Raw genomic sequence first — 55544 nt, 5'->3', positions numbered from 1 at the left:
ACAGTCCCCACCGCTCGGCAGTGACCCCGATGGTCACCGATCCCGCTGTCCGCGTGCGGATCTCGGTCGACAGTCCGGCTACCGGCACGACCTGCACGGTGAGCGCCCCGCGCGCATCCGGCGGGATGTCGAAATCGACACGCACATCGATGCTTTCGGCCTCGAAACAGCAACGGGTCGGTGCGGCCGACGCTGTCACGACTCGGGTGGACGCCGCCGGTGCGCGCCAGCCGACCGACACCAGCCCGATCATCGGCGCCGCGAACACCACCAGCTGCGGACAGCCCAGCAAGACCGCCAGCGCCACCACGAGTCCCGCGCAGATCGTGAGTGAAATGGCCAGCGGTGCCGGATGACACCACGAATCCGCCGAGGGAGACCGCCGCCACGTCGGCGCCGTCACAGCCGGTCCATTCGATCGATGATCTGGACGAAGGTCTCGCGGCCGGGGCCCGGTTCGCCCTGCGCGCTCACCGCGGCTGCGGCCGGATCGACCCAGTGCCACAGGTCGGGTCCGAAAAGGGCCCGTCCCATCTCACGCAGTGCGGTGCTGCCGACACCGACGCGATACCCGACCGACAGCTGGAATTCCCGGGCCAGCAGCGGTCTGATGTAGCGGTCCCACTCGCCCCGGGAACCGTCGACGTGCTCGAGCAGTAGCGCGGCACGCACCTGCCGTCGCGATATCGCCGCGCCCCAAGCCGATTCCGGCCGCGATTCGATCCGAGGCAACCGATCGATGCCGGTCGATATCCCGGCGACGGCGAGCACGAGCACGGCGATGACGACGCCCGTCGCGACGCCGAGTACCCGCCGGCCAACGGCGAGGCTCGCCAAGTCCACGACGACGATGAGCACCAGCGCGGCGATCAGGACCCGGTCGAGTTTCATCACCGCCCCCGTTCTCTGCGCAGTCCGGTCAATACCGAATACAACAGCAAGGTCGCCGCCTCGCGATGTCGCTCGGTCATCCGATGCGCGCTGAATCGCGCCTCGGCGAACAACGCGACCAGCCGGGTTGCGGTGTCGCCGTCCACCACGCCGAGTTCGACGGCACGCGCGAGCACCTCCGACGGCGTGTCCGACGCGGCGGGCGACAACCCCGCGACGGCGGCGAACTCCTGCTCGAGCACGCGGTAGCACGCGATCACGGCGCTGCGTGGATCCTGGTGCAGGTCAGCCGTTTCGGCGATCCCCAGCGCGGCGCCGCGAGCGATCGCGGCGCGCATCCCCGATGCCGCTTCCTCAGGAGATGTCCGAACGGACCGACGCCGCGTGGAGCGCACGACGACGGTGCCGATCGCGGCCACGGATGCCAGCGCGGTCACCCCGGCGGCGATCCCCAAGAACCGGAAATCCATGTCGTTCAACGGGACTGGTGCGGGAGTACGGCGGTCCGGCGCTGGTTCACCCTGATGGGTCGGGTCCGCCTGCGCGGGAGCCGACTGCTGTGTCTGCCGATCCGCGACAGTCCGAGGCGCCAGTTGGTATATCGCGGCAGCTGCCCCGGCCGTGCCGACCACCACCGCAGCGACGATGATCAACTGCCGCGCGGATATCCGGTTCCGCAGGCGCCCAACGGATTCGCGATCTTGCGGCAGGTCGGCGACGATCGCAGTGCGACGCACGAACGACAGCACCGACACGCCGATGACGAAGACGGCGACCATGGCAAGCACGCCCAACGCGAGCACGGACTGCTTCGAGGCCGCCTGCTGGGTCGCACTGTGCTCGGCGGCGTCGGGCAGATAGCCGCCAAGGCTCACGACCGTGATCAGCACAGCCACCAGTACGAAGGCCGACCGTGCTGTGGCGCGGCCTGCCACGGAATGCTCAGCCGACAAGCTCGTCGACCTCCCTCCCGTTCCTGGTGGATCGATCGGTTCGGGGTGCCGGAATACGGCCGATCACCTCTTCGACGATGGTCTCGCCTCGAACCCTGCGCACCCACGTCTCGGGCCGCAAGGTGATCCGGTGCGCCAAGGCAGCCGTCGCGAGCGACTTGATGTCCTCGGGCACAACGAAATCGCGGCCCTGCACCAAGGCCTGCGCGCGGGACAGCTGGAGCAAATCCAGCTGCCCGCGCGGACTCACCCCGACCTCCACCTGCGGATGATTCCGGGTCGCCCGGACCAGCGCCACGATGTACTCGAGGATGTCGTCATGGGCCGTCACCCCGTCGACCGCCGCGCGAATCCGCAGCAGCTGTTCGGCATCGAGGATGCGGCGAGCCGGGAGCTCGACGTGCGTACCGGCCAATCGGCGACGCAGTAGCGTCTTCTCCTCGGCCGCGCTGAGGTAGCCCAGGCGCAATCGAATCGCGAACCGATCCAGTTGCGCTTCCGGCAGCGCGTAGGTTCCTTCGTGCTCGATCGGATTCTCGGTGGCGAGCACGATGAACGGCGCGGGCAGCGCGCGCGTGACACCGTCGACGCTGACCTGCCCCTCGGCCATGGCTTCCAGCAGCGCCGCCTGGGTTTTCGGCGGGGTGCGATTGATCTCGTCGGCGATCAGCAGATTCGTCACGACCGGCCCCGGCCGGTACTCGAAAGTGCCTGCCCCCATGGCGTATACCGCCGAACCCACGAGATCCGCGGGTAGCAGGTCCGGGGTGAACTGGACGCGTTTGGCCTCGAGACCGAGCGCCGCCGCGAACGATCTGGCAATGAGGGTTTTGCCGAGGCCCGGTAGATCGTCGATGAGCACATGACCGCCGGACACAATGGCGGCCAGCATCATTCGCAAGGCCTGCGGTTTCCCGACGACCACCCGGTTCATCTCGTCGAGCACCCGCCGGGCGAGCTCGCCGCATCGTGCCATCTCGTCGGAGTTCATCGCGACCCGCTACCCGGAGATCCGTGCGGTGCCCACTGCGGTGCCCCAGAACGTCAGGGACATCAGCAGATTCGCGATCACAGTGACAATGATCGACATCCTGATCGCCCGGCCCGCCGCGACACCGACACCCTCCGGCCCGCCGGTGGCAAAGAAGCCGTAGTAGCACTGGATAGAGACCGACAGCACCACGAGCACGACCAACTTCAGGACCGAATAGAACAGATCTGTCGGGACCAGGAAGATTTCGAAGTAGTGCCGGTAGGTGCCGTGCGTGACATCACCCAGCACGCTCACCGTCAGCTCGGTGGCGATATACGAAACCGACAGTGCCGCAAGGTACAGCGGCACCGCGACCACACCGACGGCGATCATCCGGGTGGTCACCAGATACGGCAGCGGACGCACGGCGATGGATTCGAGCGCGTCGATCTCCTCCGAGATACGCATGGCGCCGAGCTGCGCGGTGAACCGGCAACCCGCCTGCACGATGAAGGCCTGCGACGCCAGGATCGGCACGATCTCCCGGGTGCCACCGAGCGCTGCGATCGATCCCGTCACCTGCCCCATACCGAGCATGTTCAGGTTGCTGAACGCCTCGATGGCCACCGTCATACCACCGAACGCACACATCACGACCATCACGCCGACGGTGCCGCCGCCCGCGACCAAAGTGCCGTTGCCCCAGGTCACATCGGCCGTCAGGCGCCAGACCTCGCGGGAGTAATACCGCAGCGTCAGCGGGACCGCCAGCAGCGACTGGACCAGGAATCGGATGAGGTGTCCGACCCGAGCGAGACCATGGACGGGCGCCACGGCAAGACGCTTGGGCCGCAGCACCGGGGGTGTGTAGGGAGCAGCCATGATTTACCCCAATTGGGTTGGGAAGAGGACGTTGTAGATCTGCGAGATAAGGACGTTCGCGCCGAACAGCACCAGGGCGGACTGCACCACCGCGGCATTCACCGCGTTGGCCACACCGGCCGGCCCGCCGCGGGCATTCAATCCGTGATAGCCCGCGATGATCGCGGTGAAAAAGCCGAACAGCGCGGATTTGAACAGGGCGAGCAATAGGTCATTGGTGCTCGCGAAGCTGATGAAGGCGTGCAGGAACGAGCCTGCGGTGCCCTGCTGGGCGTAGACGAAGAAGCCGTAGGTCGCGGCGAAGCCGACGAAAACCACGAAACCGCAGAGCATGATGCTGACGAGCGTCGCGGCCACCAGCCGCGGACCGACCAACCGTTGCAGCGGGTCGACCGCCATGGTGCGCATGGCGTCGATCTCCTCGCGAATGGTGCGCGATCCGAGATCGGCGCAGATCGCGGAGCCCACCGCGCCGGCGATCATGATGGAGGTGACCAACGGGGCGCCCTGTTTCACCACCCCGATGCCCACCGCGGCGCCGACGAACGAGTCCGCCCCGACCTGCCTGATCACTAGACTGACCTGCAACGACACCACGACACCGATCGGTACCGCGACGATCATCGTCGGAATAGCCGAGACGCTGGACATGAACGCGCACTGCCGCAGGAACTCTCGCCAGTTGAATCGTCCGCGCAGCAACGCGATAACGACACCGACGGTCAGTTCATGCCCCATCGACAGCTGTCGCCCGAAGGTGTCCATGGCACGCCGGGGGTGGTCGTTCCAGAACTGTTTCGCGGCGGTGGGCCTTCCCCTGCGTTCCGGCGCGACCGCCTTCGGGTCGGCCCGACCGGGTGCGCCCGGCGTCGGGCCGCCGGCCGACGCTGGTGCCACGGATTGATTCTGCATACTCACACCCGATCACCTACCTTGAGTCTTAAGTAGACTCCCAGTATGTGAGTAGGCTCCCAGTTTGTCCAGCATGTATCCGGGCGTCATGGAATTCGGCGGGCACGGCCAGCACGCAGCGGTCATCCACCGACGATCAGTCGCCGCCGAGCAGCACAAAGAATCGCGAGGCCGCGCCGAACAGAGGGCATAGCGGCCTTGGCAGCCGAGCTATCTCGGCGTCAGGAAGTTCAGAAAGGGTAGGTCGCGGGGCGGTGTTGCATGGTGATCCACCGGGTTTCGGTGAACGCCTCGAGGTTGGCGGCGGTGCCACCGAATCGGCTGCCCGTACCGGAAGCCTTGAATCCGCCGAACGGGGCGACGGCTTCGTCAGCGACGGTTTGGTCGTTGATATGCACTATCCCGGTGGGGATTCGGTCGGCGAGGGCCAGCCCCCTGGCCGCGTCGGCGGTGACGATGCCGAGGCTGAGCGCGTATTCGTCGGCGGCGGCGAGTCGTACGGCATCATCCACGGTGCGGAACGACAGGACGGGTGCGACCGGGCCGAACACCTCCTGCGCGTACGCGGGCATCGTCGGCGAAACACCGGTGAGCACGGTGGGGCGGTAGAACAGCTCGCGATAGCTGCCGCCCGCCGCCAGGTCGGCGCCCGCATCGACGGTCGACGTGACGAGGTGGTGGATCTTGTCGCGCTGGCCCGCGTCGATGACCGGGCCGAGCGCAACCTGTTCGGTGGCCGGGTCACCGACCGGGAGCGCGTCGGCCTTGGCGGCGAGCAACGCGATGTAGTCGTCGACGAGGCTCTCGTGCACCAGATGACGGCCGGTCGCCATGCAGATCTGGCCCGAGTGCAGGAAGGAACCCCACGCACCGAGCCCGGCGGCCGCGTCGAGATCGGCGTCCTCGAGCACGATCAAGGCCGAATTGCCGCCGAGCTCCAGGTGCGCTCGCTTCAGATGGCGCGCGGCCAGCTCGCCGACTCGGCGACCGACCGCGGTGGACCCGGTGAACGAGATGACGGGCACCAGCGGATCGGTGACCAACGCCTCGCCGATATCGGCGCCACCCGGCAGCACGTGCAGCACACCCTCGGGTAGCCCGGCCGCTTCGAAAATCCTGGCCAGCGCCACTCCCCCGGACACGGCGGTGCGTGAATCCGGTTTGAGGACAACGGCATTGCCGAGCGCGAGGGCGGGCGCGACCGAGCGGATAGACAGGATCAGCGGGAAGTTGAACGGCGCGATCACCCCGACCGTGCCGACCGGAACCCGGCGGGTCATCGAGAGTCGGTCGTATTCGGTGGGCAACAGCACGCCCATCGGTGTCGAGGCCAGCGCCGCCGCCTCGAAGCATTCCTGTGCCGCCGCATCGGTTTCCACGGCCGCCTTGGCGGGAACCGATCCTGTCTCACGGATCAGCCAGTGCTGTATGTCGGATGCGTACTGCTGGAACAGATCTCCGGCACGCCGCAGGACAGCAGCCCGTTCGTGGAACGGCTGGGCAGCCCAATCCCGTTGGCTCGCAGCCGCGGACCGGGTCGCCGCGGTCAGGTCATCGACCGTGGCGATCCCGATGCGCCCGAGCTCGGCTCCGGTGGCAGGCTCGACGACAGGTGCGGTGACGGTGGCGTCACGCCAACCGTTGCTGAAGATCTTGCCTGCCCACGTCGTCGGCTCGAGCAAGTCTGTTCGGGTGGGCGTGGTCATGATCAGCTACCTCGGTATCGGGAAGTTCTCGTTCGGGGTGCCGTTCAACGCACCGTCCATAGTGTCCTTCCAGATGTCGGCCGGTAGGCCCGAACCGTAAATCATGGCGCCGTTGGCATTTCGTAGTCGCTCCCCCTGTGCGGTGCCGACCCAGACCACGGTGGCCAGCGACGGGGTGTAGCCGACCATCCAGGCGTCCTTGTTCTCGCCGGTGTCGCCCAGCTCGACCGTGCCGGTCTTGGCCGCGGACACGCGCGCACCGGCCAGATCGTGGGCGCGCGACCAGGATGCGATCGGGCGCATCGCCGCGGTGACATTATCGGCCACGGCGGCGTCGACTCGCTGCTCGCCGGACACCGCGCCGCGGTCGAGCAGCACCTGGCCGTCGGCGGTGACCACCTTCTGCACGAAGTGCGATGCGTGATAGACGCCGGAGGCGGCCAAAGTGGCGTACGCCGAAGCCATGTCGAGCGGACGCACCGCGTACTGGCCAGCCACTACGCCGAGGTTCGGGCCGGAGCCGTCCGGCTCGGTGAGCGACTTGCCAACGCCAGGAACAGTTTCCGGGATGCCGAGCTTGTGCGCCATAGCGGCGACGCGCTGCGCACCGTCGTTGCCCATGTCGAGTTCCATCCGAAAGAAGCTGGTACGCAGCGACCGCTTCAGCGCCTCGTCGATCGGGCAGATACCGCACTGCTCGCCCTCGTCATTGACGATCTTTATGCCGTGCACGTCGAGCGGGCCGCTGTCATAGGTCGTCGACAGTGGCTTGCCGAGATCCAGGTTCGCGGCGAGACCGAAGGGATAAAACGATGATCCAGGCTGCTGGCTCACGTTGGCGAAATCGTAGCCGCGGCCGTCGGATCCACCGACGTATGCGCGCACCGCGCCGGTCCGTGGATCCACCGAGACCACCGCGGTACGCCGGGACTCCGGCTCGCCCCCGGTGTTCTTGGCCACGGCGGCAACGGCTGCTTGCTGGGCTATCGGATCGATGGTCGTGGTGATTTTCAGGCCTGCGGTGTCCAGCTGCTGTTCGCTGATCCCGGCGGCCAAAAGTTCGTTGCGGACTTGGTTTTCGATCAGTCCTTCCGGACCTTCCTGCATTGTCTGCTGCTGGGCAGACTCGGCCGGAATGACCGGCGGGAATTGCGTTTTCGAACGGCTGGCCGCGGCTAATCGGCCGTTCTCGACCATTCGATCCAGCACGGAATTCCAGCGGAGTTTCGCGCCCTCGGGGTTCCTGTCCGGGTCGAGGTCGAATGGCCGGTCGAGCACTGCGGCAAGGACCGCGCCTTGCGCGACGCTCAGCTCGGTTACCGGCTTGTCGAAGTAGGCCGCGGCTGCGGCATCGATGCCGAATGCGCCGCGACCGAAGTAGCTGACGTTCAGGTAGGCGGTGAGCAGGTCGTCCTTGCTCCACTGCCGGGCGATTTTCGCCGTGGTCACCAGCTCGCGCATGCGGTTGCTGAGCGAGGGCTCGTTGCCGGTCAGCACATTCCGGACGAACTGCTGGGTGATCGTCAGGCCACGGCCCGAGCTGTCGCCGCCGAACAGCTTGTCGCGCAGACCGCCGGCGAGACCGGAGAGTGAAAAGCCCGGGTCGGTATAGAACAACGGGTCCTCGGCCGCGATCACCGCATCGCGCACGTGTATCGGGATCTGCGCGAGGGTGACGTCGGTTCGGTTGCCCGCCGGGGGGATTATCTTGCTCAGGACGCTGCCGTCGGCGGCCAGAATGGTCGCCACCTGAGGAGACTTCAGCTCGTTGGGTGAGGGCACCGGGATCACGGTGTAGCTGATCGCGAAGGTCACGGTCGGCACGAGGATGGTCAACAGCAGCACCAGGTAGAGAACCCGGCGGAAGGCGCGCCACGGCGACGTTTTCGTGGCCGTCGGTCGGTGGCCACCGGCGCGGTCGCCCGCCGGTCGAGTTGGCTTGTCGGTCGATTCGCCGTCGGGCGTAGTCACAACTCGGGTCTCCATCGCTCCTGCTCACGGCCCGCAACACCGCGCATGCGCGAAAGACGTTGCAGGTCACAGAAATGTAACGCGGCCGCCCGTCGGCGGCGAGCCCCTGTCGCTGGTGAATGATGCGCTGCTGATGCGCTGGTGATCGACCGCGACAGGGTGGTCTACGACGCAGACGATCGCCGAACAAGGTTGGGCATCAACCCTGTTCGGCGATCGAGTCGGCGTGATCGACTGACTACAGTCCACCCGCCAGCGCGCCGAGGCCTTCGCCCAAACCGCCGAGGCCGCCCAAAGCGTCGCCGGCACCGGCGAGTCCACCCAAGGCGTCTCCGGCCTCGCCGAGTCCGCCGAACGCGTCGCCCGCGCCGCCGAGTCCGTCCAGCAGGTCGCCTAGTCCGCCGAAGGCGTCGCCGCCACCGGTGAGCGCCCCGAGCCCGTCACCCGAGTCGCCGCCACCGTTCCCGAACCAGTCGAAGCCATCGGAGGACGCGTCACCCGCGGCATCGCCTGCGTCGTTCGAGAAGATGTCGCTCCAGGAGTCCTCGAGCGAATCGCCTGCGCCGTCGGCGGATTCGTCCGAACCCTCGCCCAGCGCGTCCTCGGACGAATCGCCACCGTCACCCGAGGAGTCGTCCGAACCCTCGCCCCACGGGTCTTCGGCCGAATCGCCTCCGTCGCCGGCGGACTCGTCCGAACCGTCACCCGACGGATCCTCGGACGAATCACCCTCACCATTCGAAGACTCGTCCGATCCGTCGCCCGAGGGGTCCTCCGACGAATCGCCCGCACCGTCCGAAGACTCGTCCGAACCGTCACCCGACGGGTCCTCCGACGAATCACCTTCGCCGTCCGAAGACTCGTCCGAGCCGCCACCCGAAGGATCCTTGGACTCGTCGTCGCCGTCCGAAGGCTTGTCGCCTCCGTCGGAGGGCTTGTCCTTATCGCCACCGCCGGAAGGCTTGTCGCCGCCACCGGACGGCTTGTCCTTATCGCCACCGCCCGAGGGCTTGTCCTTGTCACCACCGGACGGCTTGTCCTTGTCACCACCTGAGGGCTTGTCCTTGTCTCCCCCGGACGGCTTGTCTTTGTCCTTCTCCTTGCCTTTGTCTTTGTCCTTGTCTTTATCTTTGTCCTTGTCGGAGCCGTCGGACGCGCCGAAATCCTGCGTCCAGTACGGGGTGCCGTCGCCGCTCTTGGCGTAGCCGACACCGATGTCCTTGAGCCCGCAGTTCAGGATGTTCGCCCGGTGCCCTTCGCTGTTCATCCAGGCGTCGACGACCTCGGACGCACTGGTCTGTCCCTCGGCGATGTTCTCGGCCCAGGTCTGTGCCTTGTAGCCCGCCGCGCTGATCCGGTCGCCCGGATCACCTTTCGACGAGTTGTGGTCCAGGTTGCCGCTGGCCGCCATGTCCTTGGTGTGGGCCTGCGCGGCTTCGGTGAGATGCTCTTCGGATTTGAGAGCAGAGCAGCCGGCTTTGGTGCGTGCGGCGTTGGTCAGGCTGATCACCTCGTCGGCGGGCGAATCGGCCGCCGACGCCGAAGGAGCTCCAGCAAACGTCACAGCAAAAGCTGATACTCCGAAAGCGGTGGACAATGTGAGCATTGTTGCCGGCGAAAGTTTCCGCGGTGCACTGTGCTTACCCATGAAATGCCTTCTTGTTGCTGGTTGGCGGCCGTGCGTCGCTCTGAGATCAGAGGGCGCTGCCGGAGAGCAGGCCGAGCAGCGGCGCCGCCGCCTTGCTACCGGTGGCGGCGCTACCGGAAACGGCCGTGCTGCCGGTGCTGAGCGCCTTGGCCAACGGCGTGATGGCGGCACTGCCGGTGTTGAGGGTCTTCGCCAACCCGGCGAGCGTGGCGCTGCCGCTGTTCAGCAGCTCCAACGGATCGGCCGCGGGCTTGTCGGCCGCGGGCTTGGCCTTCGGCTTGGCGCCGGGCTTCTTCTTCTTGGGCGGCGCGGCATTTCGGCTGTGCTTGCCCGCTCCATTCGCGGCCAGTACCCGCTTCGCCTTCGCCGGTGTCGGCGCGGCCACGTGGTCGCTCGGGTTGGCGGTGGCGGTGGTCGTCGTTTCCGCGACGGCCTGTCCCGCTCCGGTGTGCGCCGAGACGCCGAGGCCGATCAAGGTCGCCGTCGACAGAATCGCCAATCGGGCCGGGATCTGGTTTTTGCTAGGTGCGCTGTGCTTACCCATGAGACGCTTCTTTCGGAGTTGGTCGATCGCGTGGTCGGATCGCCTGTCCCCCAAAGGCACAGGCTCGGTGCTGCCGAGTCGAGCTACAGGTCGGGACCTACCGATCGCCGTTGGTCGGGTGGCCTAGCTCGCCGGCGCCACCAAATTGTTGATCCCGCGTTCGAGGTTAGAACTCAGCGCAGCAACCCACGACTCGTAAGTCGAATTCTAAAATCGAGTTGAGGGCTGATTAACAGCGACACAGGCGATCACGGTCTGATCACACCCCGATTACATCGGATCACGAACGACCCCGCTGGGCGGTGGACCAAGCCGCGCTCGCGTCCGGTGTGCACGCTGCCGCGCGCCCGTCGACCTGACCACCAACGCAGCGCAGCCCGGCGATCAGGGACGCTGATCGCCGGGCTGCGGAGTGACGACCGCTACCGGAACGGCGGCTCGTTGAAGGTGCGCAGCTTGCGCGAATGCAGCCGATCTCCCTCGGCGCGCAACAGTTCCACGGCCCGGATGCCGATCTGCAGGTGCTCCGAGATGGCCCCTTCGTAGAAACGATTCGCCTGGCCGGGCAGTTTGATTTCACCGTGCAGCGGTTTATCCGAGACGCACAGCAAAGTACCGTAGGGCACCCGGAAGCGATATCCCTGCGCGGCGATCGTGGCGCTTTCCATATCGATGGCGACCGCGCGACTCAGGTTGAAACGCAAGGCGGACGCGGAGTAGCGCAGTTCCCAGTTCCGATCGTCGGTGGTCACCACGGTGCCGGTGCGCAGCCGCTGCTTCACCGCTTCGCCCGGCATGCCGCTGACGATCTTGGTGGCGTCGTACAGCGCCCGCTGCACCTCGGCGATGCTGGGGATCGGAATGTCCGGCGGCAGCACCGAATCCAGCACGTGATCGTCGCGCAGGTACGCGTGCGCGAGCACGTAGTCGCCGATCGCCTGGCTCTCCCGCAGGCCGCCGCAGTGGCCGATCATCAGCCACGCGTGCGGGCGCAGCACCGCGAGGTGATCGCAGATGGTCTTCGCGTTCGACGGACCGACGCCGATGTTCACCAGGGTGATGCCGCGCCGATCGGCGGAGGTCAGGTGCCAGGCAGGCATCTGATGTTTCTTCCAGGCCAGATCCGAAGTTGTTGCCGCGCCTAGGGTTTCGGCGGTGATCACGGTGCCGCCCGGACACGAGAGGCCGTCGTAGGGGCTGTCCGGGTCGGCGATCTGCTCGCAGGCCCAGCGCACGAATTCGTCGACATACCGGGTGTAGTTGGTGAACAGCACGAACGGCTGGAAGTGGTCCACCGGCGTTCCGGTGTAGTGCTGCAAGCGCGCCAGCGAGAAATCGGTGCGCAGCGCGTCGAAATGGCTGAGCGGGAAGGTGTCGATGGCGTTGAAGATGCCGTCGGCGGTTTCGTCACCGATGCTGGCCAGATCGGTGGTCGGGAAATACCTGGCCATCACCGCGGCCATCGAGCTGTCCAACGTGAGATCGGCGCGATCGATCACGTAGGGAAACGGGATCTCCTGCCGGGACGGCGAAACCTCGATGCGCACCTCGTAGTCCCGTTCGATCATCTCCAATTGCTCCGTCAGGTAATGGCGCAGCAGGTCCGGGCGGGTGATCGTGGTGGCGTAGCTGCCCGGCCGGGTGAACCGTCCCCACGCGCGCGAGCGGTTCTTCGGTGGCGCGGCGCCATCCCAGCTGATGCGCAGTTCGGGATAGACGAACAGGCCTGCGTCGCGCGCGGCGTCGTCCGGCACGGTGCCGTTCTCGACGAAGGCCCGGATCGCCTCGCGCAGCGCGTCGACGGAGCGCTGATAGTGCGTTTCCAGCTGATCCAGGGCCTCGGCGCTGGTCAACGAACTGGCTGGTGGCCGATTCGGCATGGGTCTCCCTGCGTCGCGTTCGGAAGTTGTCGCAAGAACACCGTATTTCACCGGGCCTGTGGGGGCAGCTGCCGCATTGCGGAGCGCACCAATTCCAGTATCTGGGGCCACTTTTCCGACTCGGGGTCGATGAGGTCGAAGTGGTGGGCGTCCGGTAATACCAGCGATTCGGCCGGGCTGTCCTGGCTCAGCGCGACCGGGACGGTCTGATCGTTGGTGCCGTGCACCAGGAGTACGCCGGGTGGGCGGGGCGACAGGCACACTTGGGGGTCGAGGTCGGCGTATCGGCGCGGGTGCTGTTCGGGAGCTCCACCCATCCATGCGGTGACTGCGTGATCGCCGAGGTGCAGTCGGGATGCGCGCGCTAGATCCGCGACCGGCGCCAAGGCGAGGACTGCGGCCTGGCGCTGGTACGCCCGGGTCAGCGCCAGCATCCCGCCCGCGGAGTGGCCGACCCACAGCACCGGTTCGGCCAGGCGCGACTCGAACAGGTCCAGGTCCTCGATCGCCACCGAGGGATTCCCGGGCACCCGCCGGTATTCCAGCAGCACGACCCGCTGCCCCGCCTTCGCAAGTGCGCGTGCGAACGGCCTGGCATGGGTTCGATCGATGGTGGGCCGAAAGTAGCCGCCGTGGATGTACACCAGCGTTGGTCCAGGTTCGCCGAATACTTCGATCACCTGGTCCGGGTACGGGCCGTAGGAGGTGACGGCGCCCATGTCGCCGGTCTGCCGCTCCAAGCGGTCGACTGCTGCTCGTTCCTGCCGCTCGAAACCCTGGTGATCGGTCAACGGTCGCCCCTTCTCTTACGGGCAAATTAGCAAAGGTGCGACCCATGGCCCCGTCGAACGCGCTCGAGGTACATTATTTGTACGCGTACTAAAACTTTAAGGGGGCGCGATGACCGCGATCGACGTTGCCGTGACAGCGGAGCAGTCCACACCCGTATCGAATGCCGCTTCCACAGCGGGACAACGCATTTCGGACCTGCTGCGCCCGCATGCGGCGGGCTTCGCCGCGGTGATCATCCTGCAGGTCGTCGGCGCTGTCGCCGGTCTCGCGCCGCTGCTCGCGGTGGTCGAACTGGGGCGAACACTGTTGTCGCCCGGCCCGATTGCGCACGGTCACGTCTGGGCCGTCGTGATCGCCGGTGCGGCAGGTATGTTCGTGCGGCTGCTGTGCACGGCCGCGTCGGCCGGCATCGGGCACATCGTCGACAACCAGGTGCAGCTGTCGTTTCGCAGGCAACTGGCCGAGCGGCTCGGACGGGTGCCGATCGGCTGGTTCTCCCAGCGCCGCACCGGCGAGCTGGCGAAAGTAATCGGCGAGGACGTCAGCACCGTGCATCCGTTCATCGCGCATGCGCCCGGCGAGCTCGTCTCCGCATTCGTGGTGCCGCTGCTGTCGCTGGTCTACCTGTTCACCATCGACTGGCGGCTCACGCTGATCACGCTGATACCGGTGGCGCTGGCGATTGCCCTTGTCCCGCTGATGATGACGCCGACCCGGCAGCGTGAGCAGCAGGAGTTCGATGCGGCCATGGGGCGGATCGCGAGTTCGGTGGTCGAGTTCGTGCAGGGCATCTCGGTGGTCAAGGCGTTCGGCGGGTCCGGGCGGGCGCACAGCAAATTCCGCACGGCCGCCGACGATTTCGTCGACACCTTCGTGCACTGGGTGCGCGCGGTCTCCGCGATCGCCGCGGGGATGCAGCTGGCGCTGTCGCCGCCGTTCGTGCTGCTCGTCGTGTTGATCGGCGGTACGACGCTGATCACGAACGGCTCGATGGCCCCGGCCGATCTGCTGCCCTTCCTGCTGCTCGGGCTGGGACTGACCGCGCCGGTGGCGGCGCTCGGCCACGGCTTCGACGACCTGCAGGCCGCCGGGCGTGCGGTCGGGCGGATCAAGGACGTGCTTGCCGTGACGTCACTGCCGGAGGCCACGCATCCTGTTGCGGCACAGGGACATCGGGTGGAACTGCGGGACGTCCGCTTCGGCTACGACGCCGAGCACGAGGTGCTGCGCGGGATCGACCTGGTGCTCGAGCCGGGGACCGTCACCGCGCTCGTCGGCCCTTCGGGGAGCGGAAAGTCCACGCTGGTTCAACTGTTGCCGCGATTCTTCGACCCGACACACGGTTCGGTGCTGCTCGGCGGGGTGGATCTGCGTGAGCTCAGCAGCCGGGAGCTCTATCGGACGGTTTCCTTTGTCTTCCAGGATGTTCGGCTGCTTCGCGCGTCGATCGCGGACAATATCGCGCTGGCGGTGCCGGAGGCCGACCGCGATGAGGTGGTTCGCATCGCGAAGCTGGCGAATATCCATGATCGGATTCTCGAGCTGCCGCGTGGATACGAGTCGGTGATCGGCGCCGACGTCAAGCTGTCTGGCGGTGAGGCACAACGCATTTCGATTGCGCGTGCCCTGCTCGCCGCCGCGCCTGTTCTGGTACTCGACGAAGCGACCGCCTTTGCCGACCCACAGACCGAGCGCGCGGTGCGGGACGCACTGGCGACGTTGGCGGGTGATCGGACAATCCTGGTGATCGCGCACCGGCTGGAGACGGTCGCCGACGCCGACACGGTCGTGGTGCTGGCGGACGGCGTGATCGTCGAGCGTGGCAGGCCCAGCGACTTGCTCACGCAGCACGGAAAGTTCGCGGAGTTCTGGCAGTCGCACCGATCCGCGCTCGGCGATGAGATGGAAACCCGAGTACGGCAAGGAGATTCGATCCGATGATTCGAATGCTGTTGCAGGTGTTGGGGCATGACTATGCCAGGACGATGCGGCGCACCATGGCGCTGATGACGATCACCGCAGTGGTCGAGGGTTTGTCCTACGCATTGTTGGTTCCCGTGCTACGGGCACTGTTCGGGAGCGATCCGGCAGAGGCTCGGCCGTGGTTGATCGCGTTCGGTGCCGCGGTCGCGGGGTACGCGGCGTTGCGTTACCGCAGTGATCTGTCCGGATTCCGGGTCGGGGCAACGATGTTGCGCGGGATGTATCACCGGCTCGGCGATCATCTGGCCCGCTTGCCGATCGGTTGGTACAGCGCCGATCGGGTCGGCGAGGTGTCCGTCATGGCCAGTCGCGGTCTGCTGCAGGCGATGAGCGTGTCGGCGCATCTGCTGGCGCCGTTCATCGCCGCCTGTGTGACACCGCTGACGATCATCGTCGTGATGTTCGCCTTCAATTGGCAGCTGGGGTTGGCCGCGGTGGTCGCCGTCCCCGTTGTCGCGGTGGTGCAGATCTGGACGGGCCGTTCGATGGCCGCTGCCGATGCGGAGAGTGCCGAACGTGGCCGCGAGGCGTCCGGGCGGGTCATCGAATATCTCCAGGCGCAGCCGGTGCTGCGGGCAGGCGGTCGGACGGGCGAACGGTTCCGACTGCTTGATGATTCCTTGCGGGAAGCTCAGCGCGCGGCCCACCGTTCCACGCTGTCGGCGGTGCCCGGGGTGGTGGGGCTGACGCTCACGGTACAGGCCGTGTTCACCGGGCTACTCATCCTCGGCACCTACCTCGCGGTCGGCGGAAACATCGGCGCGGCAGAGGTTTTGGCGATCCTGGTGCTCACCGCCCGCTGTGCCGATCCACTGCTTTCGCTGTCGGATATCGGCGGCAAGCTGCGCGGCGCGCGTGCCGAGTTGGCGCGGCTCGACGCTGTCTTGCGCACCGAGCCGCTGCCGGAACCTCGCGTCCCGATCGCGCCGGTCGACCGGGATCTGCGGTTCGAGTCCGTCACCTTCCGGCAGCACGACCGCACCTTGATCGACGACCTGACGTTGTCCGTGCCGGAGGGACAGCGGCTCGCCATCGTCGGACCGTCCGGCGCGGGCAAGAGCACCCTGCTCCAATTGCTCGCGCGGTTCTACGACGTAGACGCCGGTGCGGTACGGGTGGGCGGTGTCGATGTGCGCGCGATCAGCACCGAGGTGCTGATGCGCCAGATCGCCATCGTTTTCCAGGACGTTTACCTCTTCGACGGCACGATCGAGGAGAACATCCGCCTCGGCCGTCCCGACGCCGACGACACCGAGGTGCGCGCGGCCGCGACCGCCGCCCGGCTGGACGAGGTGATCGAGCGACTGCCCGGCGGCTGGACGACGCATGTCGGCGAGGGTGGCGCACTGCTGTCCGGCGGTGAACGCCAACGTGTTTCGATCGCAAGGGCCTTGCTGAAGGACTCCCCCATCGTGCTCCTGGACGAGGTGACGTCCGCACTGGACCCGGTGAACGAGGCGGCCGTCCACGACGGAATCGAACGCCTGATGTCCGGCCGGACAGTGGTGCTGGTCGCGCACCGCCTGCGCACCGTGCAACGCGCCGACCACATCGTCTTTCTCGACGGCGGCCGAATCATCGAGCAAGGCACCCACGACGAACTGCTGCGCCGCGGCGGCCGCTACGCCGATTTCTGGGACATCGCCATGGCGCCCGTCGCGAGTGAATGAGTCAGACCGTGCGGGCCATCAGGATGTCGTCGACGTGGGTGCCGTCGATGAGGAATTCGTGGTGGAGGGTGCCTTCGATCTGGGGAGTCGCTTTACGAATGTTCACCATCGCCATGCGCTCCAGTCTGCCTGGTGCGCGGTGGATTTCGCCGGGCCGAATGCCTCAGTCGGTCGGCGAGTGCTGTGACGAGGTCGCGGAGCTCGTTCGGTCGTTCGATGACGAACGGCAGATCCAGGGACGCGAGCACGGGTGGCAACCAGTCGAGGCGTTCGGCGCGCAGTTCGACGCGGGACCAGTCCGAATCCGATGACAGCTCCGTCACGATCGCGATGCTCGCGGGGAGTCGGGTGCGAATCTGCTCGGTGGTGCCTTGGATTCGGAGAGTCACCTCGTGCCGGTAGGGCGCGGTCGCGAGTCCGGTCAGGACGCGCGCTGCCGGGTCGAATTCGGCGGGCGGTTCGAACGAACCGGGCAGCGTGCGTGCGGCGGTGATGCGATCCAGCCGGAATGTTCGGTCTTCGTCGATCGCGGGATCGGCGCCGGTCACGTACCACCGACCCGAGTGTGCGACAAGTCCGTACGGGTGCAGCGTGCGTTCGGTGTGCCGCCCGTCGGCTGCGGTGTATCTGATCGAGATCGGCCAGTGCCGGCGGACCGCATCGGCGATCGTGAGCAGAACCGCGGTCTCCGGAGCGGTCGTCTCGCCGGGCGTGGCGGTAAAAGCGAGCGAGCCGAGCACCGCATCGAGTCTGCGGCCGAGCCGTTCCGGCAGCACCCGTCGAATCTTCGCGGCCGCTGTCTCGCTCGCCGATCCGGTACTCGTCAGCAATCCCGCGCGCCGACCCGCAACCAGGCCGAGCAGCACGGCCAACGCTTCGTCATCACTCAGCATCAGCGGCGGCATTCGATAACCGGCGGCAAGCCGGTAACCGCCATAGCGGCCGCGCACCGACTCGACTGGCACATCAAGGTCGAGCAGGTGATCGACATATCGACGCACAGTGCGCTCGTCGACGTCGAGCCGGTCGGCAAGTTCCGTCACGGTCCGGGTACCACCCGCCTGCAAAAGCTCCAGCAGCGCGAGCACACGGGCAATAGGCCGGGACATGACGTAAGTCTCTCTCAGATACCGGGCGGCTTCTGTCCGGTATCAGCCATACCGTTCGGTCAAGAGCACCGACCGACCAGGAGAGCACCCATGAACTTCGTCTCGATCCGCATCATCACCGCCGACATCACCCGCCTCGTCGACTTCTACGAACGCGCCACCGGCCTGCCAGCACATTGGTCCACCGAAGACTTCGCCGAACTCACCACCCCGTCGGCCACCCTCGCAATCGGCAGCACCCGCACCGTCCCCCTTTTCGCACCCGACTCCGCCCACCCCGCCGACAACCACAGCGTCATCATCGAATTCCTGGTCGACGACGTAGACACCATCTACAAAAACCTGACCTCCTTCGTCACCGACTTCGTCAACGAACCCACCACCATGCCCTGGGGCAACCGCGCCCTCCTCTTCCGCGACCCGGACGGCAACCTCATCAACTTCTTCACCCCCGTCACCCTCGCAGCCATCGAAAAGTTCTCGCGCTGAGTCGATTTCAGCGATGGCTGGGCGGCGGGATCGCACCTGCCCCACCTGCTCGTTGAGCAGGATCAAATGGTTGTTCGCGGGAATCGAGCAGGGGCATATGGTCGTTGGTGAAGATTACGTAGCGGCCATATGACTCTGCTCGATCCTCCGAAAGCTCCCGTCAGGCAACTGCACCTGCCGCTTAGACTCACGGTGTGTACGTTCCATGCTCGGTCTTCCGGCGAACTCCGCTGGAGCGAGCAGACGAACACTTGTCATGGCATCGGGACGATCAGTCCTTCTTCGCCGCCGGTGCGTGCCACATTCTGGCCTACGCGTTCCTGGAGATCCATCCCGGCGAGTTCCGCCCAATCGGGCTGTGGCCGAACGGAGCTGATGATCCCTGCCACGTCTATGCCTCCGACGGTCGATGGGCTTTCGACCATTGCGGATGGACGCTGGAGTCGGAGCTACTCGCAGTCTCCCAGGCTGCTGAGCCCTGCGAACCGCAGCCGATTCGGGCAGATCTCGATGAACTCTGCGCCAGACACTGGCACCGGGCTCGGGCCGAGTTCGCGCACGACCCGTGGCATCGTGCGCACGAATACATCGCGCGATTCATCGATCCACGAAATTGACACCAGTCGAACGCTGCCGCTCAGCGGCCGACGGTCAACTGCTCGTGGATGATTCCGCGCGTTGGGCGTCGGCCGTGTCAGCGGACGGCTGCGTGCGAGCCGTCGATCGGTGTAGGGCTATGGCGGTAACTGCCAGTAATACCACGGTCAGCCAGAGGTAAGCGTTGCGGTAGAGGAGGCTTGGGCGGGCTCGGTCGGCGTAGTCGAAGATGCTGACCAGGGTTGGGTCGTAGAACGTGAGGATGCCGCTGGAGACGACCAGTGCGGTTGCCAGGAAGCCGAGGGGGGCGAGGAGGCCGCGGCGGCGCAGTGCCAGGTCGGCCAAGTAGATGAGAAGGGGTGCGAGCCAGACCCAATGGTGTACCCAGCTGAAGGGTGATACGGCTGTCATGGTGACACCGACGCACACCACGGCGGGTAGTTCGTGTCCGGTTCGGGAGAGTCGCCGGGCCAGGTATAGGCAGAGGGCGGCCATCGCGGCCGCTCCGGCCAACCAGAGCAACTGATGTGCGCCTTCGACACCGACCGAGCGCGCGATCATGCCGCGCAGCGATTCGTTCGACAGGTTCGCGGGTATGCCGACGCGTTGCGGGTCGATGAAGGCGCCACTCCAGTACGTCAGCGAATCCTTCGGCAGCACAGCGAAACCGATGACCACGGTCGCGGCGAACGCGCCCACCGCAGTTGCCGCGGCCCGGTAGCGGCGGGTGACCAGCAGGTAGAGCACGAAGAAGGCCGGGGTCAGTTTGATGCCTGCGGCGATACCCGTCAGCACACCCTTCCAGCGCGACGTGTCGGGTAGCGCCATGTCCACGATGACGATCAACAGCAGGAAGATGTTGACCTGACCGAAGGCCATGGTCATGCGGATCGGCTCGCACCACATCAGCAGTCCGGCGACCGCGACGGCCGCGATGGCCAGTCGTCGATCCCGCCGGTAGCCGAGCATGGACAGCGCCACCCCGCAGGACGCGGCCAGCATCGCGAAATTGCCGAGGCCGCCGACGAACGTGTACAGGTCGCCGTGTATCCAGCGCAGCGGAACGAACAGCAGTGCGGCGAACGGCGTGTAGACGAACTCCCACACGCCTCGGGTGTTGCCGAGCAGCGGACTGTCGTACACCGAGACGTGATGGCTCACCCGATCGCCGGCGATCTGATAGACGCTCAGGTCGATCAGATGCAGCATCACCTGTCGATGCTCGAGCACCTGCACCAGGTAATACCCACCCGCAACGACACCGGCCAGCACGATCGACCACCACACCAACGGCGCGATGGTGCGAGGCTCATTCGGCGCGGGGGCGGACATTTCGATGTTCTCGATCGTCGATGTCGACAAACTCAACTCCCAGCTATCCGACTCCGTGCGCGCCACCCCACGCTAGCGGCGACCGAGCGCGCTTTCCAGCGCGGCCGCAACTGGGCATACCCACGGATGTCTCCGATACCCGGCCCGCCGCTGGCACGCATCGAATGACGCGGCAGTTCAAGCCGTTTGGTTACTCCATACCAATCAGGTCGTGGCGACGGAGTTCTCGTCGCGGAGTTCGTAAAGCCGCCTTGCACGAACCGGATCATGCGGACGAAACGGTCGAAATCCGCACGGCGTGAGGCGAGGGCGCAACAGCCGAGCAGACCGGTCAGGAATCGAGAAGCGCTGGTCACCGGGCGGCACCTAGCGTTACTCCCATGAACATCAGCACTGATCAGACCACTATCGAGTCCGTCACCCTCGAGGTTTCCGACCTCGCGACGGCCACCGCCTTCTACGACGCCGCGTTCGACCTCGGCGACAAGCTGCACATCCGCGCCACCGACGCACCGACAAACGGGTTCCGCGGCTACATCCTCTCGCTCGTGGTATCGCAGCCGAGCACCGTCGACAGCCTGATCGGCAGCGCGCTCGACGCCGGCGCGGCGACGATCAAGCCCGCCAAGAAGAGCTTCTGGGGCTACGGCGGCGTGATCCAGGCGCCGGACGGCGCGATCTGGAAGGTCGCGACCTCGGCGAAGAAAGACACCGGCCCGGCCACCAGGGCGATCGACGATTTCGTGGTGCTCCTCGGCGTCGACAAGGTCAAGGCGACCAAGCAGTTCTACGTCGACCGCGGCCTGACCGTCGGCAAGAGCTTCGGCAGCAAGTACGTCGAATTCGAGGCCCCGGCGTCGTCGGTCAAGCTGGCGCTGTACGGACGCAAGGCCGCCGCCAAGGACGCCGGTGTCGATCCCGAGGGCGCCGGATCGCACCGCATCGTCCTCGGCAGCGGTATCGGCCCGTGCGCCGACCCGGACGGATTCGTCTGGGAAGCCGGCCGCTAACCGAGGCTGAAGGGGTGGCCCCACAGGGTCTCCGAATCGTCCATCACGTTGTCGTGCACGGTGACCGTCGTGTAGGCCCGGGCTTCGGCGGCGCCCGCGCAACCCTCAACCGACAGTGTGTGATTCACGTACTGGGTGATACCCGAGGTGCCGGTGAAGGAGTAGTCCTCGATCTTCTTGGTTGCTATCTTTCCCGGTTTGAGCTGAATGCTCATCGAGGGATCGGCGTAGGGCGAGACGCCCGACTTGTTGACGGTGCCACCGGCGTTACCGCCCGCGCTGAGACCGTCGTTGCCGCCGCCACCGTCCTTGCCCGGCTTGTCGGGTGTATCGGGTTTCGGGTCGCTCGGGGTATCGCCGCTGCCGTCCGCGTGCGTGGCACTGCCCAGATCGACCTGGCAGCCCACCAGGTAACCGGTCTCGATCCGGCCGCCGCTGACCCTGACCTCGGCGGGCACGGTGAGGTGGATCGACGTCACACCCGATACCCAGGCGTTGCGCGACAGCGGGCTCGCGGCCATCGAGCTGGAGATGGTGGCTTGTTCGCCGGTGCGGTCGACCGCCGCGACGACACCATCGCGAACCGTGAACTGGTCGTGGCCATCAGGCAGCGTCACCGAGGTATCCGCGTGTGCCATGCCGGCCGGGACCAGCAGGAATGCGCACGCCACCGCGGCGCATAATGAACCGCGCATCGCGCCGTTCCTCTCGTTCGATCGCACGCTCAACCCACACTGAACGGGTCGCCGTACAGCATCACTTCGGCTGAACCCTGGTCGTTGGTCACGGTCAGCGCGCTGTATGCGCGGGCCTGCGCGAATCCGCCGCACCCGCTCAGCTGAATACCGCGATTGCGGTAGGCGATTCCGACGGCGCCCGCCGCCGGATCGAGTTTCTTGGTACCGAACTTCACCACCGCCACGGCCCCCGGGCCCAGTTTGATGCTGGGGCTCAATTCCGGTGACACCGAGTCGGGCGATAGGTAGACATCGCCGCCGAGCGACAACCCACCGGACAGATCCACCTGGCAGCCGACCAGATAACCGGTCTCCAAGGTGCCCGCCGTCGCGCCGGGGGCGGTGGCGTAGGCGGTGCCCGATAGCTGTGCCGTGCGGGACATGCCGTTCGCGGCCAGCGACGGCGAGATGATCGCGGTCTCACCGGTCCTGGTCAGCTCCACCGGAATACCCGTGGCGGTGGTCAATGCCTGTTCGCCGTCCGGCAGCGGGACCACCGTGTCGGCGCTCGCGACCCCGCAGCCGAGCATCAGCACCGCCAGCGCGACGCCGATCCCGGCCGCGCCGCGGCAGGCGCCATCAACAACCCTCATCAAACCTCATCCTCGACAGCCGGCAAGAACCGCAAACTTCGCACGCGAAGTTGAACGTCAGCTGGGAATCAGCGGTGGGCTTGCTGTATGCGGGCGCGGTGGTCGCATGTGTCCCAAATAGGTTCCGGCGGGGTCGAATTCGCTAGGAGTTCGGGACGACCCCGGCGCGACGCAGTGCGTCGACGGTGGTTTCCGGTGAGGTGTTGAAGCAGAACACCGTTCCGCTCAATACGTTGACGATCCGTTCGAACAGCAGGGTGTGCTCCGGGATCATCCGGATCGCGCCCCCGATCATCGCCACGGCGATCGGGCCGTCGGCGAGGTATGCACGGATGTCGCGTTCGGCCTCGTCGGGTTCGGCGCCGACCAAGCAGGACACCGCGTCGAAACCTGCCGCGCGCATCGCGGCGTGCCCCGTTTCGATGCGCGCGAGCAGCTTCGGCTCGTCCAGGTCCGGGAATTGGCTGTAGTCAAGGGATTTCGGATGCAGACCGATTGTCAGGATGCGACCAGTTGCGGGTCGCGGGGACTCTTCGTGGACCATGCCGATTACTCCCGTGCGTCATTTACCTTTGACTACAAAGGTATCATTACGGCACCAGCAGATACCACTCCGCGAACGTGCCCTTGATCGGCCAGGACGCCGCCATGACCTTGGCCGGCCCCATCCCGACCCACAGATCAGCCGTCACGGTCTCCCCCGGCGTCGCATCCGCGCCGACCCAGACATCCTGGGTCCGCGGCCCCGCCGACCCCACCCAGCCCAGCTTCACCTGATTGCCGCACGGACCACCCAGATAACCCCGCGGCGTCACATGCGCCAGCACATGCCCCGGCCTGCGCGGGGCCGCCTCCAGCGCAACGTCGATCGCGCCCGCACAGAACTTCGCGTCCCCGAAGGAGAACAGCGTGGTGCCGACCGTCGTCACCTGCGGCAGCGGATCCGCCTGCGCCGGGGCCGCCATCACCCCCACGCCCAACACAGCACTCACCGCTGCCACCATCCCCGCCAACATCCGCCGCGCCCTCATCAGCCGATAACCCTTCCCGCATAACAAAATTCGCCACCGAGCCACTAACGACATTCACCCGGTCGCAGACACCAAGCAACCGCGCACCATTTGCGCAGCAGCAGTTATTTCACCAGCCAGCGTAGCGAAACAACGCAGACATGTCGGCGAGTTAAGATCTACCTAATAGATCCTGAAGTCCGTCTCCGCCAACGGAATTCGTCGTTCAGTGGCCATGCATCTACTCCGCCTCTCCGCGCATTGTGATTCCGTTGGAGACGACGACAGCGTTGGGCCGCACAGTCGTCCGCAGCATCAGTTGGATGCCCAAGGACAGGTTTGCGCGCAGGCGCCGGGAAGGGTCAGCCCTCGGCTAATTCCTCGGCCGAGGCTTGTCCTGCGGTGCTGGTGCGGCGCAGGAAGTCGGCGATCACCTCGAGTTCGGCTGCGGAGTAGTGCTCGCAGACCTCGTCCATGCGGGTGTTCATTCCGGCGAATACCTCGAAGAGGGTCGAATTGCGTTCGCGCACTGCGCGGAGGGTGACCGCGCGGCGGTCGGTCGATTCCGGATCACGCTCGCGCTGGACCCAGCCGCCCTTCTGTAGCCGGTCGAGGATTCCGGTCAAGGTCGCCGGATGCAGGCCGGCCTGGCGCGCCAGCGCGGTCGGGGTCATCGGGCCGTATCGATTGACGAGGTCGAGGCAGGTCCAGTCGATGTCCCTGAGCTCGACGCGGCCGCCGAACCTGCGGTTGAGCAGCGACAGCTGAATGTTCAAGTCGCGCACCGCTTCCTTGACGGCAACGGTGAGCTGCCGCCGCTGCCGCGCCCCGGCCCGATCTGCTACTGAACTCACACAGCACTACTCTCACGTCAGTTTGTATGGATTCCGTATCGTATCGCGGCGCCGGACCGATCGACGCCACCGCAGACCGGGCCGGTTCACCTTCGGCGAGCCCGCCGGTTCGATCAGGCCGGTTCGACGCGGAATACCGCGATCCGATGCGCCGCCGCGGCTATCCCGTCCGGCGTGGCGGCCTCGGCCAGGCCGGTGGTCACGAAGCGGTTGCCGACGCTCGCGGGGCTGGACGTCACCAATTCGCGCAGCAGCGGGCGACGTTCGTCGACCGGCACCTCGACCAGGCGGGCGGTCGACGACTTGCGTCCTCGGGTCAACGTGACGGTGTCGGCCGCCCGCGCGTTCGCCACCCATGCGGCCTTCGGGAAGGCTTGGAAGATATAGCGTCCGTCGCCCAGCTTGTTCACCGCGATCGGGAACGTGCGCGGCTGCCCGCTCCGACGCCCCTTGACGGTGAGCAGTTGCATCGGCCCGAAAGCCACTCCCCTGCGCTGCAATCCGACGATGACCTTGTTGATCGTGTTGGTCAGCCGACGGTGACTGTCTGCGTTCATGGCCTGAAACCCTTCTCCGAAAGTATCGCATCCGTAAACTACGGTTTTAGTATAGTATCAAACTCATACAATATTGGAGCTGCTCGGAGGTTGACATGCAAGAGGATGCGGAACGGACGAAGGTACGGTTCGCCAGCGGCGACACCGAGTGCGTCGCCTGGCACTATCGCGGCGACAACGGCGCCTGCGTGGTCATGTCCGCCGGCGGGGCGGTGACGAAAGAGCCTGGTACAGACCGGTTTGCCCGCCGTTTCCAGGCCGCTGGGTTCACGGTGCTCGCGTTCGACTACCGGCATCTCGGGGAGAGCGGCGGGCAACCGCGCCAGGTCGCCCGGATGAACGAACAGCTCGCCGACCTGGAGGCCGCGATCGCGTATGCCGCGACCCTGCCGGACGTGGACGCACACCGGATCGCGATCTGGGGATTCTCCCTCTCGGGCGGTCACGTCTGGCGAGCGGCGGCCCGGAATCCGCAGCTCGGCGCGGCGATCGCACAGACGCCACTCACCGACGGACTGGCCGCGGCCACTGTCGCGGGACGCTATCAGCGACCGCTCGCCATGCTGCGATTCCTGGGCCGAGGCCTCGTCGACACCCTCGGCGGCCTGATCGGACGATCACCGCTGCTGGTGCCGCTCGCCGGTGCGCCAGGCACGGTCGCCATGCTCACCACGCCGGACGGTCGCGATGGCGACCGAGCGCTCAACCCGGGCAACAGATATCCGGAGTGGCAGCAGATGATCGCCGCGCGCACCGGGCTCCGGATTTCGCTGTACCGGCCCGGTCGGCACGCCGCTCGGATTACCAGCCCGCTCCTGGTGATCGTGGGCGACCAGGATCAGACCGCTCCGCCTGGGCCCTCGGTGCGGGCCGCACAACGGGCTGCTCGGGCAGAGGTGGTTCGCCTGCCGGGCGGGCACTACGCACCGTTTCTCGATGCGCACGAGCAGGCCGTCGAAGCCGAGCTGTCCTTCCTGCACCGGCAGTTGCTCGGGTCAGCACACGCGGCGGACGCCCGTGGTCGTGTTGAAAGCGTTGAATGACAAGAGGATTCACGTGCCAGTAGACCGCCGCGACGGGCGGACAGAAGACCGAGCCGCGGGCAGACAAACCCGCAGGCGGAGCCAAGGCACGGAAGACCGCGGCTCCGGGTAGAAAGCTCGGTGGGCACGCTCGCCGGCACCGTTGCCGAGGTCGACTTCGGCAACGGTGACCGACACGGAGTAAACCCGGCACCGCCCGCGTTGTAGCGCTTACCACTATTGCGTTCACAACGCGATGGACCGCGGTCCATCGCACGAAGGGAACAAGCGCCGATGAGCCTGCGCCAGTACGAGTACGCCCTCGCCGTCGCCGAGGCGGGCTCGGTGACGGCGGCGGCGGAGCTGCTGCACGTCGCGCAACCCTCGATGTCCCAGCAGATCCGCGGCCTGGAGCGAGAACTCGGCGTGCAGCTGTTCGACCGCACGCCGACGGGACTGGTCCCCACCGCGGTCGGCCACGCGTTCCTGCGCGAGGCGGAAATCGCGGTGAGCGCATCGCGGCGAGCGCGGGCAACCGCGCGGGCCGGTGCCGACGAACTGGTCGGCGAGCTGGTGGTCGCGGCGCAGCTCGGCTTCGGCACGCGGCAGCTGCCCCGCGCACTCGGCGCGTTGCGTCGCCGCTTCCCGAGGCTGGAGGTCACCGTCTTCGAGGAGCCGAGCTCCGCAGAGCTGGACCGGCTGTGCCGTCGAGGCGTGCTCGACCTCGCGCTGATGGCGGAGTGCGAGCGGACCCCGGCCGACGCCCACCACCTCGGCGACGAGGAGTTCGTCGTGGTGCTGGGCGCCGGACACCGGCTGCTCGCCGCGGATCGGGTCGGGCTGCGCGAGCTGGCACGCGAGCCGTGGGTGCGGTTCGATCGCGACAGCGCGCTCGACCGGGTGCTGCTGAAAGTGCTGGGGGACAACGAGTTGACCCCCACCACGGCCGCCCGGGTCTCCCAGACGGCGACGGCCGCGCGCTGGGCCGCCCAGGGGCTGGGCGTGACCCTCGTCCCGTCCTCCGCGGTGCCCGCCGGTTACGAGCACCTCGTGCGGCCGGTGTCCCCCATGGTGTCCCAGCCCGTCATCGCCGTGGTCCGGTCCAGTGTGGGCCGGGCGGCGGCGGCGCTGCTCGAACAGTTGCGTCAGGAGAGTTGGTCCAGGTCCTTCGCACCGGTGTCCTGACGAGCCGCTAGAAAACGCTGCCGCCGGCGTCGACGTGGATCGTCGTGCCGGTGATATAGCTGGCCCGCGGCGAAGCGAGGAAATAGATCGCGTCGGCGATCTCCGACGAGTCGGCCGTGCGCGTAAGCCCCAACTCCTTGGCCACGCCCTCGTTTCCCGCCGGACCCCATTCGGCCAGCACGCCTTCGGTGCGGGTCGGTCCGGGAGCGACGCTGTTGACCCGGACCCCGCCACCGTCGAATTCCGTTGCCCAGGTGCGGGTCAGCGAGGTCAGCGCGGCTTTGGACGCGCTGTAGACCGAGGCGGCGGCAAAGCCCTTGAACGCCGCCAGCGAGGTGACGTTGACGATGCTGCCCTCGCCCTGTTCGAGCATGTGCGGCACGAGCGCGGCGACCAGGAAGTAGGCACCGCGCACATTGGTGTCGAAGACGCGTTGGTACTCCCGCACGCTCTGGTCGACGGTGAGGGCGGTGGGGAACGCGCCCGCGTTGTTGACCAGGATGTCCACCGGACCGCTGTGGCGGGCCAGTTCGGCGACCGAGTCCAGGTCGGCCAGGTCGGCCGAGACGAATCGGACCGCGCCCTCCGCCTGTGCGGCGTGCTCAGCGTCCTTGCCGCGCTGGGCATCTCGGCCGGTGATGATCACCTCGGCGCCCGCACGGGCCAGCAGTCGAGCGGTTGCCAGCCCGATACCGGACGTGCCGCCGGTGACCAACGCTGTCTTGCCCTGCAATTCCATGACCTGCGACCTTTCGTAATGTCTTGTCTGCGTGGGGAATAGCCGTCAGCCGCGCGGGAATTCGCCGCCGTCGAGGAAGAGATTGCTGCCGGTCAGCCAGCTCGCCCGGTCGGATGCGAGGAACAGCACCGCGTTGGCGATGTCGTCGGGGCGGCCGTCGCGACCAAGCGGCACGGCGCTGTCCGTGCTCGGCGCCGCAGTGTCGTCCGTACTCGGCGCGGAATTGTCGTCCGCACCGATGCGCGCCCACAGCTCCCGCGTTTCTTCGCCGCCGGGAGTGGCGGTTCTGCCGGGCGACACGGCGTTGACCCGAATTCCAAAGGGCGCCAACTCCAAAGCAAGTCCCCGACTGTAGGTCTGCAGCGCTGCCTTCGCCGCCACGTAGTGCAGGAACTGCGGCGCCGCGGTGGGCACCGCGGCGGAGGAGATGTGCACGATCATCCCCGAACGCCGTTCCCGCATACCCGGTACCAGCAGCGAGTCCAGCCGCACCGACGCAAGGAAATTCAGGTCCAACGCCTCCTGCCACACCTCGTCCGGGATGGCCGCGGAACCCTGGTACGGCTGCGCCCCACCCGCGTTGTGGACCAGCACATCCACCCCGCCGAACACCTCCTGCGCGGTCGTGGCCAGCGCCTCCGCGCCCGCCCGGGTCCGCATATCGGCCGCCACGAACGTGGCCCCCGCCGGCATCGTGCTCGTCGCCGACCTGGCGGTGGTGAGCACCTCGGCCCCCGCATCCAGGAGCTGGCGCACGATGGCCGCGCCGATTCCGCGAGTGCCACCCGTGACCAGTGCCCGCTTTCCCGCGAATTCGCGCGCTACCGATCTATTCTCGATCGTGGTCATGCCACCGGTCCTCTCGATTGCGTATTTGCCCGCTCGACGGAAAGGATTGGTACCTTGTCGAGCCGTTTCACGGTACGTCCGGAAAAGTACGAGAGGCAAAGACCAAAAGACAGTAGCTGCTATAGGAACTTCCTATGGCACCCAAGAACTTCCGGCCGTGACCGGCCAGTTCATTGATAGTAGAGATTTTCAACCAACAAGTAGATTTCCTCTACTTCCATGGATTACGATGGCAGCATGCGGACCTATGACCAATACTGTTCGATCGCCAGGGCGCTCGATGTCGTAGGCGACCGGTGGACGCTGCTGATCATTCGTGAGCTGCTGATACAGGGCTCGTGCCGGTTCACCGACCTGAAGAACGGGCTGCCCGGCATCGCCACCAACCTGTTGTCGACGCGGCTGCGCGAGCTCGAGCAGTCCGAGCTGATCAGCCGCGACGATGCGCCGCCGCCCATCGCGACCACCCTTTACCGACTCACCGAAACGGGCCTGGCGCTGGAGCCCACGTTGAAAGCGTTGGGGCTGTGGGGACTTCGTCAGATGACCGACGTACGACCCGAGGACGCGTTCCGGGCCCAATGGCTCGCCTACGCACCGGCGTGGTTCGTCACCGACGTCGATCCGGCGGCGCCGTCGGTGACCATTCAGCTCAGCTCGTCCGGTGTCGAAGCTGTCCTCGAAGTCGGCGCGGGACAGATCAATTCACGCACCGGTGCGGCCCCTGATCCCGACCTCGTCCTGGACGGTCCACCGCACGCTGTGCTCGGGCTGCTCACCGGCGTGATCGATATCGAGCAAGCCATCCGGCTCGGGCTGACCACCCGCGGCCGCCGCGACGTGCTCGCCAGGCTCCGGCCCGTCGGGTCGAAAACGACAAGTACATGAATTGCCCAGTGCCACTGCAGGAACCGAGAGAACAGCCATGAAAGAAATACAGATCCCGGCCCAATACGCGACCGGGGTATCTCAGATCAACATCGAGCAGGCGCTCATCGCCGCGGGGAAAGATCTGGACCGACTCGAGCCCGCCGATCTCGCCCTACTCGAGGATTTCCACAGCGGCGGACGCATCGCGACCTACCAGCTCGTGGAACTCGTCGACCTGACGCCCGCGACCGAGGTACTCGACGCGGGCACCGGCATCGGGGGCACCGCCCGTTACCTCGCTGCTCGCTTCGGCTGCCGGGTCACCGGCGTCGATATGGTCGCGGAATACTGCGACACCGCGCGGTGGCTCAATCATCTTGTCGGCCTTGACGATCGGATAGTCGTCCGTCAGGCCGACGTCACCGAACTCCCGTTCGCCGACGGGTCCTTCCAGGTGGTCTTCAGCCAGCACGTCCAGATGAACGTGCCCGACAAGGACCGCCTGTATCGCGAAGCACGCCGAGTCACCGCGCCCGGCGGTCGGCTCGCGGTGTGGGACATCGTCACCGGTGACGGCGGCGCGCTGGACTATCCGCTGCCCTGGGCGGAAGCGCCCGAGCACACGCACCTGGCCACCCCGGCCGCACTACGCACCGCGATCGAATCCGCTGGCTACACGGTCGAACACTGGGCAGACCTCACCGAGGCAACCGTGACAACGATGCGCACCGTGCTGGCGATGCCGGCGAGCCCGCTCGGGCTGCACGCATTCGTCCCCAACTTCCGCGAAAGGGCCGAGCACCTCACCGATGCGCTGGCCGACGGACGACTGCGGGCCGTCCAAGCAGTCGCCCGGACAAGCTGAAGGTGCCTGTCAGACGTTGACTCCGTAGTCGCGGGCGATGCCGCCCAGTCCTGAGGCATAGCCCTGCCCGACCGCACGGAACTTCCACTCGTTGCCATGGCGGTAGAGCTCACCGAAGACCATCGCGGTCTCGGTGGAGGCGTCCTCGGTCAGGTCGTAGCGGGTCAACTCCGAGCCGGTGGCTCGGTCGACGACCCGAATGTAGGCGTTGCGAACCTGCCCGAAGGACTGCTGCCTGGCGTCGGCCTCGTGGATCGACACGGGGAAGAATATGTTGGTGATCGTCGGCGGGGTCGCGGCGAGATCGACGTTGATGACCTCGTCGTCGCCCTCACCTTCGCCGGTGAGGTTGTCGCCGGTGTGCTCGATCGAGCCCTCCGGGGAGCGCAGATTGTTGTAGAACACGAAGTGCCCGTCCGAGAGCACTTTTCGGTCCGGTCCGGTCGCCAGGGCGCTGGCATCGAGATCGAAGTCGGCGCCCGTCGTACCGCGCGCATCCCACCCCAGACCGACCGCCACCGCCGTCAGATTCGGGGCTTGCTTGGACAACGAAACGTTGCCGCCCTTGGCCAGCGTCACACTCATTGCGGTTTCCTTCCTATCGACAGCAAACGATTGCCACGGCCATCCGTGCGGCTGGAACGGCATCGACCCTAAGGCGTCCAGGGTCGTCCGAAACGGTGGTCCGGCGGAGGGTTTCAGAATGTTCACACCGGGTAGCTCGGTGTCCGTCGAGGTGATCGGCGGATCCGGCACGGCCGACTTGTCGACCGCGCTGTCGAGTTGATCGGCGATAGTCGTGATGCGCCGCTGTAGTTCGATCAGCTCGAGCACCGCGCGGCTCAACCGCATACCGGTGCGCTCGGCCGTGTTCGCGGCGCGCACCGCATCCGCATGGGCGTCCGCCACCGCGGCACGTAGTCGCGCGGCCAACGGATTGTGTGTGGAGGCGGCGCGCATTCTCGGCTCCCCCTCACCGGTCATCACCCTTCGACAGTACCGCCAACCCGCATAGTGGCACCTACGCCGATAGCGAATTCAGCTATGACTACCGATTCTGTTCGGCGCAGGCCTACTTGAACAAGCCGATCGCGCGGGCGATGACCAGCGCGATGGTCAGCAGCGAGACCGCCGACTGCACCATCATGATCATCTTGGCCCGGATCGTGTAGGGCATCACATCGGTGGGGCTGAACGCCGTCGCGTTGGTGTAGGCGAGATACAGGTAGTCGGGGAAGCTGGGCGTCCACTCCACCAGTGCCGGATCCAGGTCGGCCTGCTGCGGGAACACGAAATCTCGATGGCGCACCGCGGCACGGGAACCGAGCGGCCCACCCCGGTCGAGCTGCCAATACCACAGGCTGAACACGATCACATTGGTCGCCCAGATCGCGGCACCGGAGATCAGCAGAATGAACCCGTCCTCCTGCTTGCCTTGCGCGATATCGATGACGAGCCGGATGGCCGACCATCCGTTGGTCACCGTGATCATCACGGTGAGCAGGACCATCATCCGGCGCAGCCACCGGGTCGGCCGGGCCCGCCCCCGCGGATCGGCGACCACCAGCCCGCCGAGCAGCACCAGCTCGAGGCCGGGCACCAGTCGATGCCCCGGCGTGAAACTGTTCGGCAGGCAGAGCTGCAGGGCGACGGCGACCACGACCGCGGCCGCCACCGGCCATCGCGAATGCACGATCCGCGTCAACGTCTGTGACGGTTGCTGCTCCGCGGCGAGATCGAGCAGCCGCTCGGATTTGCGCAGCTGTTCCTGCAACTGCCGCAGCGCCTGCCGCGCCGTCGCCTTTGCCGGGTCCGTCAGGCCGGATCGATCCAGGTTGTCCACCGCTTCACCTCCGCTGAGCATCGTCGCCGTCGCGGGCGACCCCGGTACCGGGCAACCGTCCCGTCTTCATCAATTACCTTGGGGCTCAGGCAGATACGGTAGCAGCACATGCGCGAGGTTGCTGACGGTCAGCGACTGCAGCCATACCCGACCGGGGCCGGTGAGGGCGGCGAGGAACAGGCCGTCACCACCGAACAGAATGTTTCGAACACCACGAAGCACGGTGATGTCGAATCCTACTGTGGCATCCAACATTCCGACGTGTCCCGGATGCACTCGCAGCGTCTCTCCTGGCGCGAGGGTGTACTGGAAGACTTCACCGGACAGCTCGGCCCACGCGTAGCCGGAGCCACTGAGTCGCTGCAGCGTGAATCCGGCGCCCCCGAAGATGCCTGCGCCGAGGCGGCGCTGAAAGGTCAGCGCGACGCGCACATCGCCGGTGCCGCACAGGAATCCGTGCCGGTGGACCAGGTACTCGCTGCCGGGCCCCAGCGTGACGGGAATGATCTGACCCGGCAGCTTCGCCGCGAACGCCACGCGCCCCTGACTCTTCGCCGCGGTGTATTCGGTGAGGAACCATCCGGCACCCGCGGCCGCCCGCTTGACGGCACCGAGTAGCCCGCCCGGGCCCACCCGACTGGAGGTGCGTAGCCGGATCGACTCGGTCATCCACGACAACTGCCCGGCCTCGGCGATCAGGTTGTCACCGGGGGCCAGCGTCACCTCGAGCACCGGCATCACCGTGCCGAGAATCCTGGCATCCAACGTCCCTCCCCTTTACTAGGGAACACACGCACTTGCCCCGCAAGAACTTTCGGCTCGCACGCACAGGTAGCGACCCGACACGCCAGGCTGTCGCTTCCCACGCTACGCCCTGTCGAACGGGCTGTGGCACAGCAGTTTCATCGCGCAGCGCCGGGCTCGTCGTTCAGCGGAAGTGGATCACCGAGGCCAGGCCGAAAGCCAAGCTGTATACCGCGAACGGCAGCAGCGAGTTCGACTTGAAGTAGCGCTCCAGGAACCGGACGGCCAGATAGGCGGCGGCGCCTGCGACGATCGATCCGACCAGCACCTGCCCGAGGATGCCGTTGCCCTGCGGGCCGGCCAGGGTCGGCAGTTTCAGCACGCCCGCGGCCAGAATGACCGGGGTCGCCAGCAGGAACGCGAATTTCGCCGCGTCCTCGTGGTCCAGGCCGCGCAGCAGGCCGCCGACCATCGTCATGCCCGAGCGGCTGATGCCCGCGAAGAGCGCGCCGGTCTGGGAGGCGCCGATGATCAACGCGTCCTTGGTGGTCAGGTCCGCCAGCCGGATGTCGTCGTCGGTCTCGAGGTAGCCCTGCGATATCGCCTCGGCGCGGGCCTCGGACTCGGCGAAGCGCCTGCCGTATTCGGCCAGCGTCGGCTGGCTGCGTCGGCGCAGCACCTCACCGGCGATGAGGACAACACCGTTGAGCGTCAGAAACAGCCCGGCTGCCAGCGGTTTGGCGAACAGTGTCCGCAACGGATGCTCCAACAGCAGCCCGAGGACACCGACGGGCACCGTGGCGACGATGACCAGCCACGCCAGCCGCTGACTCGACGTCTCGATCCGTCGGGTGCGCAGCGTGGTGAGGAAGCCGACGACGATGCCGACCCAATCTCGCCAGTAGAACACCAGCAGGGCGATCGCGGTCGCGACATGCAACCCGACCACGAACGCCAGATACGGCGTGCCGTTATCGGAATCGCCCTGGGTGACCAGATCGCTCCACGATCCACCCAGCCACGCGGGCACCAGCACCGAATGGCCCAGGCTGGAAATCGGGAACAGTTCAGTTATGCCTTGCAACGCGCCGATCACCACGGCCTGGGTGTAAGTGAGCATCGTTGACAGCCTCCCACGTGGTCGCGCCGAACGCCGCGCAAGGTAACGCTGCGACCGATCGGCACCTCGAGGACATGCTGCGCCGCCGAACGCCAACCGCTCACGCGGCGGGCACGAAGAACCCGGTGACGTCGGCGAACCGGTCGCCGCCATGGCGCGCCAGATGTCCGTTGGGATTTTGTTGCGGTGATGAGCGTGGCAACAATGGGTGGATGGTCGAAATCGTGCTGGTCCGGGGTGATATCACCGAGCAGGATGTGGATGCGGTGGTGAATGCGGCGAATTCGTCGTTGCTCGGCGGCGGGGGCGTTGACGGGGCCATTCATCGTAAGGGTGGGCCGGCGATCTTGGATGCGTGTCGTGATCTGCGGGCGTCGCATTATGGGAAGGGGCTGGCGACCGGGCAGGCCGTTGCGACGACCGGCGGGAAGCTGGCCGCCCGCTGGGTGATTCATACGGTCGGGCCGGTGTGGTCGGCGCAGGAAGATCGATCGGAGCTGCTGGCCTCCTGCTACCGCGAATCATTGCGGGTGGCAGACGAATTGGGTGCACGGACAGTTGCGTTCCCGGCCATCTCCACCGGCATCTTCGGCTGGCCGATCGATGACGGTGCCCGCATCGCGATCGAGACTGTGCGAGCCGCCGACACCGGGGTGCGGGAGGTGCGTTTCGTGCTGTTCAGCTCGGACGCCTACAACTCCTTCGCCGCGGCAGCCTGATTTCCGACGCTGCCGATCACCGATCAGCAATACGTATTACCCGGTCCGGACCGCCAGCAGGGCTGGCGTGCCTTGTGGTGCAGCGGAATTCATTTCATCGATCAGTACTGCCGACTCCCCTTTCGGCGCCGCCGACGTTGATCTGACGAACGCCGGGAGCTCGGCGAGGGCTTCGCGTCGGCGCACACCCCGGCCGCTGCGTTGCGCGCTCTGTCCGATCAGCACCAGCGCCACGGCGACGGCTGCGTGGGTACGCAGCCATCTCTGCATATCGGGGTGCACGGGCGAGCGAATCCCAGCGTCGGAGGAGACAATTGCCCAACGCTCATCCGAGACAGTGGTTGCTCCTACTCTTCCCGAACAGGCTTGGCCCGAGAACGGCTCATTTGACGCGATTGCTCTGCGGCCGAGAGGTTTCAGAGCGCTGCGGAGGGGGCGTCGTCGACTCCGAGCTCGGCTCTCCCGGCGCCCTGCCAGCCCCGCGGAAGTACCTTGCCCTGGCGGATCGTGGCCGCGCGACCGGCCGGATCGGACAAGACGCTCAGATCCGCGAGCGGGTCGCGGTCGAGTAGCAACGCGTCGGCAACCGAGCCCGCGGTGATCGTCCCGGTGCGGGCGGGCATCGAGATCCGTTCCGCGGCATGCCGGGTCGCGGTGACGATGATCTGGGCGGGTGACAACCCGGCCTTGGCGAACAGCTGCAGTTCCCGCAGCAACGCCAACGGCGGCGACGGTAGCGTCAGCGAAACGTCGCTGCCTGCAACGATTTTCACCCCGGCCGCGTGCATGATGGGCAGAGTTCGCATCCCGTACCGGAAACGGGCCATGGATTCCTCCGCCGGGTGATGTGGGAACGGGCGCCCGAATCCCGGCCGTGCCGCCACCGCCCGAGCCCCGGATTCGTCGAGGATTCCGTCGACCAGAAGTTCCTGCAGGTAGCTGCGGTCGCCACCGTGCCCGAGCTGCTCCCAGGTCACCAGGGTCGGGCAGTAGTAGGTTCCGGAACTCGCCAGCAGGTCGGCAATTTTCCCGGCTTCGGTCAGCTCGTCGTCTCCCGACGGCAAGGGCGCGTGTTCGACGCAGTCTGCCCCGGCGGACACCGCATCCTCGATGTCGGCGTGCGTGCGGATGTGCACGAGCACCTTCTTGCCCGCCTCGTGTGCGGCCTCGACCATGACGTGCAAGGCGCGACGCGACAGTTTGTCCGGCGCCCCCGGCTCGCCGTCGTAGATGAATTTGACGAAGTCGACATCCTCGACCAGCTCGAGCACCAGCCGACGGCCCTGCTCGGGATCGCTGACCTGACGGGCCATGGCCGGGTTGCCGTGTGCCTGAAGCGGCCAGCCCCCGACTCCGGTGAACACCGGACCGGCATAGCAGAGTGTCGCTGTCTCGCCCGGATCGGCTTGCGTCCGCACAGCGCGGTCGATGTCCAGTGAGCCGCCCAGGTCCACGACCGTCGTGATCCCCGCCGCCAGGAAATCGGCCAGCGCCCGGATGACGAAGGGAACCTGCTCCGGTTCCGGCAGCCCGGCCGCGTAACCGGCCAAATGCGTGTGGCTTTCCCACAATCCAGGAATCAGGTATCCGCCCCGGCCGTCGATGACTTCGTCATCAGCAGGCACCGCGTCCGGCGCACAGGGCCGGACCTCGGTGAACCGTTCGCCGGCGACGACGACTTCCGCGTTTTCGATCGGCGCTGCGCCGGATCCGTCGATGACTGTCACGTTTCGAATGATCATGTGAGCAAAGTACATCGGATCCGATATTAATTCTAGATCGGATCCGATGTATCTTGAACGGCATGACGGATTGGCGCCCTGAAGCCGCACCCGCCCAGCTGATCAACCACGCGGCCCGGCTCTTCGCCCTGCTCCATGACAGTCGCTTGCGCGCGCTCGGCATCACGGCAGGCCAGATCCCCGTCCTCGGCACACTGTCCGACGGATCCGCCCTGACCCAAAAGGAACTGGCCACCCGATCCAGCGGCGGTCAGCCCGCAATGGCCGAACTGCTGGCCCGCATGCAACGCGACGGTCTGATCCAGCGCACACCGCACCCGCACGATCGGCGCAGCAGCTTGGTCGCGCTCACCGACCGGGCACTGTCGCTGCTGCCCGAGGCGCGGACCGTGTTGTCGCAAGGCCACGCGGACGCACTCACCGGCTTCGACGAGGACGAGATTCAGCACCTCGCGGCTCTGCTGACGCGGTTGATCGCGAACTTGGAGCAGGCCGTGGCGTCGGCCGGTGACAGCCGAACGGACAGCACGCCGACGGAGCAATCCGACTCGGACTGACCCTGTCCCCGCACCCCTTTCCAGATGGCGATGCGGTACATCGGCCGGCTCACGGCGGCCGCGGCCGCCGTGAGCCTATCGGCATGCGGCGTTCCTCGAACCAGACCCGGCTTCGGCGCGGGACGGGCCCGATCAGGCACTGACACAGAAGTTATGTCGCTACCGGTATAACGAACAGTCATGCGCCCCTTGATCATCTTGCACGGTGCCTGGCTGCAACCGGCCCACTACGATGAGATCACCCAGCACCTGCGCCGCGACGGCATCGATGTCACGGTGCCCGACCTGGCGGGCCATTCCCTCGCCGACAGCACCCGGCTGGTCCAGGACCTCATCGATCAGGCGGCCGAGGCGCCCGTGATACTGGCCCACTCCTTCGGCGGTGTCACCGCGACGGGTCTGAAGGGAATCTCGCATCTGCTGTATCTGTCGAGCTTCGTCTTCGACATCGGCGAGAACGCCCAACAGTGGATCGCGCGGATCGAACGGGAGACCGGTAGCCAAGGCGCGCCACTGCCACTCACCGTCGATGACGCGGGCATGACCCGACTGGATCCGGCCGGTGCCCGCGACGGCCTATTCGCCGACTGCACAACCGAAGTCGCGGATCGAGCGATCGCTCTCCTACGCCCGGAACCCGCCTCGATTTTCACCGACGCACCCGCACATGCGGCGTGGAAGGACACCCCGTCGACCTACGTCGCGGCGACCGAGGATCGGGCGATCCTGCCCGAAATGGTCGCCTACTTCACCCAGCGCTGCGGCACCACCGTGGCCTGGCCGAGCGGGCACTGCCCGTTCCTGAGCCGACCCGCCGACGTCGTGACGCTGGTCCGCGACCACCTCTGACCCAAGCTATCCCGTTGCGCGCAACCAGTTTTCGAAGGTCATCAGCTCGGGATGGAGTGCACGCAGGTGCGCGAGGTCCCGGTCGAGGCCGATGATGTCGCGTGCTTGGAAGAACCGGAACATGGCGGCGTAGTCGTGGCCGACGCCCGGCATCGAAGACCGCAGCGAGTCCGGCGGAATCGAGCGGTACCGGCACGGGGTCCCCGTCACCCGCTCGACCGTGGCGGCTATCTCGTCGCCGGTCAGGCTGTCCGCGGTGACGGCGAGGTCGCGGGCCCCCCAGCTCTGCCAGTCCCGGAACATGAAGGCACCGAACCACGCGATGTCGTCCAGGCCGATCAGCGGATACCTTCCCGTTCCCAAGGGGAGGGAGAACAGCAGCCCGGACCGTCCGTCGGGGAGTAGGCCGCGCTGTGGTGCGAGTCGTGCTCGCAGGTTCTCGAAGTAGGGCGACGTCGTCAGGATCGACACATGCGCGCTGTACCAGCCGTCGTCGACCTCGCGCATCATCTCATCGGATCGGAGCATATTGATGTGTGCCGCGACCGCGGCCTTCGCGTCGAAGTGCGGTACCGGGATGGATCCGCCGGTCAGCGTCACGGCGCTGTCCAGTGAGGACCAGACGAATCGTTCGACGCGCGCCGCTCGCGCGGCCTCCAGCACTGCGATCCCCCGTCGGTATTCACCGAGAACGCTTGCGCCGGACCAGAAGTCGGTGTTGCAGAAGACCTGTTCCCGCTCGGTGACGGCCGCCCGGACGCTATCGGGATCGTCCAGGTCACCCTGGAGAATGCGGACCCGGCCGTCTCCGCGCGCCAGCAGATCCTTGACCTTGTCCGAGCGGGGATTGCGGGTGAGTACGGCGACGGTGTCGCCGGGCGATCGGAGCAGTCGGTGCACCACGGTGCTGCCCATCGCGCCCGTGCCTCCGATGACGAGCGTCTCAACCATGATCGGCCCAGCTCCCTGGTGAATTATATTGGGTAAGAACGTGTTCGGCGATCTGTCGGTGGGTAGCGAGCCACACCTTCTCGCGCACTGTCTCGATGTGGCCGAGGATCCGGTCGACCATGCCGGACAGCAGCGGCCTGGCGCCGACATGTGCGTGCACGGTCAGGTTGTAGATGCCCGGGCCGGGGGCGTCGAGCATGTCGTTCAGCAGACCGACGTGACTGTCGAGGTACTCCCGGGGTCCGGCGGCACCGCGGATGTCGGACAGCGCACTGTGCATGATCGCGACGAGTGGACCACGCTGGGTCGTCAGCACCTGGGGTAGCTCGTGGTCGTTGTAATCACCGGACCACAGGTAACCGGCCTCGGCCAGCAGATCGGGGGTGTGCGTCGTGCCCGAAGCCCGCGGACTCATCCAGCCGATAGGGCGCACCCCGGTCAGGTTCTCGAGAAGCGCGGTGCATCGGCGAATGTTCTCGCGTTCTCCGCGCACGTCGAGTAATGCGGGGATGATGTCCTGCGCGTAGGAGTGCGCGGCGATCTCGTGCCCGGCGTCGTGCGCGGCCCGTACGGCTTGCGGAAACCGTTCGGCGACAAGGCCGTTGATACCGAAGGTGGCGGGCATGCGATGAGATCGCAGCATATCGAGCAACCGCCACACCCCGGTGGTCGCGCCGTATTCGGACCAGGAGACGCTGTGCATATCGTGCACTCCCGGCAGTGGCCACGCCGTGGCCATCGGGGCATAGACCGGCCAGTGGCCAGGCGACCACAGCTCCACGGCCACGGTGATCATGACGGCCGCCTTCTTGTCGCCCGGCCACCGCATCGGCGCCGCCCGCACCTCGAACGCTTCCTTGCTCATCAGTAGGCCGTCTCAGTGTGGCCGTCGGCCGCGACGTCGCGCCGAGCATGAATGAAGGCCTCGACACAGCGGGCGATCTCGGCGTTCGAGTGAGCGGCCGAGACCTGGACGCGAATGCGCGCCGCACCTCGGGGCACCACCGGGTGGGTGAAGGCGACCGCGTGAACGCCGTGCGCGAACAAGGCCTCCGACATCCGGTCGGCGACAGCGGAGTCACCGAACATCACCGGGATGATCGGATGATCGCCGGGCAGCAGGTCGAAATCGGCCTCGATCATCGAGCGGCGGAACGATTCCGCGTTGTGCCGCAGGCGTTGCCGTTCGGCCGCACCGGCTTTCACCAGTTCGAGTGCGGCGAGCGACCCCGCGACGACGACAGGCGGCACCGCGTTCGAAAAGACATACGGGCGAGAGCGACGGCGGAGCAATTCGACGATCTCCGCTCGGCCACTGACGAATCCGCCGGATGCACCGCCCAGGGCTTTCCCGAGCGTGCCGGTAATGATGTCGACTCGGTCCCGCACTCCGGCCGCTTCGGTGGTCCCGGCGCCCGTCGCGCCCAGAACTCCGACGGCGTGCGAGTCGTCGACCATGACCATCGCATCGTGGCGCTCGGCAAGATCGCAGATCACGGACAGCGGCGCCTCGGCGCCGTCCATGGAGAACACGCCATCGGTCACGATGAGGCGGCGGCGGAACCCGGCGGCTTGTCGCAGCTGCACCTCGAGATCGTCCATATCCCTTGTGCGATAACGATACCGAGCCGCCTTGCCGAGCCGGATGCCGTCGATGATGGAGGCGTGATTCAGTTCATCGCTGATCACCGCGTCCCGCTCGTCGAGCAGCGCCTCGAAGATCCCGCCGTTGGCGTCGAAACACGAACCCTGCAGCAGGGTCGCCTCGGTGCGCAGCAGATCGGTGATCGCGCGCTCGAGTTCGAGGTGCGGAGGCTGCGTCCCGCAGATGAAACGCACACTGGCCATGCCGAATCCGTGGGTGTCCAGTGCCGACTTCGCCGTCGCGATCACCCGCGGATGGTTGGCCAGCCCCAGATAGTCGTTGGCGCAGAAGTTCAGCAGCTCGTACCCGGCCATCGAAATACGCGTCGACTGCGGCGTATCAATCGGCCGTTCGCGGGTACCGGGTGGGTTACCGCGCAGCACGGTGCGAAGTTCGTTGCGGATCGTGAACACTCGGTGTACTCCTCACTGGATGACATCACCCGCCCGGCGGCTGTCTCCAGCGTGTGACCGGCGCGGGCGAGCGTCCAATGCCCAGTCCGGAATCGGACATGCCCGAGAGGCATCGTTCGACGTGAGCGAGCGGGAACAGGCGCCCTGCCGTGTGACTACGGTGGGGTTATGACCGAAGTCGTCTCGCCGTTGGATCTGGACCTGCGGGTGGTCCGTTACTTCCTCGCCGTTGCCGACCATGCGAATTTCGGCCGGGCCGCGGCCGCCCTGCATGTGGGTCAGCCGTCGCTCAGCCGTCAGATCCGCGGCCTCGAACGGCAATTGGGGGTGCGGCTGTTCCACCGAACACCACAGGGCGCCCGGCTGAGCGAGGCCGGGCAGGCGTTCGCGCCCAAGGCCAGGATCTTGCTGCGCGCCGCGGGCGAAGCCGCGGCCGCGGCGCGGGCAACGGCCGGGCCGGGCAGCATTTCGATCGGATACACCGCGGGTCTGGTGATCACTGCGGCGACCAGGGAACTTCGTCGCCGACATCACGAAGCGATCGTCCGGACCACGTATCTCGGGTGGCGCCGCCCCGCCGAGGCGCTACTCGACCGCCAGGTCGACGCTGTCGTCGCCCGCGTGCCGTTCTCGACCGATGGGCTGCACGTCACTCACCTCTACGATGAGCCGCGCGTCCTCGTCGTGCCCCACGGTCACCGGCTCGCGGGGCAACCGTTCGCCGTCCTCGCCGACATCGCCGACGAACCCCTGCAGTGGGTGCCCGGCCTCGACCCCGCCTGCAGCGCCTTCTGGCGCCTGGAACCGAGGCCGGACGGCCGACCCGTCCGCACCGGCCCCGTGATGAACACCCTCGATGACACGTGGGAATGCGTGGCCTCCGGTGACACCCTGGCCGTCGCCACCCGCAGCCACGTCAACACCACCCGAACGGACCTCACGCTGATTCCGCTACGCGGTATCGCACCGAGCCGGGTCGTGCTGGCGACCCGCACCGAGGATTCCAGCCTGGTAGCGGCCTTCCGGCAGTGCGCCAGAGAACACCTGACTGCCTGAGGCACCGGCGGCGTGACTCATTGCCTGCTTGCTTTGTCGACCGTGAAGTCGCGGACCAGCAGAAAGAACGGAATCGCGGTGGCGATACCCACCGCGAAGGTCAGTACGAACGAGATAGCCCACCAACGCACGATGCCGAGCCGCCGCGCTTCGGCGAAGGCCCACACGTGGAAGCCGAGCACCACGAAGCCGAGGTCGGCCATGGCGAAGCGGCCCGGCACCGTCTTGTAGATGTCGCCGACGAAAAAATCCAGCACCGACTTCGGCCCATTTCTCCATACATAGGGCAGCGCGATCGAGTTCTGCGTCATGAACGCGGCGACGAGCGTCGCGACGAGCGTGGGCCGTCGCCAGGGTGAATCCGCAGTGCCCTCGGACATGAGCGGTCTCCTAAGGTCGTGACGTGAGGTCGGCGGGTCGTCCTTGGAGACGAGCCCGGCAACCGAAGTCTCAGAGATAACTGAGACCTATCGTTACATACAATTGGTTCTACGAGACCCAACTCCGACGCGCCCCCCCAGAATCAGCGACCGAGCTCGTCGATCATCTACTCGGACACGAAAACAATCACTAGGACGGTCCGGCAACGAGCTCCGGGGCCGGAAACCTCTTCCGCTGCAAGGCCTGGCCCTGAGCTCACCCGGCCGTGCCGAGGACGTCGAGGGCGGCGGCGACGATGCTGTCGGTGTCGAGGCCGTGGTAGCGATACACCTCGTCGAGAGATCCGACCTGCCCATAGCGAGTCACACCGAGATCGATGTGATGCACCCGGTTGATCCCGGACAGGAAGGACAAAGTGTGCGGGTGGCCGTCCAGGACGGTCACCATCGGCGTGGCCCGGCCGACCGGAAACAGCTGATCCAGGATCCAGCTGTCGCCATGTCCGCGCCCTTGCCTGGCCTGCATCGCCTCGAAGAGCAGCCCGGGGCTGGTGACGCAGACGACGTCGGCCACGACTCCGGCCGAATCGAGGCGCTCGGCGGCCGCCGCCGCCTCGGTCATGACGGCACCCATCGCCACGATGGTTACCACCGCACCGTCGCGCCGGCGCAGCGGATATCCGCCTGCGACAACCTGTTTGCGACGGCGTTCCCTGGCCGCGGGATCGGTGGGCACCTCGGCGAGTTGCTGCTCGACCGGTCTGGTCGACAAACGCAGATACGCCGAAGTCCCGTCCGGTCGGCCCAGCCGCGCGATGCTGGCCAGCAAGGTCCATTCCACATCGATGGCGAACGCGGGCTCGTAGCAGATCAGGCCGGGGGTCTCGATTCCGATCGACGGCGTGGTAATCGATTGGTGGGCACCACCTTCGGCGGCGAGGGTGACACCGGACGGGGTCCCGATCAGAATGGACTGGCCGCCCGCGTAGATACCGTAGGTCCACGGCTCCAGCGCGCGTTCGACGAACGGGTCGTAGAGCACGCCGATCGGGAACAGGGGTTGCGCCCACCGGCTCCAGGTCGCACCGAGTTCGCTGATGAGTCCGACCAGATTCGTCTCGGCGATACCGAGTTCCATGTGCTGGCCGGTGGGTTGCTCGCGCCACCGCACGAGCGTTTCGGCGTCGTCGGCGAACCAGTCGTGCCGCTCGGCGGTCGACCACACGCCGACCTTGTTGATCCAGCCCGCCAGATTGGTGGTGGAGCTGACGTCGGGGCTGACAGTGATCACGCGCCGCGCCAGTTCCGGTGCCGCACGGGTCAGATCGAGCAGCGTTCGGCCCAACGCCGCCTGGGTGGTGGCGGTACCTTTCGGCGTGCGGCCGAAATCCCCTGACACAGTGGGCGGTTCGGTCGGGTGGACCGGGTCGCGACGCAGCCGCGCTGCGGTATCCGTGCACAGCCGGGCGGCGGGACTGTCGTCGGCGAGCGGCTCCCAAGGATGCTGCGGATCCCGACCCAGCTCCGCGGCGAGGGACTCATACTCGGCCACCGACAGCAGCGACGAATGGTTCTGCGGGTGCCCCTGCGTCGGCAGTCCATAGCCTTTGATGGTGTAGGCGATGATCACCGTCGGGCGAGTGTCGTCGATCTGCGCATAGGCATCGATCAGGGCCTGCATATCATGCCCGCCGAGGTTGCGGATCGCGGCCAACAGGGTCGAATCATCCAGTCCGGCAATCAGTTCCGTCAATTGCGCGTGGTCGGCACCGCTGCCGGGCAGCCGACGCCGCAGCTCGTCGGCGTCGCAGCGCAGCAGTCGCTGGTACTCGGGGTTGGGCATCTCCAGGACCCGGGTGCGCAATGCTTGACCACCTGGCCGGGTGAACAGCGATTCCAGCAGGCGGCCGAACTTGGCGGTGAGCACCTGCCAGCCCGCGGCAGCGAACATCGCCTCCAGTCGGCCCACCGCGATATTGGGCACCACCCGGTCCAGGGACTGGCGGTTCAGATCGATGATCCACACGATCTCACCGAGCTCGGCGTTGCCGGGATCGACAATGGCCTCCCACACCGCGCCTTCGTCCAGTTCCGCGTCGCCGACCAGGGAATACTGCCGTCCGCTGCCGGTATCGACACCCAGCGCGGAGTTGAGGTAGCGGCGGGCGATCGCTCCCCAGATCGGGGCCGTCGCACCGATCCCGACCGATCCGGTGGAGTAGTCGACCGGATCGGGATCCTTGGATCGGCTGGGATATGACTGCAGGCCGCCGAATTGCCGCAGGGTGGTCAGGTACGACTCGTCCAACTCGCCGAGCAGGTAGTTGATGGCATGCAGAACCGGCGAGGCATGTGGTTTGACCGAGACCCGGTCGCCGGATCGCAAGGCGGTAAACCACAGCGAGGTCATGATCGTGGTCATCGACGCACACGACGCCTGGTGACCTCCCACCTTCAGTCCGGACGGGTTCGGCCGCACCCGGTTGGCGTGATGAATCATCGACACCGCCAGCCAGCGGGTACGGCGCTCGATCTCCGACAGGGCGCCGAGATCGACTGCAGCATCACTGCTGTGCTGGTAGTTCGGCGCGGTGAGATCGGTCATCGGCTTGCTCCTCCGGCGAATCGGCGGCGTTGCGGTCGATCTTGCCATTCGCTGTCGGCTCGCCTCGCGGGATTCCACTGGCATGCGAAATCCTGGCACGCTATCGGCAGCGTCTCTGCTACCGTCGATACCTAGCAGCTCTAGGTATGGGAGTCCGGTGCATATCGACAAAGACTTGGTGGCGGCGTCGGCGACGCCGCTGGTGCTCGGGATACTCGCCGACGGCCAGTCCTATGGGTACGCCATCCTCAAACGGGTCAACGAACTGTCCGGCGGGCGGATGCAATGGACCGACGGGATGCTCTATCCACTGCTGCACCGGCTGGAACGACTGGGTTATGTGACGTCGACCTGGCAGTCCGCCGATACCGGGCGGCGGCGCAAGCATTATGCGATCACCGATTCCGGCCGGGCCGCGCTCGCGGAACGCCGCACTCAGTGGGCCGTCGTGGCCGACGCACTCGGGCAGGTCTGGCGCAGCATCGAGCAGCCGCCGACCGCGGCGAAGGGATGGGCGTGATGACTACCGATGCCGAGCTGGAATCGCAGATCGGGCAGTGGCGCGGCTATGTCCAGCGCCATCATGCGATATCCGCCGCCGACGTCGAGGAGATGGAAGACCATCTGCGCGAACAGGTTTCAGAGCTGATCGACGTCGGGCTCGCCGCCGACGAGGCGTTCCTGGTCGCGGTCAAACGGATGGGCAGCGTGGACTCGATCTCCCGCGAGTTCGCCCGCGAACATTCCGATCGGCTGTGGAAACAGCTGGTACTGCTACCCGCCGAACCCGAGGGCGGGGACGCGCGGCCCAAGCGCGAGTTGATCGTCGTGCTCGCCCTGGCCGTCATCGCGGCGCTGACATTGAAGCTCGGCCTCGCGATTCTCGATGGCGCCGCGGTGGCGCGCAATGCCAGCCTGTTCGTATTGCCTTTCCTCGCTGGATATTTCGCGTGGAAGCGGCAGGTGAGTCCGCGCGTCGCGGCCGCGTTGCTGGTGCCGTTCGCACTCGCCGCCCTCGTGCTGAACCTCTTTCCCTTCGACCCGGATGGATCGACCGAGATCATCGCCGCGATCCACGCACCGATCGCGTTGTGGTTCGCCGTCGGCCTCGCCTACGTCGGCGGCGAGTGGCAATCCGACCGGCGCCGAATGGATTTCATCCGATTCACCGGCGAATGGATCGTCTACCTCACCCTGCTCGCCTTCGGCGGCGGCGTACTGATGGGACTGACGGTCAATGCGTTCCACGCGCTCGACGTGGACATCGAATGGGTCATCGGAGATTGGGTGGCGCCGTTCGGCGTCGCGGGTGCGGTGATCGTCGCGGCCTGGCTGGTCGAGGCCAAGCAGAACGTGGTGGAGAACATCGCCCCGGTACTCACGCGCGTGTTCACCCCGCTCACCGTCGCAATGCTGCTCGCGCTGCTGGTGGCGTTCGCGGCCAACCGCAGCGTCATCGACATCGACCGCAATCTGCTGATTCTGCTGGACCTGATTCTCGTGGTGGTGCTCGGCTTGCTGTTGTACGCGATCTCCGCGCGCGACCCGCAGGCCCCACCCGACACCTTCGACCGGCTGCAACTGCTCCTGGTCATCAGCGCCCTCGCCGTCGATCTGGTGATGCTGGCCGCGATGGTCTCGCGTATCGCGGAATTCGGCTTCACCCCGAACAAGGCGGTGGCGCTCGGCATGAACCTGGTGCTGCTGGTGAATCTGGCGTGGTCGGTGCGGCTCGGCTTCGGGTTCGTCCGTGGTCGGCGCGGGTTCGCCGACGTCGAACGCTGGCAGACCCAGTACCTGCCGGTCTACGGAGCGTGGGCCGCGGCCGTAATCGTCGTGCTACCACCGATTTTCGACTTCACCTGACGTCGAGCCCACGACATGGACAACTATCAGGACGGTTCGAGGAGTTGGGCCAGCACGGTGGTGTCGTGCAGGTAGCGCTCGTACGAGAAATCGGCGGCGAGTAGGGCGGTGCGTAGTTCGTCGGCGAGTGGTTTGCCGGTCCCATGGAAAGCGTTGCGGCCCGTTTCGATGGTCCGGACCAGCCGTCGTCGTTTGCGCTCGGGGTCGATCTCGATCTGCACGAATCCGGCTTCTTCCAGCGGGCGCAGTGCCCGGCTGATGGCCGGATCGGAGACCGCAAGCGCTTGCGCCAGCTGATGCTGGGTCACCGGTTCGATGTCTTCCAACATCCCCAGCAGCCGAATCTGGCTGTAACTCAGGCCGCTGGTGTTGTCCATCCGCCGCCGTGCCGCTTCGCCGAGCAGGAACACCACGCGATGCAGCAAGTCTGCGAGTCCATCGTCCATACGCCGAGCATAACCGAGTCTTACCCGGTTAAGATTGAACCTCGAGATCGCTCCTCCTTCGCGGTGGCCAGACGCGTATCCCGCGCCGCCAAGGCGGTTTCGGTCGTCCAGGAGAAGGTGTCGCTGACCGAATTCAGGTACACCGAGCGCGGCGTCAGCCACACGAGGCTGTTCCGGAGCGCGACCTGCAGTGGGCTGCGCCATTGTGCGACCCACGCAGGTTGGTCTGCCGTAGCGCCCCGATCAGCATGGCGTGTGCGTCGGCCCGGTGCAGCAGGTAGCCGGGGACACCGAACCGGCGGACGACCTCGGTGACATCGCCGCGCAACAGCCACTTGCCCGATGCGGTCCGAATCCCGGTGGCGCCCTGCGCGGTATCGAGCGACCGGAGCTGCTCAGCTAGTCCCAGCCAGTTCAGCGCTCGGACTGCGTTGGGTGCCAGCCTCTGCCCGGCGCCGACCGGGCGGAACTGCGCTGCTCGCTCCAACACCGTCACCCGCCGGCCGGCGCGCTCCAGGCCGAGTGCCGCGCTCAACCCGCCGATGCCGCCACCGACCACGATCGCCGTGCTCACGCCTGCCAGCTCCCGACCCCGTGCGACGAGTCACTCATGTTGCCGGGCAACAAGACCGGGGACTGATCGGTGCTGGACAGTCGCTGTGCGCGGTAGGCGAGAACGATCATCACGGCGGGGAAAAGCAGGTCGCACACCAGGACGCCACCGGTGTTGCCGGGCGCGTGATCACCATGGGCGAACCACTGGTAGACGTGGCCGATCAGCGCGCCCCACAAGAACATTCCGGCACCCAGACCGATGGTGATCCGTTCACGGGCAGAGGCCGAGACGGCACGGAAACCCATGACCGCGAGTCCGAGGTTGGCGAATGCGATCTCGAACTGGAACGGGGTCGAGTTGAAGCCGATCGCGGTCGCCATCACCTCGGGCACCGTCAAGAACGCGAACGTCATCCACAGGCTGCCGAGGCCGAGCGCGCCAACGGCCCACCACCGCTGCCAAGTTTCCAGGGCGGCTTGGCGAGAGGGGCTGTGCCGAGTGGCAACCGCACAAGACTCGATCTCGACTTGCCATTCGGACGAGACGCGCTCTGCGTCGGCGACGATGCCGTCAGGGTGTCCGGTTCGCCGGTGTGGATGTCCTGGCGGCGAAGGTGGCGCGGTAATCCTTGGGGGTGACACCGACGATCCGGCGGAAGTGGTGACGCAGTAGAGGTCCGGTGCCCATACCTGTGGCGCGGGCGATCTGCTCGATGTCCAGCATGGTGTCCTCGAGCAGTTGCTGGGCATGGCGGACGCGCTGCAGGGTGAGCCAGCGGTGCGGAGTCGTGCCGGTTTCGGCAGTGAACCGGCGCAACAACGTGCGGGGCGACATGCGGGCGCGGCGGGCCAGATCGGCGGTGGTGTGTTCCACCGTGAGGTCATCGAGGATATCGTCGAGAACGGGCCGCAGGCTGGTGTCGGCGATTTCGGGCACCGGCCGTTCGACGAACTGACGCTGTCCACCCTCCCGATGTGGCGCTACGACCATCCGTCGAGCGATCAGATTCGCTGCGGCGGAACCGATTTCGCGACGTACCAGGTGCAGGCAGGCATCGATGCCCGCGGCGGTGCCCGCACTGGTCACGATCGGTCCGTCATCGACGAACAGCACGTCCGGATCGACGTCCGCATGCGGGAACCGTCGCCGGAAATCCTCGACATAACGCCAATGCGTAGTGCACCGTCGGCCATCCAGCAAACCGGCAGCGCCGAGTAGGTAGGCGCCGCTGCACACCGACAGCAGCGTCGCCCCTCGATCCGATGCGGCGCGCAACGCGTCCAGAACAGCCGGTGAATAATCGCCACGGACCGAAGCTGCCGGAACAATCACGAGATCGGCATCGGCCAGGCCGACCAATCCGGCCTCCGGCACGACAGCGAAACCCTGCGCACAGTACAGCGGTTCACCAGGGCGTTCGCCGCACACCTGGAAATCGAACGACGGGCCGCCCTCCGCCGTACGGTCCACTCCGAAAACCTCACAGACCACACCGAGTTCGAACGGCGTGAAATCCTCGACCACAATTGCGGCGACGGTGTGCAGCATGCTCCTACGCTAATCCGGGCGTCCGTTATCCGGATTTTCGCCACGCTGGACTATCGCACCTCCGGGGCAGCGCCCTCCCGGTGATAAAGCTTGGCCACGATCATCCAGCGTCCGTCGACCAACAGCAGATTCAGGAAATCGACCATGATGTTGTCGTTGAGCCGCAGCCGCACCTTGGCCAGCGCCATCTCCGGCGACAACACATCGATCCACAGCACGGTGTCGTCGCGGGGTGCCCGATCCTGCTGAGGTGACCGCCTGGCCTGCATGATCCCGCGGTACTCCTCGCGTGGACGCACCGCGACGACGCCATCCTGAGCGGAGTAGAGCACCGCCGCAGGGTGGAAAACCCGATCGAACAACACCATGTCCTGGGTGTAGAGCGCGTCGAAATAGTCCTGCAGCAATTCCTCGATCTCACGAGTGGCGAGCGCCTTATCAGTGAGCGTCATAACAGTTCTCCTCGGTAGTTGTGGTACTGGACGCAGCATCGCTGGATACGGATCCGACGACTAGCTGATGGGTTGTGGGCATTCGCCGAGTTGCTCACCCGACAGGTTTATTTCGACGTTCGGGCGCGGGTCGCCCGCGTAATCGATTTCATCCGTGCACTTTTGGTAGGTACCGGTAGGCGTTGCCGCCGTAATCGACGGCACCGCAGCGACGGACACGATCAACGCAAGAAACGTCATCGCTGTTCCGATCAACGAAAACCGGCGAACCTGAATTCCAGTGCCGGTGCGCCAAGCCATATGACCTCCATCATCGCCACAGCGAGTACGGGGGTGTCGCACTCACTATCTTCGGATCTCGACAAGCTCGATCTCGACCCACAGCGATTCTTCAGCAATCATGACGAGCAGCACCAGTCGCGAAAACGCCGTTCGCTGACAAGAAAGCGCCATCCCCGTGTCCGGACACGTTCCCGCCGCCTCGCCGATCATCGTCGCCAGTTTCGCAATCCTGCTCCTACTGCGGCCGAAGGAAGCCCTCGTCGACGGTTAGACCAACCATCCGTTCTGTCGGTGGTGCTGGTAGTAACCGTCCTCGTCGTCTAGATCATGCGGGGTGTAGAGCGCATCCCGATTGGGCTTCCGCGTTCCTGGAATGACGTGGCCAGTGGGATTCGCAGGAGCGGGCAGGGGCCGCGGCGGTTCGGGCGTGAACGTATGCGTCGGGGATGCAGGAGGTTCGACCGCGGCGGGAACCGGGTAGAGCGCATCCAGATCAGGTGCCTGTGGCGCGGTCTCGGATTCTCGAAGGTCTGGATCCAGTGCATCGGATCGGGATTCGAACAGTGCACGCGCAGCTCTTTGCGTCGCCTCGACGATCGCAGTCTCCAGCCGCGTGACGGCGCCGCCACGAAAGACGCTCGGCGAAATATCGATGACGGTGACGATTCCCATCGAATTCACCTCTGCCCGGACCGTCCGGTCGTTCGAGGTCCCGTCACCGCCGACCTCCGCACGAGAGGTGTCAGAACGTGCTGCAGGAATCAGAGTTGCGGGCGATGGTTTCGGGATCGCCTCCGCCAGGTCCGAGAACTCCCTGCGGATCTCGGCACCCGGCGCCGTCGCCCGCTTTCTGGACGGAGCTACAGTGCGGGCGGCTTGCTGAATGGCGGCTACCAGCGAGCCTGCCAGGTATTGCGGACTGCTACGGCGAAAGATCTCTGGAGCCAGGCGCACAGTCTTCACCACTCCGGCCGCACTGACCACGACTTCGACCAAGCCGTCCCGGGATTGCGCGGTAGCGGAGATGGCGGACAGCTGCCTGTTCGCCGCTATCAGTTCGGCTTGCCGACGATCGATCTCGGCCAGCAGAGCCTGGAGGTTGAACTCGTCCACGTCACACTCCTGCACCCGTATCTGTTGCCATCGATCGTAGCCGTGGTCGGCGACGTCTTACCCACTGCCCCTTGAGGATTCAGCGCGGTCGGCTAGCATGTCTTGCGCCGCGACAAGATGGGGAGGGGGCTACGTGGCCGATGTCCTGAACGTGCCGACGACCGAAGACTTCACAGCCTTCAACGCATTGCTGGCCAAACAGGCCGAGCACTTCGCACCCATGATCGCCTGGGCCGGCAAGGAGTGCGCGGAATCCGAAGGCTTGGACGGCCTGCTGTCGCTCTTGCAGCCACATGTGCACGAGCCTGCGGATTTCTTTGCGGAAAAACTGAAACAATGCCAGTCCGGCATGGGAACAATCCAAGATAAGATCACCACTGTCGATGCTCGATTCGGCGACCAGGACAGGGGTCGAGCTGCCGATATGGCGAAGCTCTTTCCCGACGACGTCTCTAATATTCCGAATATCTCGGCAATACCGGGAGCGTCGTCACTGGGTAACTTCAATGACGAAGGTGTCACGCTGAAGACACCCGATAAGCCGGACTCGATCAATAAGGGCCTGCTCGGGCATCTGGTGGAGTACCGTAGTCCACTCGACGCCAAGGGCATAGGTGGAAAATGGTCAGCGGTAATGGGTGGCAATCATCTATGGATCGCAGACAAGGCGTACAAGATGGTAACCGGGGACAGTCTCATAGATAAACTGTTCAAGCCCTTGGCCGGCGACTGGGATCGTCTCATGTATCTGCACGACGCGTATGACACTCTGGGTGACGCATGCTACACCGTCGCAGCGACATTGCGCAAAGGATCCTGGAAGCTGGGCGGTGAATGGAAAGGCGATACCGGCACGGCATTCGACGCGCATATGTTCCGCTGGACCAGCGGCATCGGCGGCATAGGAGACGGCGCAAAGGTAGTCGCAAAAGCTTATAGCACAGGTTATGAGACAATTATAAATCTGGTGCGAATCGTCGTATCCGCGATCGATCGCGCCATCAGTACCGCCATCAAGGCACTGGCCGAAGAGGCTCTGAAGATGATTGCCGGCGACGCAGCAATCATGGTCGTCGGCTTGGGGCCGGAAGATCCGCTCGCCGACATCGCGGCCGCAGCATGGACTGCCTGGCGAATGGTCAAGATATACGAGAAAGTCAAGTTGGTGGCCAGTATCGTGACTACGATTTACCAGACTTATCAATTGATCGAGACGGAAGCCTCAAAGATTTGGGATGAGGCGAAGAAATCCATCGAGGGCTTGACCACCGACATAAGTATCGGCAGCGTGGTCCAGGATGTCGAACAACGCGGGTTTGCGTTCGAGAAGAACGCGGCATGGACGCCGCTGCTCGGTGTCGGTCGGATGACAATGCTGCCTTCGGCGACGGGGTAGACGATGCTGGAGAATATTTCGGAGTTCAAAGTGGTCGCCAGACTTGGCGTCCGGGACACCACTCTCGACGTCTCGGTGCCCGGATCCGATAGGCCCGTGGCCAGGATTCACCGACGTGACAAGTTGTCATCACTGGTCTGGGATGACGATCTGGATCACGACCTGGGTGTGTATACCGGGCCGAATCTCGATTATCGAGTCGGTTCGATCAACTCCCGCTCCGCATACGACGTGGACGGCAACAGTGTCGGATATGTCAATTCCCGGAAAACCCGTTTGGGTAGCCTCGGCCATATCCGTGAGTTACACCAGAATGGGGTGGGTTCACTTGTCGGGAAAGAGGTCGGCGCCAGCGCGAAGGTAATGAGCAGGCGCGGGCTGGATTTTCTCCCATTCGCTGGTATCGCAATCGCGATCGCCAAGGTCGATGTTCAGTTTCGCGGCGATTCGAGCCCTGGCTTCGACATGGTCAAGCCCTTCGGCCGAGCAGGGACCCACTACTTTTCTGTGCACGACACCCGAATCAATCGACTCCTCATGCTCTGCTGCATTTTCGCAGAATAGACGAGCGTCCTGAGGCTATCGGTATGCGAGGCAGGCAGCGGCGACGCTGTCAACGTGGCAGTGGAATGAGGGCGAGTTGGCGGGTCTGCGCGATCACCGCGCCGGTGGCGTCCAGAACGAGCTGGTCCTGGACGAACATTCGCTCGCCGACCTCGGGCGTTGTCGCGATGACACGCAGCCAGCCGGGTGCTGGACGGCGGTGCAGATGGGTGGTGAGCTGGACGGTCGGCGCCCAGCCGAAACGTCCCAGATTCATCGATACCGGCGGGCTCATATCGCCGGCCATCATCGCGAAATAAACCGCCACCTCGGGGTCCTGCTCATCGGCGGGACGAGGGCGGATCCACAGCCGCAGCTGGGGCTTGCCCTGCTCACCAGCAAGGAAGCGCGCCCAGATCGGATCGATGGCCACCGAGGCGCCCTGACTGAGGTGGGCGATGCGCATGGGCGAATCCGGCCCGTAGGCAACGGCGTCAGCGGTCGGTTCGGTGGGCATATCGGTATGACTCTCGGGGACGTAGACCGGTGGCGCGTCATCGACGCGACCGAAGGTGAAAGCGGTGTGCACAAGGGTGCGCCCCTCCTGCACGAGATCCACGTCGACCAGGCAGATCTGCCGGCCGGCCTTGCGGACGCGCACCTCATAGTCGACTCGGCCGGGGTCCGGGGCCCCGAGGAAATCGGTGCTGGCCGCAATCGGCAACATTTCCGCCGATTCCGGATGAGCGGCGCGCAACCCGCGGGCGGCGGCCGCGGCGCTGGTGGCGACCATAGTGCCGCCGTGCAGCTTTTTGCCGATAGTCCAGATCGCATCGATGACGCCGCTGTAACGAACGACGGTCGAATTGTCGGCCGACACCGGATTACCCGAGGGCAGTTCGGTCAACGCACAGGCCCTGCCGAAGGCGGCATCGTCGAGAGCCACGACCGGCTGTTGGGGGTCGATCGTCGATTCCGTCGCCGCCACCACTTCCGGACCTGGGACACGATCTCGGCCGTTCGCGACCATAAGACGAAAACCACCTCTCGTCATCAGTACGGTTCTCCAGGACGACCGATGCGGCATCCGGCCTGAGCGCCAAACTTGGGTCTGTTGGTGCCTTAAGACTTCCCGATCAGATCATTCGAAGACATCGTGCGAGACACAGAAAGCATACCCAACAGTTTGCTTTATCCGCGGGCTGTGCTCGAGCACAGCCCCGAAGCAGTGATGCGGTCTCAGCCAGCGAGGAGACCCGAGAGGACAGTCGGATGAAGGATATTCTGGCCCCTGAGCTGGACGTGCTCTTCTGCGGTATCAACCCCGGTCTCTCCTCGGCGGCAGCCGGCCTACCCTTCGCGACCCGCGGCAGCCGGTGGTGGCCCGCGCTGCATCGGTCGGGCTTCACGCCGGTGGTGCTCGCACCCGCCGAAGCCGACCAATTGTTGACCTGGGGACTGGGCTTGACGACGATGGTCCGTCGGCCAACCGCCAAGGCGGCCGAACTGACTCGTGCGGAACTGGCCGCCGGAGCCGCCGAACTGACGAAACGCGTGCACACCTGGCGGCCGCAGTGGCTGGCTGTCCTTGGTGTCACCGCCTTCCGCGCCGGCTACGGACGACCGGAGGCCACCGTCGGGCCACAAGACCTCCGCATCGGGGAGACAAAACTATGGGTGCTGCCGAACCCCAGTGGCCTCAACGCGCACTATCCGCCGCAGCGGCTCGCGGAAGAGTTCGCACGGCTGCGCCGAGCCGCAGCCATACCCGATCGAAGTCGACCCTCCGGGAATCCCGTGCCGCAATAGCCTTAAACGACGAAAGCCCCCCAGCGTGAGCTGGGGGGCTTTCGTGAATGATGTTCCGGCGGTGTCCTACTCTCCCACACCCTGTCGAGTGCAGTACCATCGGCGCTGGCAGGCTTAGCTTCCGGGTTCGGAATGGGACCGGGCGTTTCCCTGCCGCTATGGCCGCCGTAACTCTATGAAACTGTCACACAATCGTGTGTTGTTTCAGATACTGCACAGTGGACGCGTAGCTTCTTTGTTGGTAAGTCCTCGGCCGATTAGTACCAGTCACCTGCACCCGTTACCG

59 protein-coding genes and 1 rRNA gene (1 of these 60 running past the window's edge) are annotated in these 55544 nt (G+C 66.0%); 18 read left to right on the top strand and 42 right to left on the bottom strand.

Translation table 11 applies throughout. The annotated features are described in order from the left end of the window. The 12 genes from ABZ942_RS00300 to ABZ942_RS00245 all read right to left on the bottom strand — a co-directional run. Positions 1 to 403: the start of a DUF58 domain-containing protein gene (locus ABZ942_RS00300; protein WP_357377469.1), read on the bottom strand. The gene continues 869 nt to the left of window position 1, outside the view; the window shows 403 of its 1272 coding nt (coding positions 1–403); the start codon lies at positions 401 to 403; the stop codon falls past the left edge of the window. Further along, positions 400 to 891, bottom strand: coding sequence for a hypothetical protein (locus ABZ942_RS00295; RefSeq protein WP_357377467.1), 492 nt, complete (start codon positions 889 to 891; stop codon positions 400 to 402). The genes ABZ942_RS00300 and ABZ942_RS00295 overlap by 4 nt, the downstream gene beginning before the upstream one ends. Further along, positions 891 to 1844 carry a DUF4129 domain-containing protein gene (locus ABZ942_RS00290; RefSeq protein WP_357377465.1) on the bottom strand — a complete coding sequence of 318 codons (954 nt, stop codon included), beginning with the start codon at positions 1842 to 1844 and terminating at the stop codon, positions 891 to 893. Before ABZ942_RS00290 ends, ABZ942_RS00295 begins: the two co-directional genes overlap by 1 nt. Then, a complete protein-coding gene (locus ABZ942_RS00285; protein WP_357377463.1) occupies positions 1834 to 2835 on the bottom strand; it encodes a MoxR family ATPase in 1002 nt (333 codons plus the stop codon). The genes ABZ942_RS00290 and ABZ942_RS00285 overlap by 11 nt, the downstream gene beginning before the upstream one ends. A gap of 9 nt (positions 2836 to 2844) precedes the next feature. Then, positions 2845 to 3699 carry an ABC transporter permease gene (locus tag ABZ942_RS00280; protein ID WP_357377461.1) on the bottom strand — a complete coding sequence of 285 codons (855 nt, stop codon included), beginning with the start codon at positions 3697 to 3699 and terminating at the stop codon, positions 2845 to 2847. 3 nt (positions 3700 to 3702) lie between these two features. Beyond that, entirely contained in the window at positions 3703 to 4464 is a 762-nt protein-coding gene (locus ABZ942_RS00275) for an ABC transporter permease (protein WP_357379303.1), read from the bottom strand. A gap of 377 nt (positions 4465 to 4841) precedes the next feature. Then, a complete protein-coding gene (locus ABZ942_RS00270) occupies positions 4842 to 6317 on the bottom strand; it encodes a benzaldehyde dehydrogenase (protein WP_357377459.1) in 1476 nt (491 codons plus the stop codon). 6 nt (positions 6318 to 6323) lie between these two features. Next, a complete protein-coding gene (locus tag ABZ942_RS00265; protein ID WP_357379301.1) occupies positions 6324 to 8165 on the bottom strand; it encodes a transglycosylase domain-containing protein in 1842 nt (613 codons plus the stop codon). A 361-nt stretch (positions 8166 to 8526) separates the two neighbouring features. Next, on the bottom strand, positions 8527 to 9852 hold the full coding sequence (locus ABZ942_RS00260; protein ID WP_357377458.1) for a CAP domain-containing protein: 1326 nt from the start codon (positions 9850 to 9852) through the stop codon (positions 8527 to 8529). A gap of 130 nt (positions 9853 to 9982) precedes the next feature. Next, positions 9983 to 10480 (bottom strand): hypothetical protein, encoded by a 498-nt coding sequence (locus tag ABZ942_RS00255; protein WP_357377456.1) that lies wholly within the window; start codon positions 10478 to 10480, stop codon positions 9983 to 9985. Positions 10481 to 10902: 422 nt separating this feature from the next. Then, positions 10903 to 12360 (bottom strand): AMP nucleosidase, encoded by a 1458-nt coding sequence (locus ABZ942_RS00250; protein WP_357377454.1) that lies wholly within the window; start codon positions 12358 to 12360, stop codon positions 10903 to 10905. A gap of 47 nt (positions 12361 to 12407) precedes the next feature. Further along, positions 12408 to 13151, bottom strand: a complete 744-nt coding sequence (locus ABZ942_RS00245) for an alpha/beta hydrolase (protein WP_357377452.1) — start codon at positions 13149 to 13151, stop codon at positions 12408 to 12410. 109 nt (positions 13152 to 13260) lie between these two features. Here ABZ942_RS00245 and ABZ942_RS00240 point away from each other — a divergent pair, with 109 nt between their 5' ends. Continuing rightward, positions 13261 to 15093: an ABC transporter ATP-binding protein gene (locus ABZ942_RS00240; protein WP_357377450.1), complete on the top strand. Its 1833-nt coding sequence runs from the start codon at positions 13261 to 13263 to the stop codon at positions 15091 to 15093. Then, the gene (locus tag ABZ942_RS00235) at positions 15090 to 16805 is read left to right on the top strand and encodes an ABC transporter ATP-binding protein (RefSeq protein ID WP_357377448.1); all 1716 of its coding nucleotides are present in this window, start codon (positions 15090 to 15092) and stop codon (positions 16803 to 16805) included. The genes ABZ942_RS00240 and ABZ942_RS00235 overlap by 4 nt, the downstream gene beginning before the upstream one ends. Before the next feature lie 92 nt (positions 16806 to 16897). Here the strand turns inward: ABZ942_RS00235 and ABZ942_RS00230 are convergent, their stop codons facing one another. After that, a complete protein-coding gene (locus tag ABZ942_RS00230; protein WP_357377446.1) occupies positions 16898 to 17914 on the bottom strand; it encodes a YafY family protein in 1017 nt (338 codons plus the stop codon). A gap of 90 nt (positions 17915 to 18004) precedes the next feature. On the opposite strand from ABZ942_RS00230, the gene ABZ942_RS00225 reads away from it, so the two are divergent. Both ABZ942_RS00225 and ABZ942_RS00220 read left to right on the top strand, forming a co-directional pair. After that, positions 18005 to 18403, top strand: a complete 399-nt coding sequence (locus ABZ942_RS00225; protein WP_357377444.1) for a VOC family protein — start codon at positions 18005 to 18007, stop codon at positions 18401 to 18403. 194 nt (positions 18404 to 18597) lie between these two features. After that, positions 18598 to 19020, top strand: a complete 423-nt coding sequence (locus ABZ942_RS00220; RefSeq protein ID WP_357377442.1) for a hypothetical protein — start codon at positions 18598 to 18600, stop codon at positions 19018 to 19020. A 34-nt stretch (positions 19021 to 19054) separates the two neighbouring features. On the opposite strand, the gene ABZ942_RS00215 is transcribed toward ABZ942_RS00220, so the two are convergent. Then, entirely contained in the window at positions 19055 to 20362 is a 1308-nt protein-coding gene (locus tag ABZ942_RS00215; protein ID WP_357377440.1) for a glycosyltransferase 87 family protein, read from the bottom strand. A 350-nt stretch (positions 20363 to 20712) separates the two neighbouring features. Between ABZ942_RS00215 and ABZ942_RS00210 the strand changes: the two genes are divergently transcribed. Further along, a complete protein-coding gene (locus ABZ942_RS00210) occupies positions 20713 to 21342 on the top strand; it encodes a glyoxalase (protein ID WP_357377438.1) in 630 nt (209 codons plus the stop codon). Here the strand turns inward: ABZ942_RS00210 and ABZ942_RS00205 are convergent. The 6 genes from ABZ942_RS00205 to ABZ942_RS00180 form a co-directional block, all read right to left on the bottom strand. Continuing rightward, positions 21339 to 22037: an MspA family porin gene (locus tag ABZ942_RS00205; protein ID WP_357377436.1), complete on the bottom strand. Its 699-nt coding sequence runs from the start codon at positions 22035 to 22037 to the stop codon at positions 21339 to 21341. The two genes, ABZ942_RS00210 and ABZ942_RS00205, sit on opposite strands and share 4 nt — an antisense overlap. Before the next feature lie 29 nt (positions 22038 to 22066). Beyond that, positions 22067 to 22672 (bottom strand): MspA family porin, encoded by a 606-nt coding sequence (locus ABZ942_RS00200; protein ID WP_357377434.1) that lies wholly within the window; start codon positions 22670 to 22672, stop codon positions 22067 to 22069. 142 nt (positions 22673 to 22814) lie between these two features. After that, positions 22815 to 23216, bottom strand: coding sequence for a hypothetical protein (locus tag ABZ942_RS00195; RefSeq protein ID WP_357377432.1), 402 nt, complete (start codon positions 23214 to 23216; stop codon positions 22815 to 22817). A 46-nt stretch (positions 23217 to 23262) separates the two neighbouring features. After that, positions 23263 to 23664 carry a hypothetical protein gene (locus ABZ942_RS00190; RefSeq protein WP_357377430.1) on the bottom strand — a complete coding sequence of 134 codons (402 nt, stop codon included), beginning with the start codon at positions 23662 to 23664 and terminating at the stop codon, positions 23263 to 23265. A gap of 380 nt (positions 23665 to 24044) precedes the next feature. Next, complete coding sequence (locus ABZ942_RS00185) at positions 24045 to 24536, bottom strand: MarR family transcriptional regulator (protein ID WP_357377428.1); 492 nt, start codon at positions 24534 to 24536, stop codon at positions 24045 to 24047. 113 nt (positions 24537 to 24649) lie between these two features. Beyond that, complete coding sequence (locus tag ABZ942_RS00180; protein WP_357377426.1) at positions 24650 to 25093, bottom strand: nitroreductase family deazaflavin-dependent oxidoreductase; 444 nt, start codon at positions 25091 to 25093, stop codon at positions 24650 to 24652. 95 nt (positions 25094 to 25188) lie between these two features. On the opposite strand from ABZ942_RS00180, the gene ABZ942_RS00175 reads away from it, so the two are divergent. Continuing rightward, positions 25189 to 26136 carry an alpha/beta fold hydrolase gene (locus ABZ942_RS00175; protein WP_357377424.1) on the top strand — a complete coding sequence of 316 codons (948 nt, stop codon included), beginning with the start codon at positions 25189 to 25191 and terminating at the stop codon, positions 26134 to 26136. A 273-nt stretch (positions 26137 to 26409) separates the two neighbouring features. Next, positions 26410 to 27300, top strand: coding sequence for a LysR family transcriptional regulator (locus ABZ942_RS00170; RefSeq protein ID WP_357377422.1), 891 nt, complete (start codon positions 26410 to 26412; stop codon positions 27298 to 27300). Positions 27301 to 27307: 7 nt separating this feature from the next. On the opposite strand, the gene ABZ942_RS00165 is transcribed toward ABZ942_RS00170, so the two are convergent. Next, the gene (locus tag ABZ942_RS00165) at positions 27308 to 28039 is read right to left on the bottom strand and encodes an SDR family oxidoreductase (RefSeq protein ID WP_357377420.1); all 732 of its coding nucleotides are present in this window, start codon (positions 28037 to 28039) and stop codon (positions 27308 to 27310) included. Positions 28040 to 28084: 45 nt separating this feature from the next. Continuing rightward, positions 28085 to 28888 carry an SDR family oxidoreductase gene (locus ABZ942_RS00160; RefSeq protein ID WP_357377418.1) on the bottom strand — a complete coding sequence of 268 codons (804 nt, stop codon included), beginning with the start codon at positions 28886 to 28888 and terminating at the stop codon, positions 28085 to 28087. Positions 28889 to 29125: 237 nt separating this feature from the next. On the opposite strand from ABZ942_RS00160, the gene ABZ942_RS00155 reads away from it, so the two are divergent. Further along, positions 29126 to 29776, top strand: a complete 651-nt coding sequence (locus tag ABZ942_RS00155) for a helix-turn-helix domain-containing protein (RefSeq protein WP_357377416.1) — start codon at positions 29126 to 29128, stop codon at positions 29774 to 29776. A 37-nt stretch (positions 29777 to 29813) separates the two neighbouring features. After that, a complete protein-coding gene (locus ABZ942_RS00150) occupies positions 29814 to 30623 on the top strand; it encodes a methyltransferase domain-containing protein (RefSeq protein ID WP_357377414.1) in 810 nt (269 codons plus the stop codon). A gap of 9 nt (positions 30624 to 30632) precedes the next feature. Here the strand turns inward: ABZ942_RS00150 and ABZ942_RS00145 are convergent, their stop codons facing one another. From ABZ942_RS00145 to ABZ942_RS00130, 4 genes are all read right to left on the bottom strand, one after another. After that, positions 30633 to 31208: a TerD family protein gene (locus ABZ942_RS00145; RefSeq protein ID WP_357379299.1), complete on the bottom strand. Its 576-nt coding sequence runs from the start codon at positions 31206 to 31208 to the stop codon at positions 30633 to 30635. A gap of 487 nt (positions 31209 to 31695) precedes the next feature. Continuing rightward, positions 31696 to 32466, bottom strand: coding sequence for a hypothetical protein (locus ABZ942_RS00140; RefSeq protein WP_357377412.1), 771 nt, complete (start codon positions 32464 to 32466; stop codon positions 31696 to 31698). Between the two features lie 69 nt (positions 32467 to 32535). Next, entirely contained in the window at positions 32536 to 33231 is a 696-nt protein-coding gene (locus ABZ942_RS00135) for an AIM24 family protein (protein WP_357377410.1), read from the bottom strand. A gap of 163 nt (positions 33232 to 33394) precedes the next feature. Further along, the gene (locus ABZ942_RS00130) at positions 33395 to 34330 is read right to left on the bottom strand and encodes an undecaprenyl-diphosphate phosphatase (protein WP_357377408.1); all 936 of its coding nucleotides are present in this window, start codon (positions 34328 to 34330) and stop codon (positions 33395 to 33397) included. A 212-nt stretch (positions 34331 to 34542) separates the two neighbouring features. On the opposite strand from ABZ942_RS00130, the gene ABZ942_RS00125 reads away from it, so the two are divergent. Beyond that, positions 34543 to 35049, top strand: a complete 507-nt coding sequence (locus tag ABZ942_RS00125) for an O-acetyl-ADP-ribose deacetylase (protein WP_357377406.1) — start codon at positions 34543 to 34545, stop codon at positions 35047 to 35049. Between the two features lie 416 nt (positions 35050 to 35465). Here the strand turns inward: ABZ942_RS00125 and ABZ942_RS00120 are convergent, their stop codons facing one another. After that, entirely contained in the window at positions 35466 to 36791 is a 1326-nt protein-coding gene (locus tag ABZ942_RS00120) for an amidohydrolase family protein (protein ID WP_357377404.1), read from the bottom strand. Between the two features lie 62 nt (positions 36792 to 36853). Between ABZ942_RS00120 and ABZ942_RS00115 the strand changes: the two genes are divergently transcribed. Both ABZ942_RS00115 and ABZ942_RS00110 read left to right on the top strand, forming a co-directional pair. Next, a complete protein-coding gene (locus tag ABZ942_RS00115) occupies positions 36854 to 37348 on the top strand; it encodes a MarR family transcriptional regulator (RefSeq protein ID WP_357377402.1) in 495 nt (164 codons plus the stop codon). A gap of 180 nt (positions 37349 to 37528) precedes the next feature. After that, positions 37529 to 38197: an alpha/beta hydrolase gene (locus ABZ942_RS00110; RefSeq protein ID WP_357377400.1), complete on the top strand. Its 669-nt coding sequence runs from the start codon at positions 37529 to 37531 to the stop codon at positions 38195 to 38197. 6 nt (positions 38198 to 38203) lie between these two features. On the opposite strand, the gene ABZ942_RS00105 is transcribed toward ABZ942_RS00110, so the two are convergent. Genes ABZ942_RS00105 through ABZ942_RS00095 form a run of 3 tightly spaced genes read right to left on the bottom strand, consistent with a single transcriptional unit; the run spans position 38204 to position 41206 of the window. Further along, on the bottom strand, positions 38204 to 39148 hold the full coding sequence (locus ABZ942_RS00105; RefSeq protein ID WP_357377398.1) for an NmrA/HSCARG family protein: 945 nt from the start codon (positions 39146 to 39148) through the stop codon (positions 38204 to 38206). Further along, positions 39141 to 40013 (bottom strand): polysaccharide deacetylase family protein, encoded by an 873-nt coding sequence (locus ABZ942_RS00100; RefSeq protein ID WP_357377396.1) that lies wholly within the window; start codon positions 40011 to 40013, stop codon positions 39141 to 39143. The genes ABZ942_RS00105 and ABZ942_RS00100 overlap by 8 nt, the downstream gene beginning before the upstream one ends. Next, complete coding sequence (locus ABZ942_RS00095; protein ID WP_357377394.1) at positions 40013 to 41206, bottom strand: glycine C-acetyltransferase; 1194 nt, start codon at positions 41204 to 41206, stop codon at positions 40013 to 40015. Before ABZ942_RS00095 ends, ABZ942_RS00100 begins: the two co-directional genes overlap by 1 nt. A 168-nt stretch (positions 41207 to 41374) precedes the next feature. On the opposite strand from ABZ942_RS00095, the gene ABZ942_RS00090 reads away from it, so the two are divergent. Then, positions 41375 to 42262: a LysR family transcriptional regulator gene (locus ABZ942_RS00090; RefSeq protein WP_357377393.1), complete on the top strand. Its 888-nt coding sequence runs from the start codon at positions 41375 to 41377 to the stop codon at positions 42260 to 42262. 17 nt (positions 42263 to 42279) lie between these two features. Here the strand turns inward: ABZ942_RS00090 and ABZ942_RS00085 are convergent, their stop codons facing one another. Both ABZ942_RS00085 and ABZ942_RS00080 read right to left on the bottom strand, forming a co-directional pair. Further along, complete coding sequence (locus ABZ942_RS00085; protein WP_357377392.1) at positions 42280 to 42642, bottom strand: DUF2834 domain-containing protein; 363 nt, start codon at positions 42640 to 42642, stop codon at positions 42280 to 42282. 256 nt (positions 42643 to 42898) lie between these two features. Beyond that, the gene (locus tag ABZ942_RS00080; protein ID WP_357377390.1) at positions 42899 to 45247 is read right to left on the bottom strand and encodes a pyruvate dehydrogenase; all 2349 of its coding nucleotides are present in this window, start codon (positions 45245 to 45247) and stop codon (positions 42899 to 42901) included. Positions 45248 to 45404: 157 nt separating this feature from the next. Between ABZ942_RS00080 and ABZ942_RS00075 the strand changes: the two genes are divergently transcribed. Both ABZ942_RS00075 and ABZ942_RS00070 read left to right on the top strand, forming a co-directional pair. Then, positions 45405 to 45767 carry a PadR family transcriptional regulator gene (locus tag ABZ942_RS00075; protein WP_357377388.1) on the top strand — a complete coding sequence of 121 codons (363 nt, stop codon included), beginning with the start codon at positions 45405 to 45407 and terminating at the stop codon, positions 45765 to 45767. After that, positions 45767 to 47113 (top strand): permease prefix domain 1-containing protein, encoded by a 1347-nt coding sequence (locus ABZ942_RS00070; RefSeq protein ID WP_357377386.1) that lies wholly within the window; start codon positions 45767 to 45769, stop codon positions 47111 to 47113. Before ABZ942_RS00075 ends, ABZ942_RS00070 begins: the two co-directional genes overlap by 1 nt. 26 nt (positions 47114 to 47139) lie before the next feature. Here the strand turns inward: ABZ942_RS00070 and ABZ942_RS00065 are convergent, their stop codons facing one another. The 8 genes from ABZ942_RS00065 to ABZ942_RS00030 all read right to left on the bottom strand — a co-directional run bounded on the left by ABZ942_RS00065 (position 47140) and on the right by ABZ942_RS00030 (position 51510). After that, positions 47140 to 47559 carry a MarR family transcriptional regulator gene (locus tag ABZ942_RS00065; protein WP_357377384.1) on the bottom strand — a complete coding sequence of 140 codons (420 nt, stop codon included), beginning with the start codon at positions 47557 to 47559 and terminating at the stop codon, positions 47140 to 47142. Between the two features lie 154 nt (positions 47560 to 47713). After that, positions 47714 to 48133, bottom strand: coding sequence for an FAD-dependent monooxygenase (locus ABZ942_RS00060; protein WP_357377382.1), 420 nt, complete (start codon positions 48131 to 48133; stop codon positions 47714 to 47716). Next, positions 48130 to 48756 (bottom strand): DUF6790 family protein, encoded by a 627-nt coding sequence (locus ABZ942_RS00055; RefSeq protein WP_357377380.1) that lies wholly within the window; start codon positions 48754 to 48756, stop codon positions 48130 to 48132. Before ABZ942_RS00055 ends, ABZ942_RS00060 begins: the two co-directional genes overlap by 4 nt. Then, positions 48686 to 49663: a helix-turn-helix domain-containing protein gene (locus ABZ942_RS00050; RefSeq protein WP_357377378.1), complete on the bottom strand. Its 978-nt coding sequence runs from the start codon at positions 49661 to 49663 to the stop codon at positions 48686 to 48688. The genes ABZ942_RS00055 and ABZ942_RS00050 overlap by 71 nt, the downstream gene beginning before the upstream one ends. 50 nt (positions 49664 to 49713) lie before the next feature. Next, the gene (locus ABZ942_RS00045; protein ID WP_357377376.1) at positions 49714 to 50115 is read right to left on the bottom strand and encodes a nuclear transport factor 2 family protein; all 402 of its coding nucleotides are present in this window, start codon (positions 50113 to 50115) and stop codon (positions 49714 to 49716) included. A 60-nt stretch (positions 50116 to 50175) separates the two neighbouring features. Further along, positions 50176 to 50415, bottom strand: coding sequence for a hypothetical protein (locus ABZ942_RS00040; RefSeq protein WP_357377374.1), 240 nt, complete (start codon positions 50413 to 50415; stop codon positions 50176 to 50178). A gap of 45 nt (positions 50416 to 50460) precedes the next feature. Continuing rightward, entirely contained in the window at positions 50461 to 50607 is a 147-nt protein-coding gene (locus ABZ942_RS00035) for a hypothetical protein (protein ID WP_357377372.1), read from the bottom strand. A 57-nt stretch (positions 50608 to 50664) separates the two neighbouring features. Next, positions 50665 to 51510, bottom strand: coding sequence for a YbaB/EbfC family nucleoid-associated protein (locus ABZ942_RS00030; RefSeq protein ID WP_357377370.1), 846 nt, complete (start codon positions 51508 to 51510; stop codon positions 50665 to 50667). Between the two features lie 133 nt (positions 51511 to 51643). Here ABZ942_RS00030 and ABZ942_RS00025 point away from each other — a divergent pair, with 133 nt between their 5' ends. Next, on the top strand, positions 51644 to 52906 hold the full coding sequence (locus tag ABZ942_RS00025; RefSeq protein ID WP_357377368.1) for a hypothetical protein: 1263 nt from the start codon (positions 51644 to 51646) through the stop codon (positions 52904 to 52906). A gap of 3 nt (positions 52907 to 52909) precedes the next feature. After that, entirely contained in the window at positions 52910 to 53470 is a 561-nt protein-coding gene (locus tag ABZ942_RS00020) for a hypothetical protein (protein WP_357377366.1), read from the top strand. Positions 53471 to 53519: 49 nt separating this feature from the next. Here the strand turns inward: ABZ942_RS00020 and ABZ942_RS00015 are convergent, their stop codons facing one another. Further along, positions 53520 to 54437: a thioesterase family protein gene (locus ABZ942_RS00015; RefSeq protein WP_357377364.1), complete on the bottom strand. Its 918-nt coding sequence runs from the start codon at positions 54435 to 54437 to the stop codon at positions 53520 to 53522. Between the two features lie 284 nt (positions 54438 to 54721). Here ABZ942_RS00015 and mug point away from each other — a divergent pair, with 284 nt between their 5' ends. Next, a complete protein-coding gene (mug, locus tag ABZ942_RS00010; protein ID WP_357377362.1) occupies positions 54722 to 55258 on the top strand; it encodes a G/U mismatch-specific DNA glycosylase in 537 nt (178 codons plus the stop codon). A 53-nt stretch (positions 55259 to 55311) separates the two neighbouring features. Here mug and rrf read toward each other — a convergent pair. Beyond that, positions 55312 to 55428: ribosomal RNA gene (gene rrf, locus ABZ942_RS00005) — 5S ribosomal RNA — on the bottom strand. Between the last annotated feature and the right edge of the window lie 116 nt (positions 55429 to 55544).

Origin of the sequence: Nocardia sp. NPDC046473 (assembly GCF_040645995.1) — a bacterium.
Lineage (GTDB): Bacteria > Actinomycetota > Actinomycetes > Mycobacteriales > Mycobacteriaceae > Nocardia.
Note: the sequence above shows the minus strand (reverse complement) of the source record. Positions and strands in the feature narration are given on the sequence as shown.

Coding starts and splice junctions, on each gene's coding strand:
- ABZ942_RS00080 (WP_357377390.1), bottom strand. CDS start 45,247: ATGACCGATCTCACCGCGCCGAACTACCAGCACAGCAGTGATGCTGCA.
- ABZ942_RS00170 (WP_357377422.1), top strand. CDS start 26,410: ATGAGCCTGCGCCAGTACGAGTACGCCCTCGCCGTCGCCGAGGCGGGC.
- ABZ942_RS00180 (WP_357377426.1), bottom strand. CDS start 25,093: ATGAACGCAGACAGTCACCGTCGGCTGACCAACACGATCAACAAGGTC.
- ABZ942_RS00235 (WP_357377448.1), top strand. CDS start 15,090: ATGATTCGAATGCTGTTGCAGGTGTTGGGGCATGACTATGCCAGGACG.
- ABZ942_RS00130 (WP_357377408.1), bottom strand. CDS start 34,330: ATGCTCACTTACACCCAGGCCGTGGTGATCGGCGCGTTGCAAGGCATA.
- ABZ942_RS00065 (WP_357377384.1), bottom strand. CDS start 47,559: ATGGACGATGGACTCGCAGACTTGCTGCATCGCGTGGTGTTCCTGCTC.
- ABZ942_RS00240 (WP_357377450.1), top strand. CDS start 13,261: ATGACCGCGATCGACGTTGCCGTGACAGCGGAGCAGTCCACACCCGTA.
- ABZ942_RS00160 (WP_357377418.1), bottom strand. CDS start 28,888: ATGACCACGATCGAGAATAGATCGGTAGCGCGCGAATTCGCGGGAAAG.
- ABZ942_RS00050 (WP_357377378.1), bottom strand. CDS start 49,663: ATGCTGCACACCGTCGCCGCAATTGTGGTCGAGGATTTCACGCCGTTC.
- ABZ942_RS00100 (WP_357377396.1), bottom strand. CDS start 40,013: ATGAGCAAGGAAGCGTTCGAGGTGCGGGCGGCGCCGATGCGGTGGCCG.
- ABZ942_RS00035 (WP_357377372.1), bottom strand. CDS start 50,607: ATGATCGGCGAGGCGGCGGGAACGTGTCCGGACACGGGGATGGCGCTT.
- ABZ942_RS00295 (WP_357377467.1), bottom strand. CDS start 891: ATGAAACTCGACCGGGTCCTGATCGCCGCGCTGGTGCTCATCGTCGTC.
- ABZ942_RS00115 (WP_357377402.1), top strand. CDS start 36,854: ATGACGGATTGGCGCCCTGAAGCCGCACCCGCCCAGCTGATCAACCAC.
- ABZ942_RS00250 (WP_357377454.1), bottom strand. CDS start 12,360: ATGCCGAATCGGCCACCAGCCAGTTCGTTGACCAGCGCCGAGGCCCTG.
- ABZ942_RS00070 (WP_357377386.1), top strand. CDS start 45,767: ATGACTACCGATGCCGAGCTGGAATCGCAGATCGGGCAGTGGCGCGGC.
- ABZ942_RS00125 (WP_357377406.1), top strand. CDS start 34,543: ATGGTCGAAATCGTGCTGGTCCGGGGTGATATCACCGAGCAGGATGTG.
- ABZ942_RS00085 (WP_357377392.1), bottom strand. CDS start 42,642: ATGTCCGAGGGCACTGCGGATTCACCCTGGCGACGGCCCACGCTCGTC.
- ABZ942_RS00230 (WP_357377446.1), bottom strand. CDS start 17,914: ATGTCCCGGCCTATTGCCCGTGTGCTCGCGCTGCTGGAGCTTTTGCAG.
- mug (WP_357377362.1), top strand. CDS start 54,722: ATGAAGGATATTCTGGCCCCTGAGCTGGACGTGCTCTTCTGCGGTATC.
- ABZ942_RS00285 (WP_357377463.1), bottom strand. CDS start 2,835: ATGAACTCCGACGAGATGGCACGATGCGGCGAGCTCGCCCGGCGGGTG.
- ABZ942_RS00040 (WP_357377374.1), bottom strand. CDS start 50,415: ATGGCTTGGCGCACCGGCACTGGAATTCAGGTTCGCCGGTTTTCGTTG.
- ABZ942_RS00205 (WP_357377436.1), bottom strand. CDS start 22,037: ATGCGCGGTTCATTATGCGCCGCGGTGGCGTGCGCATTCCTGCTGGTC.
- ABZ942_RS00090 (WP_357377393.1), top strand. CDS start 41,375: ATGACCGAAGTCGTCTCGCCGTTGGATCTGGACCTGCGGGTGGTCCGT.
- ABZ942_RS00150 (WP_357377414.1), top strand. CDS start 29,814: ATGAAAGAAATACAGATCCCGGCCCAATACGCGACCGGGGTATCTCAG.
- ABZ942_RS00275 (WP_357379303.1), bottom strand. CDS start 4,464: ATGGACACCTTCGGGCGACAGCTGTCGATGGGGCATGAACTGACCGTC.
- ABZ942_RS00045 (WP_357377376.1), bottom strand. CDS start 50,115: ATGACGCTCACTGATAAGGCGCTCGCCACTCGTGAGATCGAGGAATTG.
- ABZ942_RS00270 (WP_357377459.1), bottom strand. CDS start 6,317: ATGACCACGCCCACCCGAACAGACTTGCTCGAGCCGACGACGTGGGCA.
- ABZ942_RS00195 (WP_357377432.1), bottom strand. CDS start 23,216: ATGGTCCACGAAGAGTCCCCGCGACCCGCAACTGGTCGCATCCTGACA.
- ABZ942_RS00020 (WP_357377366.1), top strand. CDS start 52,910: ATGCTGGAGAATATTTCGGAGTTCAAAGTGGTCGCCAGACTTGGCGTC.
- ABZ942_RS00145 (WP_357379299.1), bottom strand. CDS start 31,208: ATGAGTGTGACGCTGGCCAAGGGCGGCAACGTTTCGTTGTCCAAGCAA.
- ABZ942_RS00155 (WP_357377416.1), top strand. CDS start 29,126: ATGCGGACCTATGACCAATACTGTTCGATCGCCAGGGCGCTCGATGTC.
- ABZ942_RS00255 (WP_357377456.1), bottom strand. CDS start 10,480: ATGGGTAAGCACAGCGCACCTAGCAAAAACCAGATCCCGGCCCGATTG.
- ABZ942_RS00165 (WP_357377420.1), bottom strand. CDS start 28,039: ATGGAATTGCAGGGCAAGACAGCGTTGGTCACCGGCGGCACGTCCGGT.
- ABZ942_RS00280 (WP_357377461.1), bottom strand. CDS start 3,699: ATGGCTGCTCCCTACACACCCCCGGTGCTGCGGCCCAAGCGTCTTGCC.
- ABZ942_RS00120 (WP_357377404.1), bottom strand. CDS start 36,791: ATGATCATTCGAAACGTGACAGTCATCGACGGATCCGGCGCAGCGCCG.
- ABZ942_RS00110 (WP_357377400.1), top strand. CDS start 37,529: ATGCGCCCCTTGATCATCTTGCACGGTGCCTGGCTGCAACCGGCCCAC.
- ABZ942_RS00200 (WP_357377434.1), bottom strand. CDS start 22,672: ATGAGGGTTGTTGATGGCGCCTGCCGCGGCGCGGCCGGGATCGGCGTC.
- ABZ942_RS00225 (WP_357377444.1), top strand. CDS start 18,005: ATGAACTTCGTCTCGATCCGCATCATCACCGCCGACATCACCCGCCTC.
- ABZ942_RS00105 (WP_357377398.1), bottom strand. CDS start 39,148: ATGGTTGAGACGCTCGTCATCGGAGGCACGGGCGCGATGGGCAGCACC.
- ABZ942_RS00175 (WP_357377424.1), top strand. CDS start 25,189: ATGCAAGAGGATGCGGAACGGACGAAGGTACGGTTCGCCAGCGGCGAC.
- ABZ942_RS00210 (WP_357377438.1), top strand. CDS start 20,713: ATGAACATCAGCACTGATCAGACCACTATCGAGTCCGTCACCCTCGAG.